Origin of the sequence: Streptomyces sp. LBL (assembly GCF_029893585.1) — a bacterium.
Taxonomy (GTDB): Bacteria; Actinomycetota; Actinomycetes; order Streptomycetales; family Streptomycetaceae; genus Streptomyces.
Window position 1 is genome coordinate 1 of sequence record NZ_JARXYX010000037.1, and the last position, 57,671, is coordinate 57,671.

Annotated in this window: 49 protein-coding genes, 1 other RNA gene and 1 pseudogene (1 of these 51 running past the window's edge); 15 read left to right on the plus strand and 36 right to left on the minus strand. The window is 68.9% G+C overall.

What is annotated here, in order from left to right; all coding sequences use genetic code 11:
* Window positions 1-170: 170 nt before the first annotated feature.
* Window positions 171-719, minus strand: a complete 549-nt coding sequence (locus M2271_RS34740; protein ID WP_280891414.1) for a hypothetical protein — start codon at window positions 717-719, stop codon at window positions 171-173.
* A 1,152-nt stretch (window positions 720-1,871) separates the two neighbouring features.
* On the opposite strand from M2271_RS34740, the gene M2271_RS34745 reads away from it, so the two are divergent.
* Entirely contained in the window at window positions 1,872-2,552 is a 681-nt protein-coding gene (locus M2271_RS34745) for an endonuclease domain-containing protein (protein ID WP_280891415.1), read from the plus strand.
* Window positions 2,553-2,857: 305 nt separating this feature from the next.
* Here M2271_RS34745 and M2271_RS34750 read toward each other — a convergent pair whose 3' ends face one another.
* The 11 genes from M2271_RS34750 to M2271_RS34800 all read right to left on the minus strand — a co-directional run bounded on the left by M2271_RS34750 (window position 2,858) and on the right by M2271_RS34800 (window position 16,224).
* Entirely contained in the window at window positions 2,858-4,060 is a 1,203-nt protein-coding gene (locus tag M2271_RS34750) for an SUKH-4 family immunity protein (protein ID WP_280891416.1), read from the minus strand.
* 141 nt (window positions 4,061-4,201) lie between these two features.
* A complete protein-coding gene (locus M2271_RS34755; protein WP_280891417.1) occupies window positions 4,202-4,333 on the minus strand; it encodes a hypothetical protein in 132 nt (43 codons plus the stop codon).
* Between the two features lie 7 nt (window positions 4,334-4,340).
* Window positions 4,341-6,650, minus strand: a complete 2,310-nt coding sequence (locus tag M2271_RS34760) for a molybdopterin cofactor-binding domain-containing protein (protein ID WP_280891418.1) — start codon at window positions 6,648-6,650, stop codon at window positions 4,341-4,343.
* Window positions 6,647-9,028, minus strand: coding sequence for a 2Fe-2S iron-sulfur cluster-binding protein (locus tag M2271_RS34765; RefSeq protein ID WP_280891419.1), 2,382 nt, complete (start codon window positions 9,026-9,028; stop codon window positions 6,647-6,649). Before M2271_RS34765 ends, M2271_RS34760 begins: the two co-directional genes overlap by 4 nt.
* Complete coding sequence (locus tag M2271_RS34770; RefSeq protein ID WP_280891420.1) at window positions 9,025-9,918, minus strand: FAD binding domain-containing protein; 894 nt, start codon at window positions 9,916-9,918, stop codon at window positions 9,025-9,027. Before M2271_RS34770 ends, M2271_RS34765 begins: the two co-directional genes overlap by 4 nt.
* A gap of 246 nt (window positions 9,919-10,164) precedes the next feature.
* The gene (locus tag M2271_RS34775) at window positions 10,165-11,832 is read right to left on the minus strand and encodes a beta-N-acetylhexosaminidase (RefSeq protein WP_280891421.1); all 1,668 of its coding nucleotides are present in this window, start codon (window positions 11,830-11,832) and stop codon (window positions 10,165-10,167) included.
* Window position 11,833: 1 nt separating this feature from the next.
* Window positions 11,834-12,679 (minus strand): carbohydrate ABC transporter permease, encoded by an 846-nt coding sequence (locus M2271_RS34780; RefSeq protein WP_280891422.1) that lies wholly within the window; start codon window positions 12,677-12,679, stop codon window positions 11,834-11,836.
* Window positions 12,676-13,542: a sugar ABC transporter permease gene (locus M2271_RS34785; RefSeq protein WP_280891493.1), complete on the minus strand. Its 867-nt coding sequence runs from the start codon at window positions 13,540-13,542 to the stop codon at window positions 12,676-12,678. Before M2271_RS34785 ends, M2271_RS34780 begins: the two co-directional genes overlap by 4 nt.
* 140 nt (window positions 13,543-13,682) lie before the next feature.
* On the minus strand, window positions 13,683-14,975 hold the full coding sequence (locus M2271_RS34790) for an extracellular solute-binding protein (protein ID WP_280891423.1): 1,293 nt from the start codon (window positions 14,973-14,975) through the stop codon (window positions 13,683-13,685).
* A gap of 350 nt (window positions 14,976-15,325) precedes the next feature.
* Window positions 15,326-15,622 (minus strand): DUF3039 domain-containing protein, encoded by a 297-nt coding sequence (locus M2271_RS34795; RefSeq protein WP_280891424.1) that lies wholly within the window; start codon window positions 15,620-15,622, stop codon window positions 15,326-15,328.
* A gap of 29 nt (window positions 15,623-15,651) precedes the next feature.
* A complete protein-coding gene (locus M2271_RS34800; protein ID WP_280891425.1) occupies window positions 15,652-16,224 on the minus strand; it encodes a YqgE/AlgH family protein in 573 nt (190 codons plus the stop codon).
* Between the two features lie 352 nt (window positions 16,225-16,576).
* On the opposite strand from M2271_RS34800, the gene murA reads away from it, so the two are divergent.
* Window positions 16,577-17,917 carry a UDP-N-acetylglucosamine 1-carboxyvinyltransferase gene (murA, locus tag M2271_RS34805; RefSeq protein ID WP_280891426.1) on the plus strand — a complete coding sequence of 447 codons (1,341 nt, stop codon included), beginning with the start codon at window positions 16,577-16,579 and terminating at the stop codon, window positions 17,915-17,917.
* Between the two features lie 111 nt (window positions 17,918-18,028).
* On the opposite strand, the gene M2271_RS34810 is transcribed toward murA, so the two are convergent.
* The 8 genes from M2271_RS34810 to M2271_RS34845 all read right to left on the minus strand — a co-directional run bounded on the left by M2271_RS34810 (window position 18,029) and on the right by M2271_RS34845 (window position 28,425).
* Entirely contained in the window at window positions 18,029-18,310 is a 282-nt protein-coding gene (locus M2271_RS34810) for an HU family DNA-binding protein (protein WP_280891427.1), read from the minus strand.
* A 275-nt stretch (window positions 18,311-18,585) separates the two neighbouring features.
* Complete coding sequence (locus M2271_RS34815) at window positions 18,586-20,001, minus strand: NAD-dependent malic enzyme (RefSeq protein WP_280891428.1); 1,416 nt, start codon at window positions 19,999-20,001, stop codon at window positions 18,586-18,588.
* 314 nt (window positions 20,002-20,315) lie between these two features.
* Complete coding sequence (locus M2271_RS34820; protein ID WP_280891429.1) at window positions 20,316-22,913, minus strand: UvrD-helicase domain-containing protein; 2,598 nt, start codon at window positions 22,911-22,913, stop codon at window positions 20,316-20,318.
* A gap of 83 nt (window positions 22,914-22,996) precedes the next feature.
* A complete protein-coding gene (locus M2271_RS34825; protein ID WP_280891431.1) occupies window positions 22,997-23,839 on the minus strand; it encodes a zf-HC2 domain-containing protein in 843 nt (280 codons plus the stop codon).
* Window positions 23,839-24,360, minus strand: coding sequence for a sigma-70 family RNA polymerase sigma factor (locus M2271_RS34830; protein ID WP_010039908.1), 522 nt, complete (start codon window positions 24,358-24,360; stop codon window positions 23,839-23,841). Before M2271_RS34830 ends, M2271_RS34825 begins: the two co-directional genes overlap by 1 nt.
* 429 nt (window positions 24,361-24,789) lie before the next feature.
* Entirely contained in the window at window positions 24,790-25,383 is a 594-nt protein-coding gene (locus M2271_RS34835; RefSeq protein WP_280891432.1) for a CGNR zinc finger domain-containing protein, read from the minus strand.
* A 396-nt stretch (window positions 25,384-25,779) separates the two neighbouring features.
* Entirely contained in the window at window positions 25,780-26,925 is a 1,146-nt protein-coding gene (locus M2271_RS34840; RefSeq protein WP_280891433.1) for a uroporphyrinogen-III synthase, read from the minus strand.
* Window positions 26,926-27,042: 117 nt separating this feature from the next.
* Window positions 27,043-28,425 (minus strand): nitrate/nitrite transporter, encoded by a 1,383-nt coding sequence (locus tag M2271_RS34845; RefSeq protein WP_280891434.1) that lies wholly within the window; start codon window positions 28,423-28,425, stop codon window positions 27,043-27,045.
* 294 nt (window positions 28,426-28,719) lie between these two features.
* Between M2271_RS34845 and M2271_RS34850 the strand changes: the two genes are divergently transcribed.
* Together M2271_RS34850 and M2271_RS34855 are read left to right on the plus strand one after the other, a co-directional pair.
* The gene (locus M2271_RS34850) at window positions 28,720-29,334 is read left to right on the plus strand and encodes a DUF2975 domain-containing protein (RefSeq protein WP_280891435.1); all 615 of its coding nucleotides are present in this window, start codon (window positions 28,720-28,722) and stop codon (window positions 29,332-29,334) included.
* The gene (locus M2271_RS34855; RefSeq protein ID WP_280891436.1) at window positions 29,334-29,591 is read left to right on the plus strand and encodes a helix-turn-helix transcriptional regulator; all 258 of its coding nucleotides are present in this window, start codon (window positions 29,334-29,336) and stop codon (window positions 29,589-29,591) included. Before M2271_RS34850 ends, M2271_RS34855 begins: the two co-directional genes overlap by 1 nt.
* Window positions 29,592-29,915: 324 nt before the next feature.
* Here M2271_RS34855 and M2271_RS34860 read toward each other — a convergent pair whose 3' ends face one another.
* Window positions 29,916-30,338 (minus strand): ATP-binding protein, encoded by a 423-nt coding sequence (locus tag M2271_RS34860; RefSeq protein ID WP_348539218.1) that lies wholly within the window; start codon window positions 30,336-30,338, stop codon window positions 29,916-29,918.
* Between M2271_RS34860 and M2271_RS34865 the strand changes: the two genes are divergently transcribed.
* Entirely contained in the window at window positions 30,247-30,711 is a 465-nt protein-coding gene (locus tag M2271_RS34865; protein ID WP_348539219.1) for a DUF397 domain-containing protein, read from the plus strand. The genes M2271_RS34860 and M2271_RS34865 overlap by 92 nt on opposite strands.
* Here M2271_RS34865 and M2271_RS34870 read toward each other — a convergent pair.
* Window positions 30,627-30,992, minus strand: coding sequence for a hypothetical protein (locus M2271_RS34870; protein WP_280891440.1), 366 nt, complete (start codon window positions 30,990-30,992; stop codon window positions 30,627-30,629). The genes M2271_RS34865 and M2271_RS34870 overlap by 85 nt on opposite strands.
* Window positions 30,993-31,146: 154 nt before the next feature.
* Here M2271_RS34870 and M2271_RS34875 point away from each other — a divergent pair, with 154 nt between their 5' ends.
* The 3 genes from M2271_RS34875 (at window position 31,147) to M2271_RS34885 (ending at window position 33,246) form a co-directional block, all read left to right on the plus strand.
* Window positions 31,147-31,521, plus strand: coding sequence for a hypothetical protein (locus M2271_RS34875; protein ID WP_280891441.1), 375 nt, complete (start codon window positions 31,147-31,149; stop codon window positions 31,519-31,521).
* Window positions 31,518-32,351, plus strand: a complete 834-nt coding sequence (locus tag M2271_RS34880; protein ID WP_280891442.1) for a hypothetical protein — start codon at window positions 31,518-31,520, stop codon at window positions 32,349-32,351. Before M2271_RS34875 ends, M2271_RS34880 begins: the two co-directional genes overlap by 4 nt.
* A 505-nt stretch (window positions 32,352-32,856) precedes the next feature.
* Entirely contained in the window at window positions 32,857-33,246 is a 390-nt protein-coding gene (locus M2271_RS34885; RefSeq protein ID WP_280891443.1) for a roadblock/LC7 domain-containing protein, read from the plus strand.
* Between the two features lie 140 nt (window positions 33,247-33,386).
* On the opposite strand, the gene M2271_RS34890 is transcribed toward M2271_RS34885, so the two are convergent.
* Together M2271_RS34890 and M2271_RS34895 are read right to left on the minus strand one after the other, a co-directional pair.
* The gene (locus tag M2271_RS34890) at window positions 33,387-34,136 is read right to left on the minus strand and encodes an enoyl-CoA hydratase/isomerase family protein (RefSeq protein WP_280891444.1); all 750 of its coding nucleotides are present in this window, start codon (window positions 34,134-34,136) and stop codon (window positions 33,387-33,389) included.
* A gap of 39 nt (window positions 34,137-34,175) precedes the next feature.
* Window positions 34,176-35,315: a cytochrome P450 gene (locus M2271_RS34895; RefSeq protein ID WP_280891445.1), complete on the minus strand. Its 1,140-nt coding sequence runs from the start codon at window positions 35,313-35,315 to the stop codon at window positions 34,176-34,178.
* Window positions 35,316-36,539: 1,224 nt separating this feature from the next.
* Here M2271_RS34895 and M2271_RS34900 point away from each other — a divergent pair.
* Window positions 36,540-36,683: pseudogene (locus M2271_RS34900) on the plus strand (transposase); the annotation flags it as partial.
* Between the two features lie 140 nt (window positions 36,684-36,823).
* On the opposite strand, the gene M2271_RS34905 reads toward M2271_RS34900, so the two are convergent.
* The 3 genes from M2271_RS34905 to M2271_RS34915 all read right to left on the minus strand — a co-directional run bounded on the left by M2271_RS34905 (window position 36,824) and on the right by M2271_RS34915 (window position 41,642).
* Window positions 36,824-38,170: an acyltransferase gene (locus tag M2271_RS34905; RefSeq protein ID WP_280891446.1), complete on the minus strand. Its 1,347-nt coding sequence runs from the start codon at window positions 38,168-38,170 to the stop codon at window positions 36,824-36,826.
* Window positions 38,167-40,359: a glycosyltransferase gene (locus M2271_RS34910; RefSeq protein WP_280891447.1), complete on the minus strand. Its 2,193-nt coding sequence runs from the start codon at window positions 40,357-40,359 to the stop codon at window positions 38,167-38,169. The genes M2271_RS34905 and M2271_RS34910 overlap by 4 nt, the downstream gene beginning before the upstream one ends.
* Window positions 40,360-40,619: 260 nt before the next feature.
* Window positions 40,620-41,642: a hypothetical protein gene (locus M2271_RS34915; protein ID WP_280891448.1), complete on the minus strand. Its 1,023-nt coding sequence runs from the start codon at window positions 41,640-41,642 to the stop codon at window positions 40,620-40,622.
* 1,034 nt (window positions 41,643-42,676) lie between these two features.
* On the opposite strand from M2271_RS34915, the gene M2271_RS34920 reads away from it, so the two are divergent.
* From M2271_RS34920 to M2271_RS34940, 5 genes are read left to right on the plus strand one after another with little or no spacing between them, the layout of a single operon-like run.
* Window positions 42,677-43,951 (plus strand): extracellular solute-binding protein, encoded by a 1,275-nt coding sequence (locus M2271_RS34920; RefSeq protein ID WP_280891449.1) that lies wholly within the window; start codon window positions 42,677-42,679, stop codon window positions 43,949-43,951.
* Window positions 43,948-44,928, plus strand: a complete 981-nt coding sequence (locus M2271_RS34925) for a sugar ABC transporter permease (RefSeq protein WP_280891450.1) — start codon at window positions 43,948-43,950, stop codon at window positions 44,926-44,928. Before M2271_RS34920 ends, M2271_RS34925 begins: the two co-directional genes overlap by 4 nt.
* A complete protein-coding gene (locus tag M2271_RS34930; protein ID WP_280891451.1) occupies window positions 44,925-45,749 on the plus strand; it encodes a carbohydrate ABC transporter permease in 825 nt (274 codons plus the stop codon). Before M2271_RS34925 ends, M2271_RS34930 begins: the two co-directional genes overlap by 4 nt.
* Before the next feature lie 12 nt (window positions 45,750-45,761).
* Window positions 45,762-48,074 (plus strand): alpha-xylosidase, encoded by a 2,313-nt coding sequence (gene yicI, locus M2271_RS34935; RefSeq protein ID WP_280891452.1) that lies wholly within the window; start codon window positions 45,762-45,764, stop codon window positions 48,072-48,074.
* Window positions 48,074-49,087, plus strand: a complete 1,014-nt coding sequence (locus M2271_RS34940) for a LacI family DNA-binding transcriptional regulator (RefSeq protein WP_280891453.1) — start codon at window positions 48,074-48,076, stop codon at window positions 49,085-49,087. Before yicI ends, M2271_RS34940 begins: the two co-directional genes overlap by 1 nt.
* 22 nt (window positions 49,088-49,109) lie before the next feature.
* Here the strand turns inward: M2271_RS34940 and M2271_RS34945 are convergent, their stop codons facing one another.
* The 6 genes from M2271_RS34945 to ftsE all read right to left on the minus strand — a co-directional run bounded on the left by M2271_RS34945 (window position 49,110) and on the right by ftsE (window position 54,161).
* Entirely contained in the window at window positions 49,110-49,874 is a 765-nt protein-coding gene (locus M2271_RS34945) for an alpha/beta hydrolase (RefSeq protein ID WP_280891454.1), read from the minus strand.
* Window positions 49,875-50,131: 257 nt separating this feature from the next.
* Window positions 50,132-50,532: a transfer-messenger RNA gene (gene ssrA, locus M2271_RS34950) on the minus strand.
* Between the two features lie 126 nt (window positions 50,533-50,658).
* Entirely contained in the window at window positions 50,659-51,201 is a 543-nt protein-coding gene (gene smpB / locus M2271_RS34955) for an SsrA-binding protein SmpB (protein ID WP_280891455.1), read from the minus strand.
* Window positions 51,202-51,280: 79 nt separating this feature from the next.
* Window positions 51,281-52,453 carry a S41 family peptidase gene (locus M2271_RS34960; RefSeq protein WP_280891456.1) on the minus strand — a complete coding sequence of 391 codons (1,173 nt, stop codon included), beginning with the start codon at window positions 52,451-52,453 and terminating at the stop codon, window positions 51,281-51,283.
* 67 nt (window positions 52,454-52,520) lie between these two features.
* Complete coding sequence (gene ftsX / locus M2271_RS34965; protein WP_280891457.1) at window positions 52,521-53,438, minus strand: permease-like cell division protein FtsX; 918 nt, start codon at window positions 53,436-53,438, stop codon at window positions 52,521-52,523.
* 33 nt (window positions 53,439-53,471) lie between these two features.
* Entirely contained in the window at window positions 53,472-54,161 is a 690-nt protein-coding gene (ftsE, locus tag M2271_RS34970; protein WP_280891458.1) for a cell division ATP-binding protein FtsE, read from the minus strand.
* A gap of 244 nt (window positions 54,162-54,405) precedes the next feature.
* On the opposite strand from ftsE, the gene M2271_RS34975 reads away from it, so the two are divergent.
* Entirely contained in the window at window positions 54,406-54,600 is a 195-nt protein-coding gene (locus M2271_RS34975) for a hypothetical protein (RefSeq protein ID WP_280891459.1), read from the plus strand.
* A 136-nt stretch (window positions 54,601-54,736) separates the two neighbouring features.
* On the opposite strand, the gene M2271_RS34980 is transcribed toward M2271_RS34975, so the two are convergent.
* The 3 genes from M2271_RS34980 to M2271_RS34990 form a co-directional block, all read right to left on the minus strand.
* Complete coding sequence (locus tag M2271_RS34980) at window positions 54,737-55,429, minus strand: LPXTG cell wall anchor domain-containing protein (RefSeq protein ID WP_280891460.1); 693 nt, start codon at window positions 55,427-55,429, stop codon at window positions 54,737-54,739.
* A 331-nt stretch (window positions 55,430-55,760) separates the two neighbouring features.
* Complete coding sequence (gene prfB, locus M2271_RS34985; RefSeq protein ID WP_280891461.1) at window positions 55,761-56,867, minus strand: peptide chain release factor 2; 1,107 nt, start codon at window positions 56,865-56,867, stop codon at window positions 55,761-55,763.
* 84 nt (window positions 56,868-56,951) lie between these two features.
* On the minus strand, window positions 56,952-57,671 hold the 3' portion of the coding sequence (locus M2271_RS34990; RefSeq protein WP_280891462.1) for a serine/threonine-protein kinase. 516 nt of this gene lie beyond the right edge of the window; 720 of the gene's 1,236 nt are visible here — the last part of the coding sequence; the start codon falls outside the window, past its right edge; the stop codon is at window positions 56,952-56,954.

A 57,671-nucleotide genomic window follows, 5' to 3' on the forward strand; every position in this document is an offset into this window, starting at 1 on the left:
CCGGCATGCGCGATCAGGTCCGGGTCGTCGAACGCGGCGAACAAGGTCGCCGGGCCGTGGGAGACTCTCACTTCAGAGGTGCCTTGCTTCGTGGGACTGATGAGGGCGTAGGAACTCCCATCATCCCAGGTCAGCGGGCACCTCTTCTCATTACGTCATCCACAGACCGGCTACCGCGCGGTGGATCCAGGGTGATGGATGTCGGCGGCACCTCCGAACCAAGGAGGAATTTTCAGTAACCATTCGAGCCGGCTACCCACCAGGTCTCTTTCCCGCACCCAGATAGGAAGCCCCTGTTCCCTATAGTGCTTGAACTTTCCCCTACCCGCCCACATCTTTGACAGGCAGGCAGCTTCGCATGCCCCGCGATAGATCAACGCCCAATCGCCATAACCGATCTTCCGTGCAACTATTCTCACGCTTTGCTTACTTCCGCGAAAGTATGCGGACACCCGATCGACATCATCGACGCTGGACCATTCAAGGTCAACGAGCGCTTGCCCGAACACCTCAAGGCCCACCTCTTCTATGCCGGCTTTGAGGGCCGCAAGGAACTGTTGATATGCAGAGTTCAGCGCCCGAGGTTCACCAGCAAGAGGAATCTCCTTGTAGCGCACACTCGATCCGAACCATTCCCAATAATTGAATGCGAGTTGAGCAGTTCCCCAAACACCGCCGGCTTCTTCAACGGCTTGCCAATAAGCTGCGTCTAGATCCACGCGTTTCCGAGAACGACTTTCCAGTGCCCTGAGCAAGGACGTCCGAACCACTCGCTCAGAAACCAAATGCATACTTCCGGGAGACCAACACAGACGGTCATAGAAACTTTGTTCGATGCATCTGTAAATATTGGAACCTTGATAGGCAAGTCGCGCGATAGTGCGCGCGCAGAGCTCAGCATCCGGAGCGGGGGTAGAGGTCGACCCCTTTCCGCACCCAAGAGGTTTGCGTAAATTCCTTGGCATAAGTCCGAATTGCCGCCATCGCTCCAGTTGGTACGGACTCACGTCCCACCCACCTTTGGCCAAGGAGGCAATGATCTGCATGTCGGCTCGGCTGACCGCTCCTCTGGGCATGGGCCTGAGGATAGAACCCCGCGAATGTCATGTGAACCGCCTTTTGCCCCCTTCTTCAATGATGGTGCTGCCCGGCACTGGGCCGGCAGCCCTTGGAGGTGAGGCACATGCCGAACTGTTGTTCTCAGGGAGAACCCCGAGACTCTTCACCGCACAGTCAATGCATTCGTGACCTGAGTAAGTCGTCCCGAAGTCGTGGTACCCGAAACTTTTCTCCAAGCAGGACATCGCGAAAGAAGGGGACTGGCCGACGAGCGAGCACCCTGCTGGAGGGTGCACTTGATGAGGCGGTTCGTATGGCAACTAAGGCAGCTTGTAGTGGCGCTGGGCTACTCGCGGCGTATTGGTGGACGCATCGGTGACCCTGGACGGCACATGCCGGACATGTGGACCGTCAGGCAGTCGACAGAGGTGGAATAAACCGTCATCTGGCCTGATGACGCACGGCCTGCTCGCGCTCGTTGTCCTGGTCTTTGTCCAGTGCATGAACAGCCGCCGCCGTTCACCGCTGTACGCGCACCCCGTCTGACCTGCCGCGTGAACCCCCACGGACGCCCCCGAACGGCCACGCGGACAGTTGGAAAGCGTGTTGGCACAACCGCCCAGGTCTCCGTACAAGATGGAGGCTGTCCAGACCAAGCTCTGACCAGCACAGACAATCCAGGACGCGGTGTTCCTCACTGCCGGTTTGCCTGCCACCGTGGGAGCATGACGGACGACTTACCGGTTCGGATAGCCGATGGACGTGTAGTCAGAGCCCCCGGGGTCGGGCCAGTGGCGATGGTATGGCTCCCCGTGAACGGGCAAGTCATCGCCAAAATTCCGCGCCGCAAAGGCAACCGCCACTGGCTGCACGAGACAGTGGGCATCCGTTCCCCGCAGTTCGATGGTGATCGATGGAAGCTGCCACGGAGCAGTCTCGTGCGGCTGGTGACGGCAGCCATCGATCGGTACGGGTTCATCGTGCTCTGGCGGGACATGTCCAGGCTGTCGCAGTGCACCAGGGCATGTCTGGAAGCGACGGGGGTCGAATGCCATTGCTCGTGCCTCGGGGCGCATCATGGACAGGATGCTGCCGGTTGGTTCGAGCGCGTCGGAGACGCGGTGGTGGCCGACCGAGGCGAGTTCACCCGCACCGCGGTTGTCTACGGTGCGAGAGGCAGCGACGCCAACGCCGTGGTGTACGACGGCAAGCTGACGGGTGAACGCTACCGCGTGGATCCCGCCGGCCGACGGAACTGGCCAGCCGCCGCACAGTTCATGTGCGCGAGCTGCATGACCACGAGGGCAGCCGTGTGGGACCACTGCCACACGCATGGCTTCGTTCGCGCGCCGCTGTGTAACCGTTGTAACACCCGTTACTGGCAAGGTTGGCGGCCCCAGCACGGCCGGGCAACGCACAGCCGCAACTTCGACGACAGCTACTACCGCTGGTGCCCCGAGCACTCCAACACACGTAGGCGGTGCAGCGCGTAGCTCTGTGCTCCGTCTCAGTTTCCGTCTCGTTCGTAGTCGTCCACCGCCGTCCGGAGCCGTTCGTGCTGCCTCAGCGATCACAGCATCCGGACGGCGGTGGACGTATGCGAACGCGTCTGGATCACCCTGCGGCCATCGCCGACAAACCTGCAAAGCGAGTTACGCGGGTTCGATTCCCGCCACGGCCTCCACTGCCTTGAGCAGGCACAACGAAAGGGCGGCACCCCTCCGAGGGTGCCGCCCTTTTGAGCGTCCCTCTCAGTTCACGTCCCAGTTGCGCGGTGGAGGACAGGGCACACCGTCAGTCAGAGCACCCCGCCCGCCTCGTCCTGGAACAGTTCCGTCCAGTAGTGCCAGTCGGCTCCGGGAGCGGGCGTGGCTCCCGTTGGGTCGACGCTTGCCAGAACCTGGATCATCGTCGTGGCCAGCTGGTCGTAGGTGTGCGTCGTCAGCTCGTGGGCCAGGTCCTTGTCGATCACTCTCTCGCGGTGGAGCAGCCAGAGCGTGAAGGCCAGCGTGGAGACGTCGGTGTTCAGCGGGTAGAGGGCGGCCTCGCGCTCGTGCCAGTTGAGGACGGCGCCGGTAGCGCCGTCGAGGACCAGGCTGTGGCCCTCGGAGAGGCTGCCGACCCGCAGCAAGTGGCCGGCAGCGGCGGGGAGTTCGGCCACGCCGTCACCGTCGGCGCAGTGCTCGGCCAGCGTCGGCAGCGGCACGTCGGTGTCCAGGTGGAGGAGGACGCCGTCCTCCGGCAGGCCGACCTCTCTCAGGAAGCGGCGGGTCGGCTCGTGCGTGAGGGCCACGGGGAAGTCGACGTCCTCGAAGCGCGCCACCTTGCCCTGGCCGAACTCCTGGTCCAGCAGGCGGGCCGGCAGGTCCAGTGCCAGTCCCGAGCCCGTGCCCGGCCCCGCCACCAGGGACAGGGGGCGGATCAGAGCAGCCATCTTCCAGAACGGCGCCGGCTCGCCGCCCGCGCCCTCCTCGAAGACGGCGAGCAACTGCCGGGAGGCATCCGCCACCGCCTTCGGCCCGAAGCGGCCCGCGTAGGACGCGAACTGGCCGCGCAGGCAGGCCAGTTCGTCCGTCGCCGCGGCGAACCGCACCAGCGTCGACAGCGAGGGCGCGAGCGGGCGGCGGTGCATCAGGTCGTGGCGGTCGTGCAGGAAGTACGCCGTCGAGATCTCGCCGGTCGAGCCGTCCAGCAGGACCGACTCCGTCGCCAGACCGCGGGGACCCACCAGCCCGCCTATCACGAGCTGGTCCCGCAGGTCCCAGGCGAACAGCGGGCCGGGTTCGCCGGTCGAGTCGGCCACCGTGCGCAGGCCCTCCTGGCGCAGTTCCGCGAAGGTGAACACACCACTGTGGCCGGGCAGTCCGGGACCCGTGAGCCAGCGGCGCGTCGGCGCGTGCGTGACGTACGGATCCAGTTCGGCATCGGTCAGTGTGATCGTCGCCGGGCCGGCATCGGTCAGTCTGATCGTCGCCGGGCCGGTGTCGGTCGTCGCTTTCATGTGCTCCCCCGTGTGTACGTGCTCACATCCCCGCGCAGGGCACGCCCGGCCGACCAGCTCCGACGGCCGTCCCCCACTGCTCAGAACACTACGCGGCACCACTGACAACGCCCCCGGCCCACGGCCCGGAGGTCTCTCGGATCACGCGAAGTACACGCCACCCACCACGACCACCGCCGCCGCCAGCACGAACAGCAGGATCCACAGCGCCAGCTTGCCCACCCCGGGCGGAGGTTCGTAGCGGGGCTGGTTCTCGGGGTCCGGGCTGGTCACCAGGTGCTCACTGGGTGGTCGCCACTGCTGCCTGGGGGCGGATCGGGAGGCGGTTGACGGGGCGGCCGGTCGCCGCGCGGACCGCGGAGGCGATGGCCGCGGGGGAAGTCACCACCGGGACCGCGCTGACCGCCTTGGCGCCGAAGGGGGCGACCACGTCGCGTTCCTCGACCAGTTTCACGATCCGCAGGTCGGGCGCGTCCAGGGCCGTCGGGAGGGCGTAGCCGGTGAGGTCGGGGTGGCGGATCAGGCCGCGGGCGCTGCGCAGGTTCTCGGTGAGGGCGATGCCGACGCCCTGGGTGACGCCTGCCTCGATGCGGGCCGTCAGCTGGGCCGGGTTCAGGACGCGGCCGACGTCCTGGGCGAGGGCCAGCTCGACCACGCGTACCGAGCCCAGTTCGATGTCGACGTCGACCACCGCGCGGATCGCGCAGAAGGCGAGGCCCACGAAGGCGTCGCCCTGGCCGGTTTCGTTCAGGGGTTCCGTCGGGTGGGGGCGGCACTGGGCGGTCGCCCACAGTTCCTTGCCGTCCATCGCCTCGGTGACGGTGGTCGACAGGACACCGTCGTACGAGGTGATCTTGCCGTCGGTGATCTGGAGCAGCTCCGTGGACATGCCGAACTTGTGCGCCAGGGGCTGGAGCAACTGGGTGCGGACCATCTTGGCCGCCCGTTCCACCGCTCCGCCCGACACCCAGGTGTGGCGGCTGTGGCAGCTCGGGCCGGCCGGTGGCTGGTCGGTGTCGACCGGGGCCACATGGACCTCGTCGACGCCGAGGGTCTCCTGGACGATCTGCCGGGCCAGCGTGGTGAAACCCTGACCGGTCTCCACAGCCGCGCACAGCACCGTCGCCACGCCGTCCTGGACCCGGACGGTCGCCGTGGAAACCTCGTCCGCGCCCTCCGCGCCGAGCATGTGCACCATGCCCAGGCCGTAGCCGACGCCCCGGCGCACCGCGCCCGGTTCGCCCGCGCCCTCGGGGCCGCCGGGCAGCAGCCACTCGTCCTCGGGCGTGTCCTTGGGGAGCGCGGGGAGCGGGAAGTCCCGTACCGCCTGCAGGAGTTCGGCGACGGGCGCCGGGCAGGTCACCGGCTGACCCGTCGGGAGTACGTCCCCGGTGGCCATGGCGTTGCGCAGGCGCAGCTCCGCCGGGTCGACGCCCAGTTTCTTCGCCAGCTTGTCCATCTGGGCTTCGTACGCGGCGCACACCTGCATCGCGCCCTCGCCGCGCACATGGCCGGAGGGCGGGTTGTTGGTGCGGACGGCCCAGCCCTCGATGAAGGCGTTCGGGACGACGTACGGGCCGCAGGCGAAGGAGACGGCGGCGGCCAGCGCCTCCGACGAGGTGTCCGCGTACGCGCCCGCGTCGAGCAGGATCTGCGCCTCCACCTTCACCAACTTGCCGTCCGCGTCGGCGTGGTGGCGGTATCTCAGCAGGGTGGGGTGCCGGTGGGTGTGGCCGAGGAAGGACTCTTCGCGCGTCGCGGTGAGCTTGACCGGGCAGCCCGTCTTGAGCGCCAGCAGGCCCAGCGGGAGCTGGAAGCCCTGGTCCTCGCGGTCCGCGGTGGCGCCGGGGACGCCGGTGACGACGACCTTCACGCGCTCCGGCTCCAGCCCGTAGCAGGCGGCGGCGGTGTCGCGGTCGGTGTGCGGGTCCGTGGAGGCCACGTACAGCTCGACGCCGCCGTCGGGGCGCGGCACGGCCAGGCCGGCCTCGGCGCCGATGGGGGCCGGGTCCTGGCGGCCGATGCGGTACTGGCCCTCGACGACGATCTCGCCGACCGCGTCCGGGTCGCCGTGGCGCAGCGGGATGTGCCGGATCAGGTTGCCGTCGGGGTGCAGCGGCTCGGCCTCGAAGGACTGTTCGGGGTCGGTGACCGGGTCGAGTACTTCGTACTCGACGATGACGGCGGCTGCGGCCATCCGCGCGGTGTCGGGGTGGTCGGCGGCGACGGCCGCGATGGGCTCGCCGTGGTGGCGTACGACCTCGGAGGCGAACACCGGACGGTCGGCCTTGCCCCGGCCGAGGACCGGGCTTCCGGGCACGTCCTCGTGGGTGACGACGGCTCGTACGCCGGGCATCTCGCGCGCGTGGGACGTGTCGATGGACACGATGCGCGCGTGCGGGTGCGGGGAGCGCAGTACGGCCGCCCACAGCAGGCCCTCGGCCCACAGGTCGGCCGCGTACGGGAAGGTGCCCTCGGTCTTGGCCCGGGCCTCGGCGGCCGGCAGGGACACGCCGAGACCGTGCGGGATCGGTTCGGGAGCGTGTGCGGCCTCCGCGGCGGTGGTCGCGCCGGCGGCTTCGTTGCTCACGCCTGGCCTCCGTCCTGTCCGGGTTCGTGTCCGGGGCCGTGTCCCTGTCCGGGGCCGTGTCCCTGTCCGGGGCCGTGTCCCTGTCCGGGTCCGTACGCCTGGTTGTGTCCGGCCGGTTCGAACGCCGACGGATTGACGCCTCCGGCGCCCGGACCCGCCTGATGCGGGATACGTGCCTCGCCCGCGTCCGGCCCAGCCTCGGCCTCGGCCTCGGAGTGCGCCGCGCGTTCCGCCACGACCTCCTTGACCGCCTCCACGACGCCCCGGTAGCCGGAGCAGCGGCAGAGGTTTCCGCACAGTGCCTGGCGGGTCTCCATCTCGCTCGGTGCCGGGTTGCCCTCCAGCAGGTCGTGCAGGGTCATCGCCATCCCCGGTACGCAGAAGCCGCACTGCACCGCGCCGCACTTCGCGAGCGCCCGCTGGACGTCCGACGACTGTCCGTCGACGGCCAGTCCCTCGACCGTACGGACCTCGCTGCCGGCCGCGGTCACGGCCGGGACCAGGCAGGACGCGACGAGCCGTCCGTCGACCTGGACGTTGCAGGCCCCGCACTCGCCCTGCGAGCAGCCGTCCTTGGCGCCCGCGAGACCGAGCCGCTCACGCACCACGTAGAGCAGCGACTCGCCGATCCACGCATCGGTGACGGGACGTTCGACGCCGTTGACGCGCAGGACGTAGGAGGCGAGGGGGTGTTCCTCGCCGGACGGCGGTGGCGCCCCGTCACCTGACTCCGGGTCGGTCGCGGGCTCCTCGCCCTCGGGCTCCGCGTCCGCGGCCTTCGCGTCCGCAGCGGCACCGTGCACGGGCTCGGCGGATTCCTCGGGGGCCCCGGCGGTCCTCTCCGCGGTCTCCGCGGTCTCTGCGGTCTCTGCGGCTTCTACGGCGTCCTCGGCGCGTTCTGCCGTCTCTGCGGCCTCTGCGGCCTCTTGGGCCCTGTGAGCGGGCTGCGGGGCGTCCACGACAGCTTCGGCGGACGCCTCGGGCGCCTCCGCGTGCACATCGGCGGGCTGCTGCTCGGGCGGGAGCGGCTGGGACTGCTCGGGCGCGTGGGCGCGGGGCTGCTCGGGCTCGGACTCGTGCCCGGCGTGACCCGGCTCCATGAACCCGGTGGGACCCGGCTCCAGGGGCACGTAACCCTCAGGCGCGGGCTGCTCCTGGGCGTAAACCCTCGGCTCGAATGCCCCCGGCTCGATCGTCTCCGACTCGAATGCCCTCGGCTCGTAAGCTCCCGGCTCGTAAGCTCCCGGCTCGTGGTGCTCCGGGGCGTGGCGCTCCGGAGCGTGCGCGCCCGCGGCGCGCGCCTCCGAAGCATGCCGCTCCGCAACGCGCGCCTCGAAGGCGTGCCGTTCCGCAGCATGCGTCTCCGAAGCGTGCCGTTCCGTCGCGAACGCTTCCGCCGCTCGCGCTTCCGCCACCCGTGCTTCCGCCACTCGCGCTTCCGCCGCGAACTGCTCCCGCTCGTGCGTGGCCGCCGCGCCCCCGCCGTACGACTCGGGCTGCTCATGCGGTGCGATGTCCCCGGAGGCAGCCGACCGGTCCGGCACGGGCCAGGTCTGCGCCGACTGCTCATGCCCGTGCCCGCCCTCCGGCGGCTGTCCGTACCCGGAGCCCGGGCCCGACGGCTGTCCGTAAGCGGAGCCGGGGCCCGACGGCTGCCTGTGCGCGTACTCGGAGCCCGTCGGCCGGTCGTAGCCCGGCCCTGTCGGGCGCCCATACCCGTGGCCGGGTTCCGAAGGCTGCCCGCCCTCGTGGCGCGTGTCCTGGTCCGCCGGCCCGGGCGGCCGGCCCCAGGGCTGCCCGGCCGCTTCCGTCGCCCAGGGGGCGGAGGCGCCGCCGGGCAGGGTGGCCGGCGGGGTGCCGCCCCACTGCTCGACCAAGGCGGACGTGGTGAACTCGCCCGATTCGTCCGGGAGGTCGCCGCCGGCGACCGGGATCGACCACTGCCCGGTGACGTCGTGGCCCGGCGCCGGGGCGGTCTGCCCGGTGTCCGCCGTACCCGTGTCCTCGACGTTCCACTGCCCGGTGCCCCCGGGGTCGGCCGCCCCCGGGTCGTACGTGAACCGGTCGTCGCCGGTGGTGCGGGGTACCGCGTTCGGGTCGGGCCAGTGGGCACCGTCGGCGGGCGCGGTGGGCATCGCCCAGGAGCCCGTGGCCGGGTCGATGCCCGCACCGGTGGCCGGATTGACCGTTATCTGCGGCGGCACATAGCCGTGACCGGGCGCGGCGAGCGGAGTGTCGGCGGAGGCCAGAAGGGCGTCGATACCCCCCTCGGGGAGCTTCACGAAGGCGGTGGCACCGTCGTCGTAGTCGCCCTGGGGCAACGGGTCCCAGCGGCCCGCGCTCCGGGGCGTTCCCTCTTCGTGCTGGTCGTCGGTCACTTCAGAGCCCTCCCCAGTGCTCGACGGGCCAGTGCGGCGACGGTGCGCCGCAGGTGCAGTACTGCGGGCGGAAGCTGCTGCAGGGAGCCGTCCTCGGCCGGCACCGGGTCGGGGATGCAGGCCGCGGCGACGTACTCGCCGAAGGCGCTGAGGGCCTCCGGGACGATCGCGCGGCCGTTGTCCCAGTCGATCAGCCGGGCGACCCACTGTTCGGCTTCCAGGGGCCTGAGCGGCATCGGCGCTATGGCGCCGACGGCGCACCGGACTCCGCGCCGGGCCGGGTCGAGGACGAGGGCGACGGAGGCGACCGCGCGGCCGGGGCCGGTGCGGCCGGTCGCCTTGAGGAAGACCTGGGGCGCGTGCAGCAGCGGCACGCGCACGTAGCCGATGAGTTCGCCGGCGCGCAGCATCTCCATGCCGGCCAGCAGGTGCGACACCGGCATCTCCCGGCGGGCCCCGCCCGCGCCCGCGATGATCAGTGTCGCTTCCAGGGCGGCCAGCACCGGAAGCGCGTCCCCCGTGGGGGCGGCCGAGGCGATGTTGCCGCCTAGGGTGCCCGCGTTGCGGATGTGCGGCGGGCCGGCGGCGCGCGCGGAGGCCGCGAGTGCCGGGATCAGGGCGGCGAAGTCGGGGCGGCCCATCCGCGCGTGGGTGAGGCCCGCGCCGAGCAGGGCGTGGCCGTCCAGGTACTGCCAGCCGCGGATCTCGCTGATCTTGCCGAGGCCGACCAGCGCGGCGGGCCTGAGCTGGCCGGAGTTGACGGCAGCCATCAGGTCGGTGCCGCCCGCGACGGGGACGGCGGCGGGCATGGCGGCGAGCGCCGCCACTGCCTCGTCCAACGTCGTGGGCAGGGTGACGGCCTGCGCCGCCTGCGGTGCGTGCGTGGTCAAACCGGCTACCCCTTCCCGCTGCCCCACCTGGTCCCACCTGTTGCTGCCGTACGGTACGTGCTGACAGGGCGGACGTGGCAACTCTGGCACATCTTCGCAAGGCTCGAAGACAGGGGTCCGCTAGGTTGCATTCGCCCACCTCACCAGGGAGATGGCCGGTTTTCGCACAACTTCACCGGCGCGCGCGAATTGCCACTCTTCGGTGATGCTTGCGACGGTTTTCCCCTACCTGTTCGGTAAGTTCAGTTACCTGTTCGGGGGTGCACCCTCGATCGGCCGACCGAGCACGCCGGGCCGCTGCTGCCACGGCACCGGTCCCGTCGGCGGCCGATAGCCGACCCCGAGGGCGTCAAGTAGCCGGTAGTGGGCGGTCATCCGCCGCTCGAAACCGGCGACGTCCCGTTCCGCGGGTGCGGGCAGGGCGCTCCAGGCCACCTCGGCGAAGGCGGCGAGCCTCGGGAAGGTCTGGTAGTCCACCCGCGCCTGGTTCTCCATCACCTCGGTCCACACGTTGGCCTGCGTGCCCAGGACGTGCCGGGCCTCGTCCGGCGTCAACTCCGGTGGAACGGGTTCGAACCGGTAGACGTCCTCCAGGGTGCGGACGTAGCCGATGGGGACCGGCTCGTCCGCGCCTTCGTGCTGCCGGTGGTCCAGGTACACCTGCTGCTCGGGGCACATGACGACGTCGTGACCGGCCCGCGCGGCCGAGATCCCGCCCTGGTAGCCGCGCCACGACGACACGGCGGCCCCTTCGGCGAGACCCCCCTCCAGGATCTCGTCCCAGCCGATGAGCCTGCGCCCGCGCGCGGTGAGCCATGTGTCGAAGTGCCGGATGAACCAGGACTGCAACGCGTCCTCGTCCGCGAGCCCGAGTTCCGTCATCCGGGCCTGCGCGGTGGACGACCGCCTCCACTGGTCCTTGAGGCATTCGTCGCCGCCGACGTGCAGGAACTCCCCCGGGAAGAGATCCAGGACTTCCTCGAACACCCCTTCGTAGAAGCGCAGGGTGTTGTCAGTGGGGGCGAGTACGTTCTCAGAGATGCCCCAGCTGTCCCAGACCGTGAGGGAGGTCGTGTCGATGACGTCGGTGTTGCCGAGTTCCGGGTACGCGGCGATGGCGGCCTGCGAGTGTCCCGGTACGTCGATTTCGGGGACGACGCTGATATGCCGCTCGGCGGCGTAGGCGACGATCTCGCGGATGTCGTCCTGGGTGTAGAAGCCGCCGTGCGGCTTGTCCTCCCACAGCGGCGACGCCCGGTGGCCGATTTTCGTGCGGGCCCGCCAGGAACCGACCTCCGTCAGCTTCGGGTACCGCTTGATCTCGACGCGCCAGCCCTGGTCGTCCGTCAAGTGGAAGTGGAAGACGTTGAGTTTGTGCACGGCCATCAGATCGAGGTAGCGAAGGACGCCTTCCTTCGGCATGAAGTGCCGCGCCACGTCCAGCATGAGGCCGCGCCAGCGGAAGCGGGGGGCGTCCTCGACGATCTGGTGCGGGGCCTCGCAGGAGGTCCCGGGGCGAACCGGAGCGCGCCGGAAGGCGTCGGGTCCGAGCGTCTGACGCAGCGTTTGGGCGCCCCAGAAGACACCGGCCGCGCTGCCACCCCGAATCTCGACACCCCGGTCGGGGACGACGCTGAGTCTGTAGGCCTCGGGCGCCAGCGTGTCGTCCAGGCGCAGCCTGACGGAGGCGGGGCTGTCCTCGGGCCCGGGCGCGAGCGGCAGGCCGAAGGCCGCACCCAGCGTGGAGCGCAGCCAGCGTTCCGTGGTGCCGGTGCCGGGGCCCGCCCACAGGGTCGTGTCCTCGTCGAACGGGACACCACCGCGCGCAAGGCCCTCGACGGCGCGTGGCGCCGGAATCAGTTCCGTCGGAAGGATCACGGGAGTCACGGGGGTCACGGGGGTCACGGGGGTCATGTCAGTCCTTAACCGCTCCGCCCAGCCCGGAGACCAGCCGTCGCTGTACGAGTACGAAGAAGACCAGTACCGGAATCGTCATCACCGTGGAGGCCGCCATCACACCACCCCAGTCCGGGTCGTCCGGTTTGTAGAAGACGAGCAGGGCCATCGGCAGGGTCGACTGGGAGGTGTCGCTGATGATGAACGATTTGGCGAACAGGAAGTCGTTCCAGGCCGAGATGAAGGAAAACACGCTCGTGGCCACCAGCCCGGGGAAGACCAGCGGGAAAAGGATCTGCCACAGGAATCGCGCCCGGCTCGCCCCGTCGATGTACGCGGCCTCCTCCAGCGCCTCCGGTACGGCTTTCACGAAACCACGCAGCATCCAGATCGCGAAGGGCAGCGAGAAGGCGATGTGCGGCAGGATCAGCGAGCCCAGGGTGTTCAGCTGCCCGAAGTCCCGCATGAGGAAGAACAAGGGGATCGTCAGGGCTTCCACGGGCACCATCTGGGCCACCAGAAACATGATCAGCAGGGTGGTCCGGAAGCGGAACCGGAATCGGGTCACGGCGGTCGCCGCGAGAAACGCGATCAGCGCGGAGACGATCACCACACTGCACGCCACGACCAGGCTGTTGAGGAAGTACCGGCCGAATTCCTGCTGTTCGAACACGCGCCGGAAAGAGTCCAGCGAGGGCGACAGAGTCCAGGGCCTCGGTTCGGCCGACTCGATTTCCCCGGCCGGTTTGAAGGCGCTGAGCACCATCCAGTACAGCGGAAACGCCACGAGGACCGCGAGCAACAGGGCGGAGGTCTCGGCGGCCAGCCGCCACGGACGCCGCAGTTGCGCTCGTAGACGACTCACAGCTCCTCCCCTTGGCGGCGCAGCAGCCGCAGGTACACGAGGGTGACCGCGAGCAGGATCAGCAGCGTCACGACACCGATCGCGGAGCCGAGACCGTACTGCGAGGACGCGAACGCCTGCTGGTAGGCGTACACGTTCAGCACGAGGTTCTGCCCGGCGATGCCGCCGCCGTTGGTCATGACGTAGATCTGGGTGAAGACCTTGAAGTCCCAGATGACCGACTGGATGGTGACGACGGTCAGGATGGGCCGGAGCATCGGCGCGAGCACCGACCGCCAGATGCGCCACTGGGAGGCGCCGTCCAGGGCGGCGGCCTCCAGCACCTCGCCCGGGACGGCGCGGATACCGGCGTACACCGTCACCATCACGAACGGGAAGGAGCACCACACCACTTCGAGCAGGACGAGGAAGAAGGCGCTGTAGCGCCCGTAGGTCCACGAGTGGTCGCCCAGGCCCAGCACACGGTTGACCGGACCGAAGTCCGGGTCGAAGAGGAACAGCCAGACCGTGGAGCCGGTGATGGCCGGCGTCGCCCAGGCGCCGAGCGCGGCCAGCATCAGCGCGAGCCGGGGTACGGCACGCACCCGGGTGAGCAGCACGGCGAGCGCGCACCCGGCGGCAAGGGTCGAGACGACGCAGGTCGCCGCGAAGACCACCGTCGCCAGCAGCACCTGCCAGAACTGGCTGTCGGAGAACAGTTCCGTGTAGTTCCCGAACCCCTTGAAGGTGGTCGGTTCACCACCGCTGACCTGGGCCTGGGTGTACTGGAAGAACGAGATCAGGCCGAGCTGGTAGACGGGGTAGACGAGCAGCCCGCCGAGCACGACGAGAGCGGGGGCGAGATACAGCCAAGGGGTGCTGATACGCCCCCGGGGGCGCGGGGCCCTGCTGGAGGTGCGGCTGGGGCGGTTGGAGGTGCGGCTGGGGCTGCGTGGGCGCGATCGGCCCCCAGCGCCCCGCAGCCGCAGGCGCTCCGCGCCCCCCGAGCTCTCAGGCACCGGCGTCACCCGGCGGAGCCGAACGCGTCGTCCATTTTCGTCGCCGCGCTCTTCGAAGCCGCCGCCACGTCCTTCCTGCCGCTGATGACCTCCTGGAACATGGTCGGCAGGACCAGCGAGGAGTCGATCTGGGACCAGGCGGGAGAGGCGGGGACGAACTTGGTGCCGGCGGCGAGGGTCTGCACGAAGGGCTTCACATACGGCTCATTCGCCGCCGCCTGCTGCCGTACGTCCGCGAAGGTCGGCAGGAAGCCCATCGCGTCGAACAACGAGGCCTGCGTCTTCTTCGAGGCGAGCTGTTCCATCAGGTCGACCGCCAGGGTGCGGTGCGAGGTGCTCTTCAGGACGCCTATGTTGTTGCCGCCGGCGAACGCGGGCGCGATCGAGCCGGACCGCACACCGGGCAGCGGCACGACCGCGTACTTGCCCTTCGCCTTCCCGGCCTCGACGGCGGTGTGGCTGAAGTCGCCGCCGATCGCCATGCCCGCCTTGCCTGCCGCGAACGCGGTGATCGTGTCGTTGCCGCCCATGCTCGCGCACTTGGCGGCGGGACAGTTGTCGTCGCCGAAGAGGGACGTGTACTCCTTGATGCCCTTCTGGGCGGCCGCGCTGTCGATCGCGGAGGCATACGAGCCCCCCTTGCCGGTGGCGAGTTCACCGCCGTTGGCCCATACGAACGGCATCGCACCGTAGGTGTAGGCACCGCCGACGACCAGGCCGTAGAGCTCGGGTCTGGCGGTGCGGATCTGGCGGGCGGTGGAGGCCAGTTCGGCCATGGTCCTGGGGACCTCCAGGCCGAGTTCCTCGAAGACGTCGGTCCGGTAGTAGAGGGCGCGGACGCCGACGTAGAAGGGCGCGCCATAGATCTTGCCGTCGACGGTGACGGACTGCTTGGCGGTGGGGTCGGTGCCCTTGGCCTCGCTCCAGGCGCCGAACTCCCGGGTGACGTCGAGGAGTCCGCCGTCCTTCACATAGCCGGCCGTGTCGGTGTTGCCGTACTCCATGAGGTCGGGGGCGGACTTGGGGTCGTTGAAGGCGGCCTTGACACGCTGGGCGCGGGTGTCGATCGGGATGTACTCGACGTCGACCCGGGTGTCGCTGTGAGCCTTCTCGAACGCCGTGACGACGGAGTCGACGACCTTCTCCTTCGGCTTGTTGCCGACCTCCTGGAAGAGCCAGACGCGGAGGGTGCCGGCCTGGTCGTCCTTGTCGGAGGAGGAGTTGTCGGAAGTCTGGGGGGCGCAGGCGGTGACGACGACGGCAGCGAGCAGTACGGCCAGTCGGGGAGCGACTTTCATGGAGCGTTCCTCCAGGCGTGCGTTGCAACATATGCAATGGCGGTTTCGCTCTGCACAACACCATGGAGGCTAGGGACTACATGAACATGCCCACAAGAGGTCTCCACCACTTCGTGACCCACGAGGGCACAGAAGACACACGAGGACACACGAGGACACACGGCGACGCACGGCGACGCACGGCGACGCACGGCGACGCACGGCGACGCACGGTGACGCACCAAGGCATACGGAGAACACACGAAGGCCCCTGAAGCCTCGCCGCAGCGTGACCTCAGAGACCTTCGGAACCTCAGCCGGAACTCAGTGAAACTCAGCCAGAACTCAGTGGGGCACTCGGCGGGACCGGGCTACTTGTCGCCGCCCTTGTCCTTGTCGTCGCCGCCGGAGCTCATGGACTCGTAGATCTCCTTGCACATGGGGCACACCGGGTACTTCTTCGGGTCGCGGCCCGGCACCCAGACCTTGCCGCACAGCGCCACGACGGGAGTGCCGTCGAGGGCGCTCGCCATGATCTTGTCCTTCTGGACGTAGTGGGCGAAGCGCTCGTGGTCGCCGTCGCCGTGGGACACCTGCGGCGTCGGCTCTACAAGGGTCCCCGTCCCCGTACCTCGCTGCGGCTGGGTCTCAGGCTCAAGAGTGCTCATGAAACCTAGGGTACTGAAACTCACACCCCTCAGTTGAGCGAAGGGTCGTCCGGGTACGTGGCGACCATCGCCAGCTCGTTGCGCTGGCGGCGCAGGACCTCGCGCCAGAGCCTCTCGGGGGACGGGGAGGAGACATCACCGGGTTCCGACTCGACGACGTACCACGCCCCCTCCACCAGCTCGTCCTCCAGCTGGCCGGGGCCCCAGCCGGCGTAACCGGCGAAGATGCGCAGGGAGCCCAGGGCCGAGGCGAGGAGTTCCGGCGGGGCCTCCAGGTCGACCAGGCCGATCGCGCCGTGCACCCGGCGCCAGCCCAGCGGGGTCCGGTCGGCTGACCCCCCGCCCGGGATGACGGCGACGCCGAGGGCCGAGTCCAGGGAGACCGGGCCGCCCTGGAAGACGACACCGGGTTCACCGGCGAGACCCGCCCAGCCCTCCAGGATGTCGCCGACGTCCACCGGGGTGGGCCGGTTGAGGACGACACCGAGGGAGCCCTCCTCGTCGTGGTCGAGAAGCAGCACCACCGCACGGTCGAAATTCGGGTCCGCCAGGGCGGGCGTTGCCACGAGCAGCCGTCCTGTGAGCGAGGACACCTCGGTCATGGCAGACATGATCCCGCATCCCACCCGCGCGTGGGTAGGCGAAACGAAAACGGGCACCAGCGCATGGGGGCACCGACGCCCTGTGCACCCCGTAGGGGAACTGTTCGTGTTTTGAACCCTCCCCGGCTGGAGCGGGGATTCCTGGCTCACACTGCTCGACCGTTCAGTGAACGACACAAGACTCACGCGATCAGCACCAGCCCGGTTGGGACCAGCCCGGTTGACATCAACGTCATCAAGAGGGCACGGCGCTTGGTTCGCAGACCGCACACCAGGCAGCTTAGTCGATTCTGTGTCTGGCGATTACTCTTTCCCTTCTGGCCCCTGCCCCACTCATCGGAACGCGAGATACATGACCGTCAACGACGATGTCCTGCTTGTCCACGGCGGAACTCCGCTGGAGGGCGAGATCCGTGTCCGCGGTGCGAAGAACCTCGTACCGAAGGCCATGGTCGCCGCCCTGCTGGGCAGCGAGCCGAGTCGACTGCGCAATGTTCCGGACATCCGTGACGTCCGGGTCGTACGCGGTCTGCTGCAACTGCACGGGGTGACGGTCCGTCCGGGGGAGGAGCCGGGCGAGCTGGTGATGGATCCCTCGCACGTGGAGAGCGCGAATGTCGCGGACATCGACGCGCACGCGGGTTCGAGCCGCATCCCGATCCTCTTCTGCGGCCCGCTGCTGCACCGCCTCGGCCACGCGTTCATTCCGGGTCTCGGCGGCTGCGACATCGGCGGCCGGCCGATCGACTTCCACTTCGAGGTGCTGCGGCAGTTCGGCGCGCGGATCGAGAAGCGGGCGGACGGCCAGTACCTGGAGGCGCCGCAGCGCCTGCGTGGCACGAAGATCCGGCTGCCGTACCCGTCCGTCGGCGCGACCGAGCAGGTGCTGCTGACGGCCGTTCTGGCCGAGGGCGTCACCGAACTCTCCAACGCGGCCGTGGAGCCCGAGATCGAGGACCTCATCTGCGTACTGCAGAAGATGGGGGCGATCATCGCGATGGACACCGACCGCACCATCCGCGTCACCGGTGTGGACAGCCTCAGCGGCTACGACCACCGCGCGCTCCCGGACCGGCTGGAGGCCGCCTCCTGGGCGTCCGCCGCGCTGGCGACCGAGGGCAACATCTACATCAAGGGCGCCCAGCAGCGCTCGATGATGACGTTCCTCAACACCTTCCGGAAGGTCGGCGGTGCCTTCCGCATCGACGACGAGGGCATCCGGTTCTGGCACCCCGGCGGCGAGTTGAAGTCCATCGCCCTCGAAACGGACGTCCACCCGGGCTTCCAGACGGACTGGCAGCAGCCGCTGGTCGTCGCCCTCACCCAGGCCACGGGCCTGTCCATCGTCCACGAGACGGTGTACGAGTCCCGGCTGGGCTTCACCTCCGCGCTCAACCAGATGGGCGCCCACATCCAGCTCTACCGCGAGTGCCTGGGCGGCTCGAACTGCCGCTTCGGCCAGCGCAACTTCCTGCACTCCGCGGTCGTGTCGGGCCCCACCAAGCTCCAGGGCGCCGACCTGGTCATCCCCGACCTCCGCGGCGGCTTCTCGTACCTCATCGCCGCGCTCGCAGCCCAGGGCACGTCCCGCGTCCACGGCATCGACCTGATCAACCGCGGCTACGAGAACTTCATGGAGAAGCTCGTGGAACTGGGCGCGAAGGTGGAGCTGCCGGGCAAGGCACTCGGGTAAGACAAAGGGCAACACGCCCTTTGCGTACGACGATGGGGCGGCCCCCGGTGAGGGGGCCGCCCCATTGGCGTTACTGGGCCTCGTACGCAGTTCTGTCGCGTACGTGAAGGCTTACTTGCCCTTGGCGGCTTCCTTGAGCTTCGAGCCCGCCGAGACCTTGACGCTGTAGCCCTCCGGGATCTGGATCGGGTCACCGGTCTGCGGGTTGCGCGCGGTACGAGCGGCACGGAGGGTGCGCTCGAAAGTCAGGAAGCCGGGGATGGTGACCTTCTCGTCGCCCTTGGCGACGATCTCACCGACGGTCTCGGCGAACGCGGCCAGAACGGCGTCGGCGTCCTTGCGAGTCACCTCGGCGCGGTCGGCCAGCGCGGCCACCAGCTCACTGCGGTTCATGTTGTTACTCCTGTGTTCTTCTTGCCATTGAGGCGTGCCACGCGGCGGAGCCGCATGTTGGGCGCTGTGAAGCCGATGCCCTCGCGCCCAGGGACGCATCCTGCCCCTACCTGCGGCGGGAAAGCCAATCCGGCACCCGTTGGAAACGTGTAAACACCCGAGGGAGTCACACGAAAAGAGGGACCGAGCCTGGCCGCCACGATAAACGGCGGCCGTGGAACCCGGGTTCCACGACGCGCCGATATCAAGCCCACCGTGGTAATCCTCACAGCCTCCTACGAGGCTACGCCTGCCGCCTTCGCGGCTTCCCGCACCGCCCCGGCGACCGCGCCCGCGACCTTCTCGTTGAAGACGCTCGGGACGATGTAGTTCGCGTTCAGCTCGTCCTCGGTCACCACGTCCGCCAGCGCCTTCGCGGCGGCGATCATCATCTCGGTGTTGACCGTGCGGGACTGCGCGTCCAGCAGACCGCGGAAGACGCCCGGGAAGACCAGCACGTTGTTGATCTGGTTCGGGAAGTCGGAGCGGCCGGTGGCCACAACCGCCGCCGTCAGGCGGGCGATCGCCGGATCCACCTCGGGGTCCGGGTTCGCGAGCGCGAACACGATGGCGTCGTTGGCCATGGCGGCCACGTCGTTGCCGTCGAGGACGTTCGGGGCCGAGACGCCGATGAAGACGTCCGCGTCGCGCACGGCCTCCTTCAGGGTGCCGGTGAGGCCCTCGGGGTTGGTGTTGTCGGCGATCCAGCGCAGCGCCGAGCCGGGGGCGGCGTCGACGAGGTCCTCACGGCCGGCGTGCACGACGCCGTGGATGTCGGCGACGACCGCGTTCTTCACGCCCGCCGCGATCAGCAGCTTGAGGATGGCCGTACCGGCCGCACCGGCACCGGACATGACGACCCGGATGTTCTCAATTGCCTTGCCCGCCACGCGAAGTGCGTTCGTGAGCGCGGCGAGGACGACGATCGCCGTACCGTGCTGGTCGTCGTGGAAGACGGGGATGTCGAGGGCCTCGCGCAGCCGCGCCTCGATCTCGAAGCAGCGCGGGGCCGAGATGTCCTCGAGGTTGATGCCGGCGAAGCCCGGGGCGATCGCCTTGACGATCTCGACGATCGCGTCGGTGTCCTGGGTGTCCAGGCAGATCGGCCAGGCGTCGATGCCGGCGAAGCGCTTGAAGAGGGCCGCCTTGCCCTCCATGACCGGGAGGGCGGCCATCGGGCCGATGTTGCCCAGGCCCAGCACGGCCGAACCGTCCGTCACGACCGCAACGGAGTTGCGCTTGATGGTGAGGCGGCGGGCGTCCTCGGGGTTCTCGGCGATGGCCATGCAGACGCGGGCGACACCCGGCGTGTAGATCATCGAGAGGTCGTCACGGTTGCGGATGGGATGTTTGGACTGCATCTCGATCTTGCCGCCGAGGTGCATGAGGAACGTACGGTCGGAGACCTTGCCGAGGATGACGCCCTCGATGCCGCGCAGTTGCTCGACGATCTCTTCGGCGTGCGCGGTCGAGGTGGCCGCGATGGTGACGTCGATGCGCAGCTTCTCGTGGCCGGACGCGGTGACGTCGAGGCCGGTCACCGAGCCTCCGTGGGACTCGACGGCTCCGGTGAGCAGGGAGACCGCGGTTCCGCTCGCGGGCACCTCCAGCCGGACCGTCATCGAGTAGGAGACGCTGGGCGCCGTTGCCATGGCCGACTTCCTCTGCTTTCACCGGGTGACGCTGGATGCGGTCCGATCGTCGCACCTACCGCCGGGTAGACGTTAGCCGGGTGGGATTGCGAACGTTTTGTTCGCCAGGTGATCACAAGAAAAAGAGGCCCACGTCACTCGGTGACGTGGGCCTCCCCGACGTTCAGTGGCACCGACCCGCCATGCTCGCCTCGCGGCAAGTGGTCGCTCGTAGCGACGAAGGTTGGGCCCGGGGGCTTGGATCGGGCCGGTGCCACGTCCAGGCTAACAAACGGATGCCCGAAGGCAATTCCCGTCCGGGGAGTTCACCGAAATCAGTCCCTCAGCAGGTCCGGCACACCGTCCACATCCGGGGCGTCCCGCTCCCCCGACACCACCGTGAGCTGCTGCGTCGCCCGGGTCAGGGCCACGTACAGCACCCGAAGTCCCGCCGGTGACTCGTCCGCGATCTCCGCCGGGGAGACGACGACCGTGGCGTCGTACTCCAGGCCCTTCGCCTCCAGGCTGCCGAGCGCCACCACCCGGTCACCGAGTCCGGCCAGCCAGCGCCTGGCCTCCTCGCGGCGGTTCATGGCGACGACGACGCCGACCGTGCCGTCCACCCGGTCGAGCAGGTGGGCGGCCTCGGAGCGGACGGTCTGGGCCAGGGAGTCCCGTACGCCGGCGCTGTGTCCCCTGTTTGTTGCGTTCGTGGCGTTCGTTGCCACAAAACGCGGCTGTACGCCGGTGGAGCGGACCGCCGACGGGGACGCCATACCCGGCATGGCCAGCGCCAGCACCTTCGCGGCCAGCTCGGCGATCTCGGCCGGGTTGCGGTAGTTCACCGTGAGCTGGAAGCGACGGCGCGGGCGGGTACCGAGGGCCTCGTCGCGGGCCTGGGCCGCCTCGTCGGGGTCGGACCAGGAGGACTGGGCCGGGTCCCCGACGACCGTCCAGGTGGCGTGCCGGCCACGGCGGCCGAGCATGCGCCACTGCATCGGCGTGACGTCCTGGGCCTCGTCGACGATGACGTGGGCGTACTCGGTGCGCTCCTGGGCGAGCCGCTCGGCCCGCTCGCGCTGGGTCTCCTCGCGCACCGGCATCAGCTCCTCCAGGCCGGTGAGCTGGTCGAGCGGGTCCGCCTCGCGCTTGCGGCGGGGGCGGGCGGGGGCACCGAGGATCGCCTGGAGCTCGTCGAGCAGGGCGATGTCGTGCACGGTGAAGCCTTCGCGGCGCAGGGAACGGGCAACCTTGCGGACCTCGCCGGGGTTGAGGATCCGCCGGGCCCAGCGGCCCAGCCGCCGCTCGTCGGCCATGGCGTCCAGGACGGCTCTCGGGGTCAGCTCCGGCCACCAGGCGTCGAGGAACTCGAGGAAGCTGTCCTCGGAGCTGACGTCCTCGTCGAAGGAGGAGCGCAGCTCGGCGGCCAGCTCCGGGTCGGTGTGCCGGCCGTTCGCGCCGGACCGCGTCCACAGGGCGTCCAGAAGCAGCTTGCGGGCGCGGGGGCGCAGAAGGTTCACGGGGGCGTTGCCACCGAGGACGCTCTGCCGGATACGGTCCAGCTCAGCGGCCTCCAGCTCCAGCCGCCGGTTGAAGGCGACGACTCTGAGCCGGGTCGGCGGGCCGGCGGTGGCTTGCGGCGCCACCGGGGTGCGCTGACCGCTCTCGCCGGGCTCGCGGCCCTCGTCGCTCTGGTCGCTCTCATCACTCTGGTCGCTCTCGTCGCTCTCGTCGCCGAAGGCGAGCTGACCGAAGGCGAGCTGACCGGAAACGGGGCGGCCGGAAGCGGGGCGGCCGGAGGCGCCCGGGCGCGGGTCGGCGTCCCTGCCTCCCGCAGTGCCGGGACCCGCGCCGCCGGGACCCAGCTCCAGGGCCCCGCGGGCGGCCTTCCGCAGCACCTTCAGCATGCGGTAGGAGCCCTTGGCGCGGGCCGTGGCCGGGGAGTCGTACAGCGTGGCCTCGGCGCCGGCCGCTTCGTCGGCGAGTGAGCCGATCGCCCGGATGGCGACCTGCCCTTCCTCGCCGAGGGAGGGCAGCACGCCTTCCGTGTACGCCACGAGCAGCGGGGTCGGGGAGACGATGAGGATGCCGCCCGCGTACCGGCGCCGGTCCTGGTAGAGGAGGTAGGCGGCCCGGTGCAGGGCGACGGCGGTCTTGCCGGTGCCGGGGCCGCCCTCGACGTAGGTCACGGAGGCGGCGGGTGCGCGGATCACCAGGTCCTGCTCGGCCTGGATGGAGGCGACGATGTCCCGCATGGTGTGGGTGCGGGCCTGGCCGAGGGCGGCCATCAGGGCGCCGTCGCCGATGACCGGGAGTTCGTGCCCGCCGAGGAACGCCTTCAGCTCGGGGCGCATCAGGTCGTCCTCCACGCCGAGGACCTTGCGGCCCTTGGAGCGGATCACCCGCCGGCGCACGACCCGGCCCGGATCGACCGGGGTGGAGCGGTAGAACGGGGCGGCGGCGGGAGCCCGCCAATCGATGACCAGCGGAGCGTAGTCGGAGTCGAGGACCCCGATGCGGCCGATGTGGAGGGTCTCGGCGATGTCTGCCGTGTTGTCCTCCCGCACCGCGCCGTCGGCGGGCTCCACGGCGGTGTACGCGCCGTCGGGTCCCTTCTTGCCGTCCATGCCGGGGAGCAGGTCGATCCGGCCGAAGAGGAAGTCCTCGAACTCGTTGTTCAACCTGTTCAGATGAATGCCCGCCCGGAAGACCTGGGCGTCCCGCTCCGCGAGCGCGCCCGGCGTGCCGACCTGGCCCCGTTTGGCCGCGTCGTTCATGAGGAACTCGGCCTCGTGGATCTTCTCCTCAAGCCGCTGGTACACGCGGTCCAGGTGTTCCTGTTCGACGCTGATCTCGCGCTCCCGCACGGAATCCTGGACGGAGTCCTGTGCGGAAACGCGAACCGCGGTTTCCTGCTGAGCCTGAGCGGCCACCGAGCCCCCTTCTGACGTGCTGGGAAGCCGTCAACCGTACGCGAAGGAGGGCCCGGGAAGCTATGCGCCCACTCTCAGTGGATTCACACGTCGACGTTGACGAGCTTCTTCCCGTCGAACGTCATGACCTCGATGTGGTCGAGCTCGCTGGTGTCCATGGACACGCCGCCGTTGATGTAGAGCGGGCTCTTGGCCTGCTCGGTGGTGGCGTCGGGGAGGCCGTAGCCCGGAGCCGGGACGGACCAGGAGGCGGCCGTCTCACGCTCGCCGTTCTTCCCGACGAAGATCAGGGTGCACTTCAGCGGACCCTTGACGCCCTTGAGCTCGAGGATCGAGGAGATGCCCCAGAGCTTCTTCTGCAGGGCGACGGTCGCACTGACCTTCGTCGTGGCGTCGGTGGCCGAAACCTTGTCCTTGGCCACCGTGTTGTCGAAGAGGTCCTTGGCGGGGTTCGCCGCGAGGGTCTGGTTGCCGCCCCCACTGGTGCCGCCCGAGGATCCGCCGCTCGTCGCCATGGCCACGATCGGGCCGCCGATGATCAGCGCGGCCGCGGCCGCCACCATGTAGAAGCTCTTGCGGCGCTTCTGGGCCCGGCGCTCGGAGACCTCGTCGACGAGGTTGTTCACCAGCCGCGGGCTGGGCTTCGCGGACAGCGACTCGCCGATCGCGGGAGTGCCGGAGGCGGCCGGCAGGTCCGCGAGGGCGGCCAGCATCGGCTCCATCCCGGCGAGCTCGTCGAGCTGTTGGGCGCACCATTCGCAGGTGGCGAGATGGGCCTCGAAAGCGGTTGCTTCGGCATCGTCGAGGAGCCCGAGGGCATAAGCACCGACGGTTTCGTGCTCGTTCGGGCCCGGAGATCCCATCATGGGGCCAGACATACCCGCACCACCCGTACCGAATCCCTGTGATCCTCCGTACACACTCATCACGCCGTCACCCCCCGCTCCTCCAGTGCCAGCTTCATCGACCGCAGGGCATAGAAAACCCTTGAGCGCACAGTGCCGCTGGGTATCCCCAGGGTCTCGGCCGCCTCGTTGACGGTACGCCCCTTGAAGTACGTCTCGACGAGCACTTCCCGGTGGGCCGGGGTCAGGTCGTCGAGAGCGTCGGACAACGTCATCAGCCACAGCGCCTTGTCGATCTCGTCCTCCGCGGGGATGACCTCCAGCGGCGACGGATCGACCTCCTGCGGCCGGGCTTGCCGACTGCGGTGGCCGTCGATGACGATGCGCCGGGCGACCGTCACCAGCCAGGGGCGTACCGATCCGGTCGCTCGATTGAGCTGACCGGCGTTCTTCCAGGCACGGATGAGTGTCTCCTGCACGACGTCCTCGGCTCTCTGCCGGTCGCCGGCAACCAGACGAAGGACATACGCAAGGAGGGGTCCGGCGTGTTCCCTGTACAGGGCACGCATCAGCTCCTCATCAGGCTCCGAGGGCTGGGACATGCGATGTCGGGCCCTCGATCCACGTTCATTGGCCACGACAGAATCCTTGCGCACGCCCACCTCCGATGTCCCGGGGTTCCCCCAGTCGGTCGCTCGATCACAAGTACGCAGCCGACAAGTTGAGTGTTCAAAGTGGGGCGACAGTTTTCTTGCGAGTGTCGTGACGAGCCGGGACATGACCGCACATTCCCACTGCGCGATCTTTACATATCCACCACAACGGCAAGTTCAAGCCAGCCACCTCTGAGGTTGAGTCAATAAACGAGGTGTAACCGAAATCACGTCTATCGCCGCTCCACACAAGGGACATAACGCCGCCTCAGGCGCGGGTGGACCCCGTTTCAGACGTGAGTGAACCCCGCCTCAGGCGCGGGTGAGTGCCGCCTCAGGCACGGGTGAACCCCGCCTCAAGCGCGAGTGAGGGCCGTCTCAAGCGCGAGTGAGGGCCGTCCGACGACGGTGCCGAGCCACTCTTTCGCGGTTCCCGCAGACCTCACTGGAGCACCAGCGCCTCCTGCGCCCCCGCGAGGTGTCGAGGTAGACGAGGGGACAGCTGTCCCCTTCGCACTGCCGCAGGCCCGCGCGCGCGACCGGATCGGTGAGCAGTTCCACAACATCCCGCGCGACCGCTCCGAGCAGCGCCGCGCACTCCGGGGGGCCGGCCAACTCCCGCACCAGGGTGCCGTCCGCACCGGGTACGGCACGCGGGGCCGGGGGCGCGGCGCGGGCCAGTTCGTTGACCTGGGCCAGCGCGAGATCGTACGGCCGTCCCTCCGGGGCCAGCCCTCCGGGCACCAACTGGCCGATACGACACCGCAGTTCACGGAATCCGGCCAGCCAGGTGGGGTCGGCGTGCGCCAGCGGGGTGCCCGGTGGGACGAGTCCCGACCCGGCGATCCAGACGCGCAGCACCGCAACGGAGCCGAGGCGCTCGGCGGGGTGGGTGGTCGCGAGGAGATCCAGACAGATCCGTCCGGCGTCGAACCGCAGCTCATACGCGTCCGTGGCCATGCCCACTGCCATGTGCCTGTCACCGCCTAGAGGTCACCCCGGTGGGGAACCGTTCCCCTCACACAGTGCCTGCCCGATCCTCCGGCCGGAACCCCTCGAACCGGCGGGAGGCGAAGCCGATACGGCAGGGGAGCAGTTCGAGGGTCCAGGGGACCGTAGGTCCCGTGGGACCGGTGGGACCGGTGAGACCGGTGAGACCGGTGGGACCGGTGGGACCGGTGACCGGTCGCAGCGCGCGTCGGTCGGGCGATCACCTTTCGGCCGGCCGAGTCGGGGGCGGGGCGTAGGCCTGAGGACTTGAGGGCCCGGGGAGGGACCCCGCGGTCCGGGGGGAGCGGGGGCCAGGGACCCGGCGGTCCGGAAGGGCCCAGGAACGCCCCCACCCGCGAGGGGCGCCTACCTCACTCGTCAGTACTTCGCGTCCGACGCCGACGGATCCAACGCCAGCCGGTACCCCCGCTTCACCACCGTCTGGATCAGCTTCGGCGCCCCCAGTGCCGTACGCAGACGCGCCATCGCCGTCTCCACGGCATGCTCGTCCCGGCCCGCCCCCGGCAGCGCCCGCAGCAGCTCCGAGCGGGCCACCACCCACCCGGGCCGCCGGGCCAGGCTCCGCAGCAGGGACATCCCGGCCGGGGGTACGGGCTTCAGCTCCCCGTCCACCAGCACCGCGTGCCCCCGGATCTCCACCCGGTGCCCGGCGATCGGCAGGGTCCGCGCCCGCCCCGGCAGTTCCTTGCACAGCACCTGGACGAGGGGACCGAGCCGGAAGCGCTCCGGCGAGACCGTGTCGACGCCCCGGGCCTGGAGCGGCAGCGCGGTCACCGGGCCGACACAGGCCGGAAGCACGTCGTGGTGGAGGGCGGCGAGCAGTTCGGCCAGCAGTCCGCGCTCCTCGGCCCGGGACAGCAGCGAGGCGGCGGCGGGCGCGCTGGTGAAGGTGAGCGCGTCCACGCCGCGCGAGACGGTCGCGTCCAGCAGCCGGTCCACCGGCCCGATGTCCTCCGGCGGCATCCACCGGTACACCGGCACCCCGAGCACCTCCGCTCCCCCGGCCCGCAGCGACTCCACGAACCCGGGCAGCGGCTCACCGTGCAGCTGTATGGCGATACGGCGGCCCTCGACGCCCTCCTCCAGCAGCCGGTCGAGCACCTCGGCCATGGACTCGGAGGACGGCGACCACTCCTCGGTGAGCCCCGCGGCGCGCACCGCGCCCTTGACCTTGGGGCCGCGGGCGAGCAGTTCCACCCCGCGCAGGCGGGCCAGCAGGTCCTCACCGAGGCCCCAGCCGTCGGCGGCCTCGATCCAGCCCCGGAAACCGATCGCGGTGGTGGCGACCACGATGTCCGGCTTCTGGTCGATGACCTTCTTGGTCGCCGCGAGCAGCTCACTGTCGTCGGCGAGCTGCACGATGCGCAGCGCGGGGGCGTGCAGAACGGCGGCTCCGCGTCGCTGGAGCAGTACGCCCAGCTCGTCGGCCCGACGCGCCGCGGTCACTCCCACGGTGAAGCCCGCGAGGGGGCCGTTGACCGGTCCCTGCTGTTCCTCGTACATAACTTCTCGTCCCGGAGTCGTTTGCACCTACCCACAAGGTGATGGCACCTGCATGCCGAGCGAGCCTGTCAACGGCACGTGACAGGCTCGGTTCGGCTGCGTGACGCCAGTGTTACGTCACACCTCGGCGTAGTTGAGCTGTGGCTTCGCCTCTGTGGCCGCCGTGGCCGTGTCCTTGGCGGCCGAGCGGCGAAGGTATACGGCCCAGGTGACCACGAAGCAGGCCGCGTAGAAGGCGAGGAAGGCGACGAACGCGCCGGTGCCGGAGCCGTAGGAGAGGAAGGACTGCCGGAAGGCGAGGTTGATGCCGACGCCGCCGAGCGCGCCGACCGCGCCGATCAGACCCATGGAGGCACCGGAGAGACGACGCCCGTAAGCGGCGGCCGCCTCGCCCTCCAGCCCCTTGGCCACGGCCTTCGTCTGGAAGATGCCGGGGATCATCTTGTACGTCGAGCCGTTGCCGAGGCCGCTGAGGACGAACAGCACCACGAACGCGACGGTGAACAGTCCCAGCGACTTCTGCATGCTGGCGGCGATGAGGACCGCGGTCGCCACACCCATGCCGACGTAGTTGTACAGCGTGATCTTCGCGCCGCCGTACTTGTCGGCCAGCGCGCCGCCCACCGGACGGATCAGCGACCCGAGCAGCGGGCCGATGAAGGTGACGTACGCCGCCTCCAGCGGGGTCCGGCCGAACTGGTTCTGCAGCACCTGCCCGAAGGCGAAGCTGTAGCCGATGAACGAGCCGAAGGTACCGACGTAGAGGAAGGCCATGATCCAGGTGTGCCCGTCCTTCGCGGCGTCCTTGGCGGCTCCGGTGTCGTTCTTCACGTTCTCGATGTTGTCCATGCAGAGCGCGGCGAGGACGGCGGCGACGACGATGAGCGGGATGTAGATCCCGAGCAGCACACGGGGTCCGCCGCCGGCGCCGATGATCGCGAGGGCGGCGAGCTGGATGACCGGGACGCCGATGTTGCCGCCGCCCGCGTTCAGACCGAGCGCCCACCCCTTCTTACGGAGGGGGAAGAAGGCGTTGATGTTGGTCATGGACGAGGCGAAGTTACCGCCGCCGATACCGGCCAGCAGGCCGATCAACAGGAACGTGTTGAAGGAGGTCCCCGGCTTCATCACCGTGAACGCGGCGATGGTCGGGATGAGCAGCAGGCTCGCGGAGATGATCGTCCAGTTCCGCCCGCCGAAGATCGCGACAGCGAAGGTGTACGGCACCCGGACGACCGCGCCGACCAGCGTGACCATCGACGTCAGCAGGAACTTGTCCGCCGGGGTGAGCCCGTACTCCGGGCCCATGAAGAGCACGAGCACGGACCACAGGGTCCAGATCGAGAACCCGATGTGCTCGGAGAGGACGGAGAAGAGGAGGTTGCGCTTGGCGACCTTCTCTCCGGTCTCCTTCCAGAAGGTCTCGTCCTCCGGATCCCACTGCTGGATCCAGCGGCCGCCCCTGCCTGGGGATGCGGGGGCTGTGCTCGGGGCTGTCATGACGCCTCCACGGTGCTCCGGGACTCGGTGGTGCTTTTCGGGTGCTGAGCGGTGATGAGTCCCGAAGGTAGGGAGGGCGCGTTTCCGGACCTGTGGCTCTGGGTGACCGGAAGGGAACTTTGCTCTCACCGACAGTGGAGGCGGGATGAGAGGTTTCGGAACCTCATGCGAATCGTTTCATATATGAGCAAAAACTGTCATAACAGAAGGGCAGGTCACCGGGGTTGCTTCACGCACCTTCCTTGCTTATCGTTTATCGATAGCATCGATAAACGATAAGCAAGGCGGGGAACCATGACCGAAGACCGGAAGATGCTCGAACCCATGGCCACGGTCGTGTCCGTCGTTCTGCGCATCCTGCTGGCCTTCCTGACGGCAGGGCTCATCCTCTCGGTCGTCCACGGCAATTGGGCGAACCCCGAGATCTGCGTCGCCGACGAGTCGACCACCAGCTCGGTCACCGCCCGCGCCTTCATCCCCGAGAACGGGGTGGAGGTCGACTCGATCCCCCGCTACTGCGCCGAGGCACCCGACACGCAGCTGCGCTTCCTGAACGAGCTCGGCGAACTGCCGTCGACGCTGCTGCTGATCAGCGGCCTCTTCCTGTTGCACCGACTCCTGCAGGGAGCGGCGCGGGGCGGTGTCTACACAGTGCGGACGGCATCCCGGCTCCGCCTGCTCGGCTGGTGGCTGCTCGCCGGGAGCCTGGTCGCCGCGATCGTCGAGGCCAACGCCGAAGCAGCTCTGCTCGCGGCACTGGCCAAGACCGCGGACTTCACGGCCGGAACCTGGCTGAACTTGTGGACGCCTCCCTACCTGGCCGTACTGACCGGTCTCGGCCTGCTGACCTTCGCGCGGATCACCCGCGCGGGCACGTCCATGCGCGAGGACCTCGAAGGGGTCGTCTGATGGGCGCCGACGACCACGAGGGCCATGACATCGAGGTACATCTCGACAAGCTCCTCAGCGAGCACGGCATGACCCTCACAGAACTCGCCCACCGCGTCGGCGTGACCAACGTCAATCTGTCCGTGCTCAAGAACGGACGCGCCAAGGCGATCCGGTTCACCACCCTCACCCGGATCTGCGAAGTCCTGCAGTGCCAGCCGGGAGACCTGCTCAGCTACCGCCCCGGATCATCCTCCGGAAGCCCTGAGGAGCCCTGAGGAGCCCCGAGAAGTCCGGACCCGCACGACCGACTCGACCACGTTCCTCCTCATCTCGACCCGTTCCCCCGTTTCCCCTTCATATTTTCCCCTTCATAAGGAGACCCAGATGTTCGGCGTCATGGATACCGGTACGAAGATCGCGATCGCGGTCGTCCTCGCCGTCCTGATCACCGCGGCCGGCGTCCTGGTCCGGTGGCTCACGCGCGACTGAGCCCCTCGGTCGGCGTACGCGGTCCGTTGCGTACGCCGACATGTGTGCTCCCGCCTGACGCCGCGCCCGCCACCCCGGAGGCCGCCCGGACCGTTCTGGTCCCGTCGGCCTTACGCATGCCGAGCCCGCGGGGTCGCGACCACCCACCCGGCACCCCGCCGACCGCCCACCTCGAACCACAGCAACTTCCCGCCGGCACCCAGCCCGAGCAGCCCCTCCCCGAGTGGCCAGCCACCCCAGACATCCGCGTAACGCTCCACGAGGTACAGCCCGCGACCCCCCTCGGCATCCGCGGGAACAGGCGAGACGTGATCCCAGGGAGGCTCACCGAAGGGTGCGGGGACGTGCGGATGGCTGTCCCACACCCCGACCCGCAACCGCCCGCCTCCCAGTGAGGTCAGCCGCAGCGAGGCCGGCCCCTTCGTGTGCCGGTAGGCATTGGTGACCAGCTCGGACGTCAACAACTCGGCGTTGTCCGCGACTTCGCACTCACCGCACCCACCGTGCCCGTCGAGCGCGGCCCGCACGGTCATACGTGCGACCCGTGCCGCGCGGGGGTCATGGGGCAGGCGGAGGGCGTACGTCCACACCTACGGCGGTGACGGCTCGAACTGTGTCGAGATAGCCACCCCCTTCACCACCGTCCATATACGCGACTCGAAGAACCCCGAAATCGCAACTGCAAGAGGACAGCAACCGCGGCCACGAACTCGGTCACGGTGTCAGTCACTTGATGTCTCTTCCATGATCATCAATTACACCGGTGAGCGTACAGACCCGATCCCGGACCGTGGTGTGCGTGCGTGGCCGGGTGGGGCCGTTCAGACGTCCAGGCCGGCCTCGATCCGCTTCAGGCCGTGCCGGGCGAGGGCCAGGTTGCTGCGGCCCCGGTCGAGCGCCAGGTAGAGGAAGAGGGACCCCTTGCTGCTGCCGAGTGGCCGGATCAGGTGGTACTGCTTGCCCAGTGTGATCAGGATGTCCTCGATCACCTCGTTCATGTCCAGCGAGGCGAGCGTGCGCATCTTGGAGCGTACGACCTCGGTGTTTCCCGCCGCCGCGAGTTCGAGGTCGAGGCCCTGGCCGCCTCCGAGTACGCCGAGCGCCATGCCGCTCTCGTAGTCGACGAGGGCGACGCCGAGCGCGCCTTCGATGGCCATGGCTTCCTTGAGCGCGATCTCGATGCTCATGTTGTTGCCTCAATTCTTCAGTGCTGCTGACCGGCCGCTATCCGGCCATCTACGATCGAACATGCGTGACCCGAGGGTCACAAAACGTCAACTCTTTGCATGTTGTGGAAGTTGACGTTCAAAGTACTGTGCGACGGAGGGAGTGGGAGGGCGAATGCGGGAAACGACAACGGCGCTGCAGGCTTCCCTGCACCGGCTCCTCGACTCACCCGGGGTCACCGGCGTCGCTCTCGTCGACGCGGTCACCGGCCTGACCTACGGCGTCGCGGGAGACATCGCCGAGGCGGAGGACCGGGCGGAAGCCTCCGAACTGGCCGCTCTCATCGCCGAGCGACTGGGCGCGGCGGGGGCCGAGGGAGAGTTGGAGAGCGTGGTGACGACCAGCACGAAGCGCCAACAGGTGCTCTTCGCCGTGGCGCGGCCGGCGGGTGATCCCCTGCTGCTGACGGTGGGACTCGACCGGGACCGGGCCAATGTGGCGCTGACGCTGCGGAGTCTGGGCGACCGGGCCGGAGAGGTGCTGGCGTGAAGGCGCCCTCGGCACGCAATGTGCCCGCGCTCCTGCTGGGCCTCCGCGAGGAGGGCTTCAGCGGAACAGTGCGTGTCTCCGGTCACCCAGGAGGAACGATTCACCTGCGGAACGGGCTGGTGGGCGCGATCGAGACACCGGGCGCGCCGACCGTCACGTCGACACTGCTCACCTTGGGCCGGATCAGTGACGAGGCCTGGCTGGCCGCGTGCGCCGCGGAGCCCGACGCGGACCGGCTGGGCGGACACCTCGTGGCCGCCGGACTGATCGGCGCCGCCGAACTGGAGGTTGTCTGCGCCGCGGCCGTGTTCGACGGCGCGTTTGCCATGGCCCTGAGTGCCCTTGGCCGTTGGGAGCTGTCCGACCGTGAGCCGGCGCTCGTCGCCGAGCCGGGCGTGGAGCCGCGACAGCTGGCCGAGGAGACCTCCCGGCGCATGACGCTGCTGTCCCGTTCATGGGGTGCGCCGAGCGAACTGACTCGTGTCCGTCCCACGGTGGTCACGGGATCGGGCCCTCATCGGTCCGACGGGCCCGCCCGTCGGCACCAGGACATCCTCGACAGTGTCAACGGACGCCGTACACCGCGTGACATCGCCTTCAAGCTGGGGCGCGGACTGTACGCGGTCATGCTGGACGTCATGCGGCTGGAGGCGCTCAACCTCGTCCGGTGGGACACCACGGCCGCCCCTGACGGCCGACCGAGCACCGCCCCCCGCGCACCGCGGACGGACCCCTCCACCGAGGCACCGGCACCGAAGGCGGTGCCCCTGCCCAAGCGCAGACCCGGGGGCGGATTCCCCGGGGCCGACGGCGTGCAGATGGGTGGGTAGTGAGTCGGGACGACGACCGGGCGGCGAAGTCCCGGCAGCGGACCACCGGTGCCCGTTCCCAACGAGCCCCTACGCGCAGTCAGAAAGAGACCAAGGCCCTCAAAGGGCAGGAAACGGTCAAGGCTACGAAACTTCAAGAACAAGCAACGACACCGCAGGACCAAGAACAAGCAACGACGGACGCACGCCCCACGCCGGACGCGGACCCCGGTTCCCTGCCCGCACGGATTGCGCTACCGGTCCGCCGACCGCTACCCCGCGGTGCGGCAGCGGATCGCATGATCCCCCGGAACGAGGCCGAGCCCCGGCCCGCGATGGCGCCCGCACCCTCGTCTGCTCTCTTTTCCATGCTGTCGGCCGAGGATTTGTCAGCCGATCAACCATCGGTCGAAACGCTGCGGCGTGTCCGCGAAGCTCTGCAGGCTCTCCCGGAGTCCGACTGACTCCGTGAGCCCGTTTGAACCATACAGGTACCGGCATATGCCCGGAACAAGGAGCACGTCAAATGACCGAAACCCTACCCCCTGATTCCCTGACCGACATTCTGACCTCGCTGCGCGAACGGGTGATGGGGGTCTCCGAGAGCGTCCTGTCCACCGTGGACGGCCTCCTCGTCGTCGCCGACGCGGACACGGTGCACCCGGAATCCGTCGCCGCCCTCGCCGCCGCGACCCTCGGCATCGGTCGCCGGATGGCCGACACCACCGGCGTAGGAGTGCTCCGCGAGGTGGTCGTCCGCTGCGGATCAGGCCACGTCGTCGTCATGGCCGTCGGCGACCGCGCTCTGCTCACCGTCAAGGGCGACGACGGCCTTGACCTCGCCGCCTTCCAGCGTGAATCGCCGGTTGCCGTCGAACAGCTGAACAAGGTACTGGCCTCGGACGCGACGCACTGAGCCTTCGTCGCCCTCAGTGGACTGTTGAAGGCCCGGTCATGCTGGCGGGTCAGCGGCCGAGGCCCACAGCCCACGAAGGGCGCCAGCTTCAACCCGCCGCGGGATGCCTCGTTACCGAGGCATCCCCACCGGCATTGCCCCTACCGGCGTGTCAACTTCTTCGTCACTGCTGCCGTCAGCAGATCGGCATCGAAGAGGCCACCATTGGTGGGGCGGGTGTTGGCATTCAGCATGGCCTTCGCGGTTCGCAGCGCGGCCGGATCACGGCGGACAAGTGGCTTGGTCCAGCGACTGACAGTTGTGTCCAACTGGTCCGAAGGGACGACCTTGTGCAGGATGGACAGCTCGCGTCCGACCGCAGCGTCGAATTCGTCGGCTGTCAGGACCAGTTCACGGACCTTGGCCGCCCCCACTTCGTCAAGCAGGCGAGGCAAGATACCGCCCCATGCTGGGGGGACTCCCAGGCCGAGTTCAGGCAGTCGGAAGCGGCAGTTGTCCGCCCCGACCCGCAGATCGCAGAGCACCGCGAGCCCGACGCCTGCCCCGACGACCCCGCCGTGTAATTTTGCGATGGTCACAGTCTCAGTGGTCGCGAGGGCGTGACACACACGACGTGCTTTGTGGGCGAGTGCCCGAAGTGCCCCTCCCGAGGGGTCCTCGGTGAGGAGTGAAGAGAACTCACTGCGGTCTCCTCCCAGGCAGAAGTTGTCCCCTGCGCCGGAGAGCACCATCACTCGAATGTTGGGGTCGTCTTCTGCTTCACCCAGCACGACGAGCAGTTCGTCCAGGACCCCTCCGGATATGGCGTTGCCAGCCTCCGGGGTGTTCAGCTGCACTGTGAGGATGTGGCCGTCGAGTGCCACGAGGAGGGTCTTGAAATCTTTCAGCATGTCCTTCTTCGACTTTCCGAGGTGCTCGATGGTGGCTGTTCAGGCGAGGGCAAATTGCAGTGAGGTCATGTGACGGAAGGCCACTCGTGGTGCCCAACGTGGAGGGGCGCTGATGCAGAGGCGGGTGGACCGTCTGAGCAACGAGGCGAGCACGGCTGTCGCTTCCAGCCGGGCCAAGGCATTGCCGAGGCAGTAGTGGATGCCTGCGCCGAAGCCGAGGTGGGGGGGCCTGCGGCGAATGTCGAAGGTCTGGGGATCGGCGTACTGGACCGGGTCGTGCTGAGCTGCACCGATCATGAGCTGGACCATCTCGCCCTCCCGCACGAGCACTCCGCCGAGCTCCGTGTCTTCAGGCGCCACCCGGCTGATCATGTGTATGGGCGGGTCGTAGCGCAGCACTTCCTCGATCGCGTCGGGTATGTGCTCAGGATGACAACGCAGCCAGTCCATGTGGTGGGAGTCGTCGAACAGCAGCCGGGCGGTGCTGGAGAGTACGTGCGAGGTTGTTCCCAGTGCCGCCAAGATCATGAAGAGTGCGAGGGAGTGCACTGCTTGGTCAGCGCTGTCCTGGTCGGGTTCGAGTGCGTCCCAGGTGCGGAGCCAGGAAGAAATCAGATCTTCCCCAAGTACCCTTCGGCGTTCCTGGATAAGCTCGGCGAAGTACTGGCGCAGTTCGGCTGTCGCGGCGTCGGATTGAATGAGCTGAGTCGGAGTCGGGAATAACTCCTGGGTGTGCACTTGGCCGTGAGTAAGAGAGCGCAAGAGGCTGTAATCGGACGAGGGTAAGCCCATCCATCTACCGACGGCGATAACCGGCAGCTCTTCGCTGACAATAGTGCAGAAATCCGATGGCCCTTGATGCAGTTCATCGACGAACCGATCCAGCAGGCGTTCGACCGCTATTTCTATCGAGGGCCGCAGCGTCTCCAGTGAGTTTTGACTGAATGGATTTCCCACCGATTTCCGCATTCGCGCGTGATGCGGCGGATTCAGCATCGGAAGTGAAGCGCCCATCTGTTGCGATGCTAACGCACTCCACCGCTTCGCGTCGGGCTGACTGGTGCGCCAGCCACTGTCAGGAACCTTCCAGTACCTGTCCCTCAGAATTTGGTGGCAGAGTTGGTAGGAAGTGACCAGATGCCCGCCCCATGGTGCCGGAATCATTTCACCCATCGCCATGAGCTGTTCGTAGATGGGGAAAGGATTCGCCTGCCCGTCACTTGTACGCAGACGGGAGACGAGCGAAATTATCGCGCGCCGGTCGGATACTGGAGATGCTGGGATTGACGTCACGGCAGCCTCTTACTCTTTTCTCTTTTCGCACGATCGCACAATAGTTGCGAACCGCGCATACCCTTGCGAATGTATGGTCATGCGCATGTCAGAGAAGCTCCACTGTTGCAAATATCACACAACCAGCGGTCTACGAGCCCATCACTGAAGGTCGCTGTCAATCAACCGGTCTGATACACGGGGGAGTTGCTCAGAGGCAGTCACCACGACAACGTAACCGGAAGAGTCCGTTCCTCACATCATGACCATCGCCACGATTGAGGGCTCCGAAGTGGTGGTAGCTACCCACCAAATAGCCCATCTAGGTACACGGGCCACAAGCCGTATACGCCCCGCCTTCATGCCACTTGGGGACTCTACGGTTACGCGTCACGAGTCGCCCGGCGGCTCGCCGCCAGGCGCTGGACGTGGTCACGCCTCGGGATGGCGCCAGGCGCTGGGCACCAGGGGGGGGCAGACGGTGCACGACCTGGTGTTCGTTCTTGGTGCAGCGTCTCTAGAACTCTGTGTGTGCCTGTGGTTTCCAGGCTTTTCGGGCGCGGCGTGGCCGTGTGCGGTCACCGTCCGGTGGTCCGAACCTCGGGGTGAGGGGGTGGACTGCGGTGGCGTGCAGGTGGTGGAAGCCGGTCCGCTCGGCGGCGCGGGTGCGCCGCCGACAGGTTCTGTGGGAGAGCCGCACCCGGCTGGATCGAAGAAGGTCTTCTCCGGGCCGGTGGGGTGCGGGTACTCCATGACCTGACGCCAGCCCGGATGCGGCGGCTGGTGTCGTGGTGTCATGCCCCGCCGGACGCTGGACTGTCCCCGTGGTGGGGGTGGTGGCGGGGACGGTACGCACATCGGGCATACGGCGGGAAGTCTTCTGTCCGGGGGCCTGTTCGGCGGCGGGCCGGGTGCCTCGGCCACGAGGGGCGGCGGGCCTGGTGGGGGTGGGGTGTCTCTTGCCCCGGGTGGTCTTGGGTCCGCGTGGCCGGGGCGGGGTGTGCTCTGTGCGGCGTTGGCGGCGCAGGCGGCGGGTGGTCTTCTTCGGGCGCCGGACCAGTGTCACCGTGGCGTCCACTGTGGTGCGGATGGTGCGGGCGTGGGTGGCGCGGTCGGTGGTGGTGTGGGTTTGTGCGAGCAGAGTTCCCCGACCTGGAACGGCACTACTGGCGGGCCAACAAGCTCTGGTCCGGGTCCTACTTCGCCGGAACCGTCGGCGGCGCCCCGCTCACCGTGGTCAAGCAGTACATCGAACAGCAGAACCGGCCGGTGTGAGCGCCGCCCGGCTCCGCCGGACTTGAATCCGCGACGCTCCGCGTCGCCACCATCAGATTCGCCTCACCACCGGCCTGAAGGCCGATGCACTGCGAATGAATCCCGGTAGCCCGCCGGACAGGGTCGATGCCAGCCCTCCCTCACACCCGGTGTGCCCCGGACCTGGGCTTGGGCCCGGACCTGGGGCCGGACCTCGGCCCGGACCTGGAGCGCGCACGCTTCCCCTGCGAACCGTCCGGCCACAGCTGTGGCCTTCGCTTGGCGGCCACGTCCTCCATCCAGCCGAAGCAGACGATGCAGCCGGCGGTCAGGGCCCAGATGACGATCAGGAGGGGCCAGGGGCTGTTCAGCAGCCAGGGGGCGTGCTCCTCCAGCAGCGGGACGTCCCACAGGTGGTCCCACAGGGTCTGGGCGGCGACGATGCAGACGTTGTGCCACAGGTAGATGGTCACCGCGCGGGAGTTGAACAGGGTGACCAGCCGGTCCCAGCGGCGTAGCGGGCGCGGCCACTGGGACCACGAGGGGCTGAAGTGCAGAAGCAGCAGCACGGTGGCGAAGGACCACAGGGACTGGGCGAAGGGGATGTCGTCGAGGTCGTGGTCCGGTTTGAAGCCGTGCGTGAGCATGTACCACAGGCCCAGACAGGCGACCGCGGGGGCGAGCGAGGGCACGACGTAGCGGGGCAGGCGTTGCAGGATGCCTTCCTGGTGGGCCATGCCGAGGAGCCAGCAGGCGCCGAACGCGCCGAAGTCGGTGAGGGCCGAGTCGATCCGCCAGCTGGGCACGGTGAGCCAGCCGAACTCCAGGGCCGCGGACACGACGATCGGCGCCAGGATCGTCGGCCAGGGCAGCGCGCGCAAAGCCTTCAGCAGGAACGGCGACAGCAGGACGAACCAGAGGTAGGCGCGGATGTACCACAGCGGCACGGCCAGCTGCTCGGCCCATTCGTCGCCGATGAGCCCGTGGATACCGTGCACTCCCGCGCCGTACGGCGGGTCGCTCAGCGGCAGGATCCAGTAGCCGAGGTGGATCCACCACCAGCCCGGATGGCCTTCGGAGTCCGGGCCCCAGCCTCCCAGCAGCATGCCCGTCACCCCGACCGCGCCCAGCAGCCACAGGGGCGGTAGCAGTCGGCGCATGCGGCCGCGGACGACCTCCACCGCGGGGCGCTTGCCGAGGGAGCGGGCCATGAGGTTGCCGGCCAGGGCGAACATCACGCCCATGGACGGGAAGATCACCGGCAGCCAGGCCCAGCCGAACAGGTGGTAGAAGACGACCCGGAAGAGGGCGATGGCTCTCAGCAGGTCGAAGTAGCGGTCACGGCCGGAGGATGCCGCCTTGGTCCCGGTCCGCTGCTCGGGCACGACCGGCCCCGGCTGCCCCGGCTGCCCTGCCTGCCCCGGCTGCCCTGCCTGCCCCGGCTGCTCGGGCTGGTCCTGCGTGACCGGCGGGACCGGCGGGACCCCCGGGATGGGTGTGGTGCTCATGCGACGGGCCTTTCGTCCACGACCTGCCTGCGGGGAGCGGGCGCGTCCGGCGGCGCCGCCACCCCGCCCTTGCGTCGCAGCTTCTGCCAGCGCAGCCGGCCGCCGGTGAGGGCGGTGATCCAGGACTGGAGAAGCACGACGTACATCAGCTGGCGGTAGAGGATCTGTTGCAGGGGAAGTGAGATGAGCGGGGCCAGCCGCTCGCGGTCGAGGATGAAGGAGTAGACGGCGCAGGTCGCCTGGATGGTGAGGACGCCGAACCAGGCCACGATCGTCTTCTCGGTGGGGCCGAAGACCAGCCCGTAGACGAGGAACACGTCGATCAGCGGGGCCAGCAGCGGTGCCAGGACCATGAAGAGGGAGACCAGCGGCAGTCCGACCCGGCCGAAGCGGCCCGAGGGGCCCCGGTCGAAGAGGGCGCCGCGGTGCTTCCAGATCGCCTGCATGGTGCCGTACGACCAGCGGTAGCGCTGGGACCACAACTGCTGGACGGACTCCGGGGCCTCGGTCCAGGCGCGGGCGTTCTCGGCGTAGACGACCCGCCAGCCGTCGCGGTGGATGGCCATGGTGATGTCGGTGTCCTCGGCGAGCGTGTCGTCGCTCATGCCGCCGACCCGTTCCAGGGCCGTGCGCCGGAAGGCTCCGACGGCGCCCGGGATGGTGGGCATGCACTGCAGGACGTCATACATACGGCGGTCCAGGTTGAAGCCCATCACGTACTCGATGTGCTGCCAGGCGCCGATGAGGGTGTCCTTGTTGCCGACCTTCGCGTTGCCGGCGACCGCGCCGACCCGGTGGTCGCCGAAGGGCTGCACGAGTTCGCGGACCGTGGAGGGTTCGAAGACGGTGTCGCCGTCCATCATCACGACCAGGTCGTACCGGGCGTTCGCCACGCCCCGGTTGAGGGCGGCGGGCTTGCCCGCGTTGAGCTGGCGGACGACGCGGACGCCCGGCAGGGCGAGGTTCTCCACGATCCGGGCGGTGCCGTCGCTCGATCCGTCGTCGATGACGATGACCTCGATCGGATGGTCACCGGCGATCAGCGAACGCACGGTGTCCTCGATGCATTTGGCCTCGTTGTACGCCGGGACCAGCACCGACACCGGTTCGGTGACCGGCTCTCCCCAGCGGAAGCCGCGGCGGCGGACCCGGCGGACGTGGATGCCGGAGAGCAGGAGCATCAGGCCGAAGCGGGCGAAGACCAGGGAGCCGATGATCGCGAGGCAGACCACCAGGACGGCGGTGATGTTGTCCGAGGCCTGCACCAGGAAGATCCAGGCTTTGCCCTTCCACAGGCCGACGCCGGTGACCTTGGTGAGTGCGCTGGGCGCGTCGAGGGCCTCGGTGAGGTTGTCGAACCGGTAGCCCCGGGCCTGCATGTCGGGCAGGAAACGGTCGAGGGCCTGCACGGTCTGGTGACGGTCGCCGCCGGAGTCGTGCATCAGGACGACGGCGCCCTTGCCGGCCTTGGGCGTGGCGTTGCGGAGGATCTGCGCGACGCCCGGCTTGCGCCAGTCCTCGCTGTCGGTGTCGTTGACGACGGTGATGTAGCCGCGGGTGCCGATGTACTCGGTGACCGGCCAGGACTTGTCGTCCATGGCGTCGGCGGACGAGGAGTACGGCGGCCGGAAGAGCGAGGTGCGGATGCCGGCGGCGCCGGTGATCGCGAGCTGGGTCTGGGACAGCTCCCAGTCGATCCGCTTCGTCGACTGGTAGGAGAGGTCGGGGTGGTTGAAGGTGTGCAGGCCGACCTCGTGGCCCTCGTCGACCATGCGTCTGACCAGGCCGGGGTAGCGGGAGGCCATGGTGCCGGTGACGAAGAAGACGGCGTGCGCGTGGTGTTTCTTGAGCGTGTCCAGGACCTTGGGGGTCCAGGTCGGGTCGGGTCCGTCGTCGAAGGTGAGGACCATACGGTGGGCGGGCACCCTCAGGCTGGTGACGCGGCCGCTGCGGGTGTCGATGACCGGGCCGCCGTCGAGAATCCTCTCCGGCACCTTGTCGGAGGCGGCCTCGGAGCGGACACGGTGGTCGGCGAGGATCTCGCTGTGGACGTAGCCGCGCAGCATCAGCATCGCCGTCAGCGCGACGAGGACGAGCAGCGGCAACAGCAGGCGCATGGACAGGCGGCGACGCGGGGAGCCGTCAGGGACTCCGGGTGCGGACCCGGGGAGGCGTTTGCGGGATGCCATCAGTGGTTGTGCTCCGGGACGGGGATGCCATCTACCGATGGCCAGCGGGTACGGGGCTGCCATCTGCCGATGACCAACGGGACAGGGGTGTCATCGGACGATGAGCACCGGGGCAGGGGTGTCATCGGACGATGAGCACCCGGGACAGGGGCGCCCTCAGCCGATGAGTACGCCGATGGGTACCGGGACAGGAACACCCTCGACACCCGGCCCGCGGGCGCCGCGGGGCGGTAACCGGCGAGCGGAGTGCGGCGGGGCCATCAGGTGACGGGTGCGGTGGACGGGGACGGTGCCGACGGCGCGGGGGCGTTGGCGTTCGACTCCGTGGCGATGGGCGTCGGGGCGCCCTGACCGTCGGCCACCGGGACGGTGCCGGGGCCCGTGCTGTTGCCGGGAACCGTGGACGGCGTCGGCGTGGCCGGCGGGCCGGGGTCGGTCGGCGTCGGGGTGACCGCCGGGTCCGTGACCGTCGCGGTCGGCGTCGGAGTCGGCGTCGGCTGGGTCGGGCCGGTGACCGGGGTCGTGGCGGTGCCGGTCGGGGTCGGATCAGGGGTGGCCGAGGTGCCCGCCTTGGCCGACGTGCCCGCCTTGGCCGACGTGCCCGCCTTGCCGGGGCTGCTGGTGACACCGGACGCGGTGGCGCCGCGCGCCGGGGCGGTCGCGGTGTTCCGGTCGGCCGTCCGGATGGGGCCGAGCACACCACCGCCGGTGCCGGACGGCGACGCCGAGTCGGCGGGCAGCGGCGGGCTGTCGACCTTGCCGGCGGGCTTGCTCTGCTGCTGGCCCGGCACGAACAGCCAGGGCGCGTTGGAGTTGCCGGACAGCAGAGTGGCGACGATGACGACGGCGTACACCGTGCAGGCCATCCCGACCGCGATACCCACCCGGCGGAACCGGCGGCTACGGCGACCCGACTCGTCCACGAACACCGGTACGTCGGAGCCGTCCTGACCGTCGCCCGGTTCGGCGGCGCCCTTGGCCTGCCCTACGAGCGACTCCTCCAACTGTTGACCAAGGCCGTCGAGTTGGACCGTCACCTCGTGCGGATCGTGGTCGGGATCACCTCCGCCGGACCCGCTTGCCTCCAGCACATCTTGGCCGAAACCTGACGAGGTGTGCTCCTCCCACGGATCCCGCACGGCGGCGTTGCGCGCGGCGGCCTCGGTGACTCCCGGGGACTCGCCGCCCGACGCGAGGATGTCGAACCGGCCGGACCGGCCGGACCGGCCCGGGTCCGGCAGACCCCGGGCACCCCCTCCGGTCCCCGCCACTCCATCCGTCACGCCGACGGAGCGAACACCCTGGCTCGGGATTCCGCTTGCACCTCCGACCGGCCATCCGGTCCCACTGGTCTCCGGAAACGCCTGGGTACGGCCCTCCACAGCCGAAGAGCCCGGGCCCGATGCGACCTCGGGCCATTCCGGTTGGGCGTTTTCTCGCCGCTTCTTCACACGCATGTTCATCCCCCCACAGGACCGTTCCGGGTGCGCCGACAACCTCGAACACCCGTCGCTCGACCAGGTCCCCACCCGCTCCGAGCGCCCCCATTATCACATTGTTCTCAGACCAAGAATGTAGCGCACAAGGAGGTTCCATGTTCGTCTCGTGTCAAGAATGCACGCTCAACAGGTCCACATCAATGGCTTGAATCCATCCCTCGCTCGGCCGCCCCATCCGGCCTTCCTCGACCGACAGTTCGAGCGCACTCATGGTGCAGAGCGGTGATTCCGTGACACAACAGACAGTTCCGTCACACCAGTGACACAAGCGACAGGCACACAGGTTCGATGGACGGCCGCGGCGCCGTCGCGGGCATGGCCGGAAAATCCACCACAGCAAGAACCGGGTTCCGCGTCTTCGCCACGCCCTGGTGGGACCCCTCGTCCCCAGCGGCGAGCGGGACGGGCGGCGCGACCTCGACCCCCGTCCCTCGAACAGCGGGACAGTCGGGTTCGCTTCACTCCGGCGTGCACGGATTCCGGCGGCCTCGCGCACGACCTCGCCGGCGGGCACGCGGCAACACCGGCACACGGCACCACCGGCACGCGGACACGCGATCAGCACCGCCCGTCGAACCGCTTCACCATTTCCCGCGCAACCCATTGACGCTGTTACGCCTGCCACATACCTTCCACCGTCGAAGCGCTTCGACGTCACGCATCGAATGAGTTCGATGAACGCAGCGTGACGCCGAATACCCAGCCGACCCCCGTGGAGGCACTGGATGTTGACGGCTCGAAGGCGTGTGACAGTTCGACGGCGTGTGACGGCTCAAAGCGGTATGACGACTCGACGGCGTATGCCGGCTCGAAGGCGTATGACGGCCCTGGTCGCCGCGGCCCTGAGCGGAACCCTGCTCCTGACGGCCTGCGGCGGCTCGGACGGCGGCTCCTCCGACGGCAAGACGTTGAAGCTCTGGCACTACGAGGCTCCGAACAGCGCGATGGGACAGGCCTGGAACGAGGCCGTCAAGGAGTTCGAGGCCACCCACCCGGGCGTGAAGGTGGAGTTCGAGGCGAAGGGCTTCGAGCAGATCCAGAAGACCGCGCAGATGGTCCTCAACTCCTCCGACGCCCCTGACCTCATGGAGTACAACAAGGGCAACGCGACGGCGGGCCACCTCTCCCAGCAGGGCCTGCTCACCGACCTCAGCGCGGAGGCGACGAAGCGCGGCTGGGACAAGAAGATCAGCGCGGGTGTCCGTACCACCAGCGTCTACGACACCGACGGCGTGATGGGCTCCGGCAAGTGGTACGGCGTGCCCGACTACGCCGAGTACACGATGGTCTACTTCAACAAGGACCTCTTCGCCAAGTACAAGATCCCCGAGCCGAAGACGTTCGACGAACTGACCGCCGCGATGGACACCTTCGTCGAGAACAAGGTCACCCCGCTCGCCAGCGCCGGCGCCGAATACCCCGCCCAGCAGTACCTGTACCAGCTCGCCCTGTCGAAGGCGGACCGTGCCTGGGTCGACGCCTACGAGCTGTACAAGGGCAAGACCGACTTCCACGACGCCGCCTGGACCTACGGGGCGGAAACCTTCGCCGACTGGGTGAAGAAGGGCTACTTCGGCAAGGACTCCACCAGCGCGAAGGCGGAGGACGCGGGCGTCTCCTTCCTCCAGGGCAAGTCACCGATCCTGTTCTCCGGCAGCTGGTGGTACGGCCGCTTCCAGGACGAGGCGAAGTTCGACTGGGGCACCTTCCTGTGGCCCGACTCGAACCTCACCCTCGGCTCGGGCGGCAACCTGTGGGTCGTCCCCAAGGGCGCCAAGAACAAGGACCTCGCCTACGACTTCATCGACATCACCCTGTCGAAGAAGATCCAGAACCTGCTCGGCAACAAGGGCGGCGTCCCGGTCGCGGCGGATGCGAGCGCCATCACCGACCCCAGGTCCAAGACCCTCATCGACCACTTCAACACCCTCTCCCGGCGCGACGGCCTGGCCTTCTACCCGGACTGGCCGATCGCCGGCTTCTACGACGTCCTCGTCTCCGAGACCCAGAAGCTGATCACGGGCAACCAGAAACCGGACGGCTACCTGGACGCGTTGCAGCAGGCGTACGACAAGGACGCGCCGAAGCGATGACGGTCACCGTCGAACACGGCGGGCGGGCGGCCGGCAAGCGGGACCGCACCGGCCGCCCGCGCCGCCACCCCAGCCGCCGCCCCCGCGACTCCTACGCCCTGTTCCTGCTCCCCGGGGCCCTCGCCTTCCTCGTCGTGATCGTCGTCCCGTTCCTGATGAACACGGGCGTGAGCTTCACCGACTGGCAGGGCGTGGGCTCCCCCGACTGGTCCGGGCTCGCCAACTACCGTGAGCTGCTGGACGACGCGGAGTTCTGGGCGTCCTTCCGGCACAGCCTCTTCATGGTCGTCGCGATGGCGGCCCTGCCGACGGTGATCGGCCTGGTCCTGGCCGCCGCGCTGTTCGACCACGTCGGCAAGCACTTCGGCAGCAGATGGGCAGCGGTCCTGCGGGCCTGCTTCTACCTCCCCCAGGTGCTGCCCATCGCGGTCGCCGGCATCGTCTGGAGCTGGATCCTCGCGCCGGACAACGGCTCCCTCAACGAACTCCTCAAGTCCGTGGGCCTGTCGTCCTGGCAGCAGGACTGGCTCGGCGACCCGGACCTCGCGCTGTACAGCGTGATGGGCGTGATGGTGTGGGTGCAGATCGGCTTCCCGCTGGTCGTCTTCATGGCGGGCCTGCAACGCGTCGACCCCCAGCTGTACGAGGCGGCCGAGCTGGACGGCGCCGGCTGGTGGCGCCGCTTCTGGCACATCACGCTGCCGCAGATCCGCCCGGAGACCTACGTCGTCCTCACCTGGTGCACGATCGCCGCACTCAAGGTTTTCGGCGCGGTGTACGTCCTGACGAAGGGCGGCCCGGGCGGGGCGACGAACGTCCCGTCCTACTTCTCCTTCACCACGTTCTTCGAGAAGACCCAGGTCGGCTACGGCGCCGCGATCTCCACCGTGCTCACCGTGATCATCCTGCTGCTGTCCCTGATCGGCCTGAAGCTCCAGACCCGCGCCGAGGACGCCGAGGAAGGGACCCGCACATGACGACCGCCCTCCGCCGCTACCCGGTCCTGGTAGCCCTCTGCATCGCGGCGCTCTTCATGGTGGTCCCGTTCGCGATCGTCGCCGTCAACGCGGTCAAGTCCCCCACGGAGTACGCCCAGAACGGCCCCCTCAGCCTGCCTGAGGGCCTCTACCTCGACGGCATCAAGGACTTCTGGGAACGCGTCGACTTCGGCCGGAAGCTGGCCAACTCGGTGCTGATCAGCGGGTCGGTGGCCGTCCTCGCGGTGGTCCTGTCGGTCCTGAACGCCTACGCGATCGGCATCGGCCGGATCAAGGGCCGCACCTGGGTCCTGGCCTTCTTCGTCCTCGCGAACATGCTGCCGCAGGAGGCGCTGGTCTACCCCCTCTACTACCTGAGCAAGGAGGCCGGCCTCTACGACACCAGGCTGAGCGTCATCATCGTGTTCACGGTGATCCAGGCGGCCTTCGGCACGTATCTCCTCTCCTCCGTCCTCGGCCAGTTCCCCCGCGAGATCCTCGAAGCCGCCCGGATCGACGGCGCGAACAAGTGGCAGGTGCTGTGGCGGATCGTCGTCCCCGTCAGCCGCCCCACCATCGGCGTCCTGCTGGTCTTCTTCTTCATCTGGACCTGGAACGAGTTCCTGCTCCCCCTGGTCATGCTGATCTCCAACGACAACCAGACCGTGTCGGTGGCCCTCGGCGTCCTCCAGGGCCAGCGTCTGATGGACGCCACGATGACCAACGCGGCCGCCCTCCTCGGCATCCTGCCCGCCCTCGTCTTCTTCCTCCTCTTCCAGCGAACCCTCACCCGCGGCATCGCCGCCGGTGCCGTGAAGTAAGGAATCCCCCACATGAAGTTCACGGACGGCTACTGGCTGCTGCGTGAGGGCGTCACGACGGACCACCCCGCCGAGGTCCTCGACGTCACGGCGGCTGGGGGCACCCCCTCCGGGGGAGGCACCCTGGAGATCCACGCGCCCTCCCGCCCCATCCGCAGCCGCGGCGACCTGCTGAAGGGACCGGTCCTGACGATCAGCGCGCACTCCCCCCTGCCCGACGTCATCGGCGTCACCTTCACCCACTTCCGGGGAGAGCGCCCCGAGACCCCCGAATTCGAGCTGGCCAAGCAGGAGTTCACCTCGCAGACGTCGTACGACGACGAGCACGCGACCCTGACCTCCGGTTCCCTCTCGGTCCGGTTCGCCCGCTCCGGCCCCTGGCAGGTCGACTTCCTCGCCCACGGCCGGGTCCTGACCAGCAGCGGTCCCAAGAGCATGGGCATCATGCGGGACGCGTCCGGCGGTCACTATCTGCGCGAGCAGTTGGGCCTCGGGGTCGGCACGTCCGTCTACGGCCTCGGCGAACGCTTCGGCCCGCTGGTGAAGAACGGGCAGGTGGTCGACATCTGGAACGCCGACGGCGGCACGACCACCGAACAGGCCTACAAGAACGTGCCGCTGTACCTGACCGACGCCGGCTACGGCGTCTTCGTCGACCATCCCGGCAAGGTCTCCTTCGAGGTCGGCTCGGAGGCGGTGTCCCGGGTGCAGTTCAGCGCGGAGACACAGGAGCTGACGTACTACGTCATCCACGGCCCCACCCCGAAGGACATCCTCCGCAAGTACACCGCCCTCACCGGCCGTCCGGCCCTCCCGCCCGCCTGGTCCTTCGGCCTGTGGCTGTCGACGTCCTTCACGACGTCGTACGACGAGGAGACCGTGACCTCCTTCATCGAGGGCATGCGGGAACGTGGACTCCCGCTCTCCGTCTTCCACTTCGACTGTTTCTGGATGCGCGAGCACAACTGGTGCGACTTCCGGTGGGACCCGCGGGTCTTCCCGGACCCGGAGGGCATGCTGGCCCGGCTCAAGGAGCGGGGCCTGCGGGTCAGCGTGTGGATCAACCCGTACATCGCCCAGCGCTCCGCGCTGTTCGCGGAGGGCAAGGAACTCGGGCATCTACTGAAGCGGCCGGACGGGAGCGTCTGGCAGTGGGACCTCTGGCAGCCGGGCATGGCGATCGTGGACTTCACCAGTGCGGCGGCCCGCGAGTGGTACGCGTCCAAGCTGGAGGGGCTGCTCGCGCAGGGCGTCGACTGCTTCAAGACCGACTTCGGCGAGCGGGTGCCCCTCGATGTGGCCTGGTCCGACGGCTCCGACCCGGAGCGGATGCACAACTACTACACGTACCTCTACAACCGCACGGTCTTCGACGTGCTGCGCAAGCACCGGGGCGAGGAGGAGGCGGTCGTCTTCGCCCGCTCGGCCACCGCCGGGAGCCAGCAGTTCCCGGTCCACTGGGGCGGCGACTGCGAGGCGACCTACGAGTCCATGGCCGAGTCCCTGCGCGGCGGGCTCTCCCTCGGGCTCTCCGGCTTCGGCTTCTGGAGCCACGACATCGGCGGCTTCGAGGGCACCCCGACACCGTCGCTGTTCAAGCGCTGGCTGGCCTTCGGCCTCCTCTCCTCCCACAGCCGCCTCCACGGCAGCTCCACCTACCGGGTGCCGTGGCTGTTCGACGAGGAGTCGGTGGACGTGCTGCGCCACTTCACCCGGCTGAAACTGCGGCTCATGCCGTACCTGTACGAGGCCGCGCGCACCGCCCACACCGAGGGCGTGCCGGTGATGCGGGCGATGGTGCTGGAGTTCCCCGACGACCCCGGGTGCGCGCACCTGGAACGGCAGTACATGCTCGGCCCCGATCTGCTGGTCGCGCCGGTGTTCAGCGATGACGGCGATGTCTCGTACTACGTCCCCGAGGGCACGTGGACCCACTTCGTGACCGGGGGGACGGTGACCGGGGAGACGGTGACCGGGGAGACGGTGACCGGGGGGACGGTGACCGGGCCGCGCTGGGTGCGGGAGAACCACGGGTTCTCCAGCGTGCCGCTCCTCGTGCGCCCCGGGGCCGTGATCCCGGTCGGCGCGGTGGCCGACCGGCCCGACTACGACCATGCCGACGGGGTCACCCTGCGGGCGTACGGTCTGGAGCGGGGGCAGCAGGTGGCGGTGCGGGTCGGGGACGTGGCCTTCACCGTCGTACGCGAGGGCGACCTGGTGCGTGCGTCCTGCAGTGATCCGGTCGCGCCCTGGGGGCTGGCCGTGGGCGAGCGTGAGGTGCGGGCGCCCGCCGGGACCGGGTTCCTCACCGTGGAGTGGGCCTGATGGCGAAGATCACGGACGTGGCCCGGCACGCCGGGGTCTCCCCCAGCACGGTCTCCTACGCCCTCAGCGGCAAACGCCCCATCTCCGACGAGACCAAGCGCCGGGTGGAGGCGGCCATCCGCGAGCTGGGCTACCGGCCGCACGCGGGCGCCCGGGCGCTGGCCAGCAGCAAGTCGAACGTGCTGGCGCTGGTGGTGCCCCTGCGGACCGGCATCCACGTCCCGGTGATCATGCAGTTCGCGGTGTCGGTCGTGACGACGGCCCGCCGCTACGACCACGACGTGCTGCTCCTGACCCAGGAGGAGGGCGAGGAGGGCCTGCGCCGGGTCGCGGACACGGCACTCGTGGACGCGCTGATCCTGATGGACGTCCAACTGCACGACCCCCGGCTGCCGCTGCTGCGGGTGCTGGAGCGGCCGTCCGTGATGATCGGCTTCCCGGCTTCCTCCGAGGGTCTGACCTGCATCGACCTCGACTTCAAGGCAGCCGGTGAGGCGTGCGTGGAGCATCTGGCGGGACTGGGACACCGGGTGGTGGCGCTCGTCGGCTCACCACCGGAGGTGTACGTCCGGCAGACCGCGTTCGCCCAGCGCGTGGTCGAGGGCTTCACCGCCGCCGCCGACCGGCACGGGCTCGCCTCCTCGGTCCACCCCTGCGAGGCGGGCCCGGGCGCCGCCCGCCGGGCCGCCGGGCGACTCCTGCGCGAGCAGCCCGCGTTGACGGGCGTGGTCGTCCACAACGAGCCCTTGCTGGAACCCCTGATCGACGCCTTCGAGCAGCTGGGCCTACGCGTCCCCGGCGACCTGTCGGTCACGGCGATCTGCCCCGACGAGCTCGCGGGATCCGCCCGCGTGCCCGTCACCTCGGTCGCTCTGCCGTCGGCGGAAGTGGGCACACGGGCGGTGGAGCTGCTGATGCGGAAACTGGGCGGCGACCCGGACGTACCGGAGTCGACGCTGCTGGCGCCCCGGCTGACGGAACGGGCGAGTACGGCGCGGCGTCAGGTGTCCTGACCGGGACACCCTGCCATCGCGCTCAGCCGGCGGGTACCACCTCGCGCAGGAAGCCGGTCAGCAGGTCCGTCACAGCGGCAGGCCGCTCCAGACTGGGGAGATGGCCGGCCCAGGGCAGTTCGAGGTGCCGGGTGTCGGCGAGCAGGCCCGGCAGTCGGGCCGCGATCTGCCGAAAAGCGGCCAGGTCGCGGCCCCCCGAAATCGCGAGACAGGGTGCCTTGATCGCTGACAGGTCGATCTCCACCTCGATCCGCCCGGCCCCCTCGGGGGCGGCCAGTTGCACCTCGAAAGCATGTCGCTGCATCCCGCGCACCTCCTCCCGGACCGCCTCCTCGGCGTCCGGCCCCAGCCAGGTGTCCACGTTCAGTTCCACGGCCCCCACGATGTCGCCCGCCTCGAGCAGCGCGTCCTCCCGCTCGCCGAACGCACGCAGCTCATCGGTGGGTTCATGCCCTGGCAGCCCGGCGCACAACAGCGCCATGGCGGATACCCGGTCCGGACGGCGCGCGGCGATCTCCAGGGCGACACGTCCGCCGTACGAGGAGGCGATCAGCGCCGCCTGCTCGATGCCGAGCACGTCCAGCAGGCCCAGTACATCCTCTGCATCGTTGTGGCGCCGATCCGGCAACGGACTCCGGCCGAAGCCCCGGAAGTCGCAACGCACCACCCGGTATCCGGCATCGACCAGGGCCTGCCACTGCGGATCCCACATCCTTCGGTCACCTACCGCGGAGTGCAGCAGTACCAGCGCGGGACCGTCTCCGGTTGCATCGTAAGCAAGAGTCATGCGACAGACCCTAGGCGGCGAGTGATCGAAGCACCCATGAATTTCACCGCCGCCCGCCTCGCTCACAGGGCGGCCCCCTCACCCCGGCGAGCCTCCCCGGTCAGAGCGCTCGCTGGTCCTCGGTGGCGAGGAGGACGACGTTCCGGACCTGCCCGGATCCACCGCCGCGGCTGACCCGAACCCCGGACATGACACAGGCCCCGCCGCTCGAAAGCGACGGGGCCTGTGCCCACATGGGGTACCCGCCCGGAGGCAGGTGGTGGAGATGGCGGGAATCGAACCCGCGTCCAACGGTGCGGAATCAGGGCTTCTCCGTGTGCAGTTCGCTGTGATTTTCTCAGCCCCGGCGATCACGCGAACAAGTCGCCGACGGGCTCAGTCACTGTTTGATTTCCCTCTTCACCCCGTGACCGGGATCAAGGTTTAGTCCCCTAGCTGATGCCAGGATCCGGGTCGGGAACGAGCCCGGGCTGACACTCCCTTAAGTAAGGAGCACTCGCTTCGCTACCTGATCAGGCGGCGAGGGCGAAGTGCTGCTTGGGAGAATCGCTCTTGAGAGTGGCGATTATTTTTTTCGGCCTGTGGTTTACGAGATCATGGCCGCTTCCTCGACACGCTTCCCCTGCTTCGACAGCCGCTGTCGAAACCGATCATCCCCATGTTGATTTTTCAAGCTGTGCCCCTCGGGAGGGACGCGCACCCGCTGTGAGGTGCAGATGCCATCGTACGTGACCAAGGCAGGTCGATGCCAGCGCATTCCCCCCGGGGCCGGCCGGCGGGCCGACTACGCGCCCCGCTCCTTCCGCTTCGCCGCCGCGATCACACGGTCCGACTCCCGCCGGTCCTGCTTCTCACGCAGGGTCTGCCGCTTGTCGTATTCCTTCTTGCCGCGCGCGAGGGCGATCTCGGCCTTGGCCCGGCCGTCCTTGAAGTACAGGGCGAGGGGCACGATCGTGTGACCCGTCTCCTGCGACTTGGACTCCAGCTTGTCGATCTCCTCGCGGTGCAGAAGCAGCTTGCGCTTGCGGCGCACGGTGTGGTTGGTCCAGGTGCCCTGGCTGTACTCGGGGATGTGGGCGTTGTGCAGCCACGCCTCGTTCCCGTCGATCTGGACGAAGCCGTCGGTCAGCGAGGCGCGCCCCTGGCGCAGCGACTTCACCTCGGTGCCGGTCAGGACGAGCCCGGCCTCGAACGTGTCGATGATCGCGTAGTCGTGCCGCGCCTTCTTGTTCTGCGCGACGATCTTGCGCTTGCCGTCCTTGGCCTTCGCGGTCCCCCCTGCCTGCTTGGACTGGGACTCCTTCGGTACGTACATTCCCTTGCTCATAGTGCCGCCCATTTTCGCACCACGGAGGGGGTGAACGGGAAACGCATTACCGCGAGGGCGGGCCCGGCACGGCGGGGGCCTACCGTCCGAGCCCGCTGAGCACCGTCCCGGCCCGCTCCAGGACGTTCCGCTCCGCGTCCAGGTCGGGGGTGATGCCGCGACCGTCGACGCCGCGGCCGACGGGGGTGCGGTAGTGGCCGACGGTCAGCTCCGCGACCGAGCCGTCGGGCAGCCGGCTCGGCATCTGGACCGAGCCCTTGCCGAAGGTGCGGGAGCCCACCACGACCGCGCGGCCGCGGTCCTGCAGGGCGCCGGTGAGCAGCTCGGCGGCGCTCATCGTGCCGCCGTCGACGAGCGCGACCAGCGGTCTGGTGGTGTCGCCGCCGGTCTCGGCGTGCAGGGCTCGCTGGTCGCCCGCGACGTCGTATGTGGCGACCAGGCCGCCGTCGAGGAAGGCGGAGGCGGTGGTGACGGCCTCGGTGACCAGTCCGCCGGAGTTGCCGCGCAGGTCGAGGATGACGCCGGCACCGGCCGGGGCCTGCCGTACGGCGGTGCGCACGGTGTCGCCCACGCCCTTGGTGAAGGCGGCGACCCTGATGACGGTGACGCCGCCGGCGAGCGTGCGCACGGTCACGTCGTCGGTGGACAGGCGGGCCCGGCGCAGGGTGAGGCTCCACGCGCGCGGGCCGCGTTCCAGACCGACGCGGACAGTCGTTCCGGCGGCCGCGGCCGTGGCGTCACCGCGCAGCGAGGAGACCACCTCGGTGACGGGACGCCCGTCGACCTTCTTCCCGTCGACGCTGCGCAGCCGGTCGCCCCGCTGGATCCCGGCGACGGCCGCGGGCGACCCGGAGGCCACCCTGGTCACCTCGATACGGCCGTCCCGCTCGCTTCGCGCCCACAGGCCGACGCCGGTGTACTGGCCGTCGAGGGCCTCCTCGAACTCCTCGAACTCGCCCTCGGAGTAGACGGCGGCCCAGCGGTCCCCGCTGCGGCTGACCGCGCGTTCGGCGGCCTCCATGGGGGACGTGCCGTCGGCCATGGCCTTCTCGGCGGCCTTCGCCACATCCTCGTGACGGCTCGCGGAGGCGGCTGACAGGGTCGGCTCGGAGGCGGGTTTCCGGTCTCCGTCACCAGCGTCCGGGAAGGAACCGGTCGCGGCTCCGGCGACGAGCACGCTCGCGAAGACCAATGTCAGGCCCGCCCCGCGGCCGAAGCGGCGGGGCTGACAAAACAGGTGTCGGCCAGACATGCGGGTGAGTCTAGGACAACGCGAAGGGTCGCACGGTCGGTTGACCGTACGACCCTTTTGGTATGCGTCACACCTTCAGGTACTTGCGCAGCGCGAAGAACGCGGCCAGCGCGGGCATCAGCAGACTTGTCGCCAGAATGAGCGGCAGTTTCGTCAGAACGGCGTCCCAGCCGATGAAGTTGATCAGGTTCAGCTTCTCCGACAGGGCCAGGCCGTGGTCGATGAGGAAGTACCTGGCGACCACCAGGAACCCGCACGCGACCGTGCCGCCGATCAGTCCGGCGACCGCGGCCTCCGCGATGAAGGGCGCCTGGATGTAGAAACCCGACGCGCCGACCAGGCGCATGATCCCGGTCTCGCGCCGTCGACTGAACGCCGAGACCCGCACGGTGTTGACGATCAGCATCAGCGCCACGACGAGCATCAGCGCCATAATCGCCCGCGCCGCCCAGTTCATGCCGTTGAGGAGCCCGAAGAGGTTGTCCAGGATCCCCTTCTGGTCCTGCACCGACTGCACCCCGTCCCGCCCGTCGAAGGCGGTCGCGATGACCTGGTACTTCTCCGGGTCCTTCAGTTTGATGCGGTACGACTCCTGCATCTGGTCCGGCGTGAGGGAGGCGGCCAGCGGGGAGTCGCCGAACTGCTCCTTGTAGTGCTTGTACGCAGCGTCCTGCGACTCGTACGTCACCACCTGGACGACCGACATCTTGTCCAGGTCGGACTTGATCTGCTTCTTCTGCTCGTCGGTGACCGCGCCCTTGGCGCAGTTCGGGTCCGACTCGGCGTCACCCTTGTTGCAGAGGAAGACCGAGACGTTGACCTTGTCGTACCAGTAGCCCTTCATCGTGCCGACCTGGTCGCTCATCAGGAGCGACCCGCCGAACAGGGCGAGCGACAGGGCGACGGACACGATGACGGCGAAGGTCATCGTCAGATTGCGGCGGAGACCCACACCGATCTCCGACAGAACGAACTGGGCGCGCATGGCGTCTGGTTGGGCCTTTCCGTGGACTGGCGGTCAGTGCTGGTAGCCGTAGACGCCGCGTGTCTGGTCTCGGACGAGGCGGCCCTTCTCCAGCTCGATGACGCGCTTACGCATCTGGTCCACGATGTTCTGGTCGTGCGTGGCCATCACGACGGTCGTGCCGGTCCGGTTGATCCGGTCGAGCAGCTTCATGATGCCGACGGAGGTCTGCGGGTCGAGGTTGCCGGTCGGCTCGTCCGCGATGAGCAGCTTGGGCCGGTTGACGAAGGCACGCGCGATCGCCACGCGCTGCTGCTCACCACCGGACAGCTCACCGGGTCTGCGGTCCTCCTTGCCGCCGAGCCCGACCAGGTCGAGCACCTGCGGCACGGACTTGCGGATCTCGCCCTTCGACTTGCCGATGACCTCCTGCGCGAAGGCCACGTTCTCCGCGACCGTCTTGTTCGGCAGGAGCCGGAAGTCCTGGAACACCGTCCCCAGCTGGCGCCGCATCTGCGGCACCTTCCAGTTGGTCAGGCGCGCGAGGTCCTTGCCCAGAACGTGCACCTGACCGTGGCTGCACCGCTCCTCGCGGAGGACCAGGCGCAGGAAGGTGGACTTGCCGGAGCCGGAGGACCCCACGAGGAACACGAACTCGCCCTTCTCCACTTCCAGGGAGACATCCCTGAGTGCGGGGTGGGTCTGCTTGGGGTAGATCTTGGATACGTTGTCGAATCGGATCACGGATGCACCACGGGTCGCCGGGGGTAGATGAGCGTGACCATACGCGAACCGGGCGGCCCGGCGCAGGCACCGGTCGGGGTTGTGTGACAGTTGCGCGTTTTGTGCCCGCCTTGGCCCCGTAGGACCCTGCCCCGGTCCCACAGGACCCCGCGCTGAATTCCACGGAACCTGGCAGAGTGGAGGGGGAACGTTCGGGTTCCCTCAGGCGTTGTGCATGTGGAACCGGTGCAAGGAGGGCGAGCGCATGACGTACGACCGGCTGGTGTGCGCGAACTGCGCGGGACCCGTGAGCGAAGGTCGGTGCCGCGTGTGCCGCGCGAGCCGCGAGCGGCTGCAGCAGCAGGAGAACCCTTTCGCGGGCCTGACCCCCATGACACTGATCGCCTTGCTGACGGTGCTGATCGCGGCAGTCGCGCTGCTGGCGCACCAGACCGCGTAGGACGCGGTCGCGGGGCGCGATCAACGACGCGGGTGGAAGACCAGCAGTCAGAAGACGTACGAGGGGCTCGGAGCGCATCGCGCTCCGAGCCCCTCGCCGTATGACGTGCGTACGGTGCGTACGCGGACGGCTACCCTCAGGCAGCCGCGCCGCCCCGGCCGCCCATGAGGCGCGGCAGGACGCGGAAGCCGACGCCGCCGGCGATCATCGTGGCGGCACCGAGCAGCAGGAAGGTGGTCTGCGCGGCACCGGTTTCGGCGAGCTCCTCACCGCTGCCCTGGGCCTGAGCCTGGGGGGCAGTGCCGGTCGTGGTGTCCGTACCGGTGTCGGTGAGGGCCGAGGTGCCCTCCTCCTGGGCGGAGGTGCCGGAACCGCCGTTGGGGTCGGCCTGGTTGCCACCGGCGGCACCGTTGCCGTTGCCGTTCCCCTGGCCGTTGCCGTTGCCGTTACCGTTGCCCTGGCCGCCGTTACCGTTGCCCTGGCCGCCGTTCCCGTTGCCGTTGCCCGGGTTGGTCGGCGCGGCGGTCGGGTCGTCCGTCGGGCCCTCGGTGGGCTCCGTCGGCTCCTCGGTGGGGTCGGTCGGGTCGGTGGGGTCGAGCGTCGGGACGTCCGTGGGGATGTCCGTCGGGACGTCCGTGGGAATGTCGGTGGGGATGTCGGTGGGAACCGGCGGCGACGGGACGGGCGACTCGTCGGCGCACAGGATGCCCAGGATGCAGTCGTCCGCTTCGGCGGCGGACGCCGCACCGGTGGCGGTCAGTGAGGCGCCGGCCGCTATCACGGCACCGGCCGCGATCCGCGCGACACGGATCCGCGTCTTCTTCGTCATATGGTTGCTACCCCCAGTAGCTCATCATCAGTGAGGCGGCGCTCGGGGGCCGTGATCGACGGAGGAGGTAGCTGTACTCAATCCCCCGGTTCACATGCGCCCCAGAGATACGCATGCCGCGCCTCACCTTTCCCATTTTCCAAAGGAACGTCAAGGCCGTTGCGCGCGCAATGTCCACCTGCGGGATCTATGCCGGATATTGAAGCCTGTGAGTGTGATGTAAAACCCCGACATCAGGCGCGGAACCGGGCACGCGAAGGGCAGACGAAAGGCAACTGTCGCCGGTCGGGCGACAGTTGCCTTGTCGACAAAGCGCTGTGCACGCCTCCTGTTACTTCTCCCCCTGCTTGCGCCAGCGAATCCCGGCCTCGAGGAATCCGTCGATCTCGCCGTTGAACACGGCCTCCGGGTTGCCGACTTCGAAGTCGGTGCGCAGGTCCTTGACCATCTGGTACGGGTGCACAACGTACGAACGCATCTGGTTGCCCCAGGAGTTGCCGCCATCGCCCTTGAGCGCGTCCATCTTGGCCTGCTCCTCCTGGCGGCGCCGATCGAGGAGCTTGGCCTGGAGGACGTTCATCGCGCTCGCCTTGTTCTGGATCTGCGACCGCTCGTTCTGGCAGGAGACGACGATGCCGGTGGGGAGGTGGGTCAGACGCACCGCGGAGTCGGTGGTGTTGACGCCCTGGCCGCCGGGTCCGGACGAGCGGTACACGTCCACGCGCAGCTCGGACTCGTCGATCTCGATGTGGTCGGTCTGCTCGACCACGGGGAGGATCTCGACGCCCGCGAAGGAGGTCTGCCGGCGCCCCTGGTTGTCGAAGGGCGAGATACGCACGAGGCGGTGCGTGCCCTGCTCCACGGAGAGCGTCCCGTAGGCGTACGGCACCTGCACGGCGAAGGTGGTCGACTTGATGCCGGCCTCTTCGGCGTACGACGTCTCGTAGACCTCGGTCTTGTAGCCGTGCCGCTCCGCCCAGCGCAGGTACATGCGCTGGAGCTTCTCGGCGAAGTCGGCGGCGTCGACGCCACCGGCCTCGGCGCGGATGTTCACGAGGGCCTCGCGGGAGTCATACTCCCCGCTGAGCAGCGTCCGGACCTCCATCTCGTCCAGCGCCTTCTTGACGGCGATGAGCTCGGAGTCGGCCTCGGCACGGGTGTCCGGGTCGTCCTCCTCCTCGGCCATCTCGAACAGCACGGCGAGATCGTCGATCCGCCCGCGCAGCGCCTCCGTCTTCCTGACCTCGGCCTGGAGGTGGGAGAGCTTGCTGGTGATCTTCTGCGCCTCGTCCGGGTTGTCCCACAGGGACGGCGCGGCCGCCTGCTCCTCGAGCACGGCGATGTCTGCCCTCAGTTTGTCGAGGTCCAGAACGGCCTCGATCGACTCCATGGTCGAGGAGAGGGACTTGAGCTCTTCGGATACATCGACGACTGACACGCCTCCCAGCCTAACGTCTACACCCAGCAGGGGGCGCCGGTGCGGTCGAGGGGGATGGGTCCGGGGGCCGGAGCCCCTGGTACCTCAGGGGGACGCCGGGGACGAGTTGCGGCCGTCCTGGGGGGCGCCGGGGTCGCCGTCCGAAGTCGCCGCCCAGGTTCCGACACCGGCCGCCGCGACCAGGACCAGCGCGGCGGCGCCCAGCACCAGGCGTCGGCGCCGTGTGGTCGCCCGGTGCCGCGCGGAGCCCGGTCGGGCCGCGCCCGCCGCACGCGGTGCCCGGGCGGTGCCCCGCGCACCCCCGGCCAGCTCGTCCGGCGCCGGCACCCTCATCGACGTATGCGTGTCCCGGTTGGAGTCGGCCGGCTTCGCACCCGGTACCAGCGGCACGGCGCCCCGCCGTACCCGCGCCGAGGACACCGGTTCCTCGGGGGTGGCCTCGCGGGGCTCCTCCTCCGGTTCCGTGTCCGGCTCGTCCACGTCCAGGGGAGGCATCCCGGCCAGCATCGGCAGCAGCTCCCGCAGTCGGCCCCCCAGCTCGGAGGCCCGCAGCCGCGAGGCCGGTGCCTTGGCCAGGCACTGCACCATCAGCTGCCAGAGCTCGTCCGGGATGCCGGGCAGCGGGACGACCGTCTCGGTGACATGGCGGCGCAGTACCGCGCCCGGGTGGCCCCCGCCGAACGGTGTGAAGCCCGCGAGAAGCTCGTACAGGACGGTCGTGAGCGCGTAGATGTCCACCGAGGCCCGCGGCGGCAGGCCCTCCACGATCTCCGGCGCCAGGTAGTCCGGTGTCCCGATGATCTT

Coding starts and splice junctions, on each gene's coding strand:
- M2271_RS34750 (WP_280891416.1), bottom strand. CDS start 4,060: ATGAAAGCGACGACCGACACCGGCCCGGCGACGATCAGACTGACCGAT.
- M2271_RS34775 (WP_280891421.1), bottom strand. CDS start 11,832: ATGACCCCCGTGACCCCCGTGACCCCCGTGACTCCCGTGATCCTTCCG.
- M2271_RS34790 (WP_280891423.1), bottom strand. CDS start 14,975: ATGAAAGTCGCTCCCCGACTGGCCGTACTGCTCGCTGCCGTCGTCGTC.
- M2271_RS34795 (WP_280891424.1), bottom strand. CDS start 15,622: ATGAGCACTCTTGAGCCTGAGACCCAGCCGCAGCGAGGTACGGGGACG.
- M2271_RS34800 (WP_280891425.1), bottom strand. CDS start 16,224: ATGACCGAGGTGTCCTCGCTCACAGGACGGCTGCTCGTGGCAACGCCC.
- murA (WP_280891426.1), top strand. CDS start 16,577: ATGACCGTCAACGACGATGTCCTGCTTGTCCACGGCGGAACTCCGCTG.
- M2271_RS34810 (WP_280891427.1), bottom strand. CDS start 18,310: ATGAACCGCAGTGAGCTGGTGGCCGCGCTGGCCGACCGCGCCGAGGTG.
- M2271_RS34815 (WP_280891428.1), bottom strand. CDS start 20,001: ATGGCAACGGCGCCCAGCGTCTCCTACTCGATGACGGTCCGGCTGGAG.
- M2271_RS34825 (WP_280891431.1), bottom strand. CDS start 23,839: ATGAGTGTGTACGGAGGATCACAGGGATTCGGTACGGGTGGTGCGGGT.
- M2271_RS34830 (WP_010039908.1), bottom strand. CDS start 24,360: ATGTCCCAGCCCTCGGAGCCTGATGAGGAGCTGATGCGTGCCCTGTAC.
- M2271_RS34835 (WP_280891432.1), bottom strand. CDS start 25,383: ATGGCAGTGGGCATGGCCACGGACGCGTATGAGCTGCGGTTCGACGCC.
- M2271_RS34840 (WP_280891433.1), bottom strand. CDS start 26,925: ATGTACGAGGAACAGCAGGGACCGGTCAACGGCCCCCTCGCGGGCTTC.
- M2271_RS34845 (WP_280891434.1), bottom strand. CDS start 28,425: ATGACAGCCCCGAGCACAGCCCCCGCATCCCCAGGCAGGGGCGGCCGC.
- M2271_RS34850 (WP_280891435.1), top strand. CDS start 28,720: ATGACCGAAGACCGGAAGATGCTCGAACCCATGGCCACGGTCGTGTCC.
- M2271_RS34855 (WP_280891436.1), top strand. CDS start 29,334: ATGGGCGCCGACGACCACGAGGGCCATGACATCGAGGTACATCTCGAC.
- M2271_RS34860 (WP_348539218.1), bottom strand. CDS start 30,338: ATGACCGTGCGGGCCGCGCTCGACGGGCACGGTGGGTGCGGTGAGTGC.
- M2271_RS34870 (WP_280891440.1), bottom strand. CDS start 30,992: ATGAGCATCGAGATCGCGCTCAAGGAAGCCATGGCCATCGAAGGCGCG.
- M2271_RS34875 (WP_280891441.1), top strand. CDS start 31,147: ATGCGGGAAACGACAACGGCGCTGCAGGCTTCCCTGCACCGGCTCCTC.
- M2271_RS34885 (WP_280891443.1), top strand. CDS start 32,857: ATGACCGAAACCCTACCCCCTGATTCCCTGACCGACATTCTGACCTCG.
- M2271_RS34890 (WP_280891444.1), bottom strand. CDS start 34,136: ATGCTGAAAGATTTCAAGACCCTCCTCGTGGCACTCGACGGCCACATC.
- M2271_RS34895 (WP_280891445.1), bottom strand. CDS start 35,315: ATGGCGATGGGTGAAATGATTCCGGCACCATGGGGCGGGCATCTGGTC.
- M2271_RS34905 (WP_280891446.1), bottom strand. CDS start 38,170: ATGAGCACCACACCCATCCCGGGGGTCCCGCCGGTCCCGCCGGTCACG.
- M2271_RS34910 (WP_280891447.1), bottom strand. CDS start 40,359: ATGGCATCCCGCAAACGCCTCCCCGGGTCCGCACCCGGAGTCCCTGAC.
- M2271_RS34920 (WP_280891449.1), top strand. CDS start 42,677: ATGACGGCCCTGGTCGCCGCGGCCCTGAGCGGAACCCTGCTCCTGACG.
- M2271_RS34925 (WP_280891450.1), top strand. CDS start 43,948: ATGACGGTCACCGTCGAACACGGCGGGCGGGCGGCCGGCAAGCGGGAC.
- M2271_RS34930 (WP_280891451.1), top strand. CDS start 44,925: ATGACGACCGCCCTCCGCCGCTACCCGGTCCTGGTAGCCCTCTGCATC.
- yicI (WP_280891452.1), top strand. CDS start 45,762: ATGAAGTTCACGGACGGCTACTGGCTGCTGCGTGAGGGCGTCACGACG.
- M2271_RS34940 (WP_280891453.1), top strand. CDS start 48,074: ATGGCGAAGATCACGGACGTGGCCCGGCACGCCGGGGTCTCCCCCAGC.
- M2271_RS34945 (WP_280891454.1), bottom strand. CDS start 49,874: ATGACTCTTGCTTACGATGCAACCGGAGACGGTCCCGCGCTGGTACTG.
- smpB (WP_280891455.1), bottom strand. CDS start 51,201: ATGAGCAAGGGAATGTACGTACCGAAGGAGTCCCAGTCCAAGCAGGCA.
- M2271_RS34960 (WP_280891456.1), bottom strand. CDS start 52,453: ATGTCTGGCCGACACCTGTTTTGTCAGCCCCGCCGCTTCGGCCGCGGG.
- ftsX (WP_280891457.1), bottom strand. CDS start 53,438: ATGCGCGCCCAGTTCGTTCTGTCGGAGATCGGTGTGGGTCTCCGCCGC.
- M2271_RS34975 (WP_280891459.1), top strand. CDS start 54,406: ATGACGTACGACCGGCTGGTGTGCGCGAACTGCGCGGGACCCGTGAGC.
- M2271_RS34980 (WP_280891460.1), bottom strand. CDS start 55,429: ATGACGAAGAAGACGCGGATCCGTGTCGCGCGGATCGCGGCCGGTGCC.